This is a genomic window from Pseudomonas sp. B21-021 (assembly GCF_024749205.1).
Lineage (GTDB): Bacteria > Pseudomonadota > Gammaproteobacteria > Pseudomonadales > Pseudomonadaceae > Aquipseudomonas > Aquipseudomonas paraglycinae.
Window position 1 is genome coordinate 2,305,242 of the sequence record NZ_CP087192.1, and the last position, 57,225, is coordinate 2,362,466.

At 62.6% G+C, this 57,225-nt stretch carries 51 protein-coding genes (2 of these 51 running past the window's edge); 38 read left to right on the forward strand and 13 right to left on the reverse strand.

Features of this window, described 5'->3' with window-relative positions:
* The 7 genes from LOY31_RS10275 to LOY31_RS10305 all read left to right on the forward strand — a co-directional run.
* Positions 1–216, forward strand: partial view of a TIM barrel protein gene (locus LOY31_RS10275; RefSeq protein WP_221534588.1) — the 3' end only. 606 nt of this gene lie to the left of the window's left edge; 216 of the gene's 822 nt are visible here — the last part of the coding sequence; its start codon lies off the left edge, out of view; its stop codon occupies positions 214–216.
* 45 nt (positions 217–261) lie between these two features.
* Positions 262–2,193: a 3D-(3,5/4)-trihydroxycyclohexane-1,2-dione acylhydrolase (decyclizing) gene (iolD, locus tag LOY31_RS10280; RefSeq protein ID WP_221534586.1), complete on the forward strand. Its 1,932-nt coding sequence runs from the start codon at positions 262–264 to the stop codon at positions 2,191–2,193.
* A gap of 35 nt (positions 2,194–2,228) precedes the next feature.
* On the forward strand, positions 2,229–3,254 hold the full coding sequence (locus LOY31_RS10285; protein WP_085607781.1) for a Gfo/Idh/MocA family protein: 1,026 nt from the start codon (positions 2,229–2,231) through the stop codon (positions 3,252–3,254).
* A gap of 66 nt (positions 3,255–3,320) precedes the next feature.
* Complete coding sequence (locus tag LOY31_RS10290) at positions 3,321–4,370, forward strand: Gfo/Idh/MocA family protein (protein WP_221534585.1); 1,050 nt, start codon at positions 3,321–3,323, stop codon at positions 4,368–4,370.
* A gap of 160 nt (positions 4,371–4,530) precedes the next feature.
* Positions 4,531–5,457 carry a sugar ABC transporter substrate-binding protein gene (locus LOY31_RS10295; protein WP_258713191.1) on the forward strand — a complete coding sequence of 309 codons (927 nt, stop codon included), beginning with the start codon at positions 4,531–4,533 and terminating at the stop codon, positions 5,455–5,457.
* A 70-nt stretch (positions 5,458–5,527) separates the two neighbouring features.
* The gene (locus LOY31_RS10300) at positions 5,528–7,093 is read left to right on the forward strand and encodes a sugar ABC transporter ATP-binding protein (RefSeq protein ID WP_258713192.1); all 1,566 of its coding nucleotides are present in this window, start codon (positions 5,528–5,530) and stop codon (positions 7,091–7,093) included.
* 57 nt (positions 7,094–7,150) lie between these two features.
* Positions 7,151–8,173 (forward strand): ABC transporter permease, encoded by a 1,023-nt coding sequence (locus LOY31_RS10305; RefSeq protein ID WP_258713193.1) that lies wholly within the window; start codon positions 7,151–7,153, stop codon positions 8,171–8,173.
* 105 nt (positions 8,174–8,278) lie between these two features.
* Here LOY31_RS10305 and LOY31_RS10310 read toward each other — a convergent pair whose 3' ends face one another.
* Entirely contained in the window at positions 8,279–8,536 is a 258-nt protein-coding gene (locus tag LOY31_RS10310) for a hypothetical protein (RefSeq protein WP_085607776.1), read from the reverse strand.
* Positions 8,537–8,761: 225 nt separating this feature from the next.
* On the opposite strand from LOY31_RS10310, the gene LOY31_RS10315 reads away from it, so the two are divergent.
* Positions 8,762–9,091, forward strand: coding sequence for a hypothetical protein (locus LOY31_RS10315; RefSeq protein WP_258713194.1), 330 nt, complete (start codon positions 8,762–8,764; stop codon positions 9,089–9,091).
* Positions 9,092–9,148: 57 nt separating this feature from the next.
* Here the strand turns inward: LOY31_RS10315 and LOY31_RS10320 are convergent, their stop codons facing one another.
* The 4 genes from LOY31_RS10320 to LOY31_RS10335 form a co-directional block, all read right to left on the reverse strand.
* Positions 9,149–9,562: a VOC family protein gene (locus tag LOY31_RS10320; protein ID WP_258713195.1), complete on the reverse strand. Its 414-nt coding sequence runs from the start codon at positions 9,560–9,562 to the stop codon at positions 9,149–9,151.
* 159 nt (positions 9,563–9,721) lie between these two features.
* Complete coding sequence (locus LOY31_RS10325; RefSeq protein WP_258713196.1) at positions 9,722–10,666, reverse strand: alpha/beta hydrolase; 945 nt, start codon at positions 10,664–10,666, stop codon at positions 9,722–9,724.
* 112 nt (positions 10,667–10,778) lie between these two features.
* Positions 10,779–11,777, reverse strand: coding sequence for an NAD(P)H-quinone oxidoreductase (locus LOY31_RS10330; RefSeq protein ID WP_258713197.1), 999 nt, complete (start codon positions 11,775–11,777; stop codon positions 10,779–10,781).
* A 64-nt stretch (positions 11,778–11,841) separates the two neighbouring features.
* The gene (locus tag LOY31_RS10335; protein WP_258713198.1) at positions 11,842–13,062 is read right to left on the reverse strand and encodes an MFS transporter; all 1,221 of its coding nucleotides are present in this window, start codon (positions 13,060–13,062) and stop codon (positions 11,842–11,844) included.
* Positions 13,063–13,174: 112 nt separating this feature from the next.
* Here LOY31_RS10335 and LOY31_RS10340 point away from each other — a divergent pair, with 112 nt between their 5' ends.
* Both LOY31_RS10340 and LOY31_RS10345 read left to right on the forward strand, forming a co-directional pair.
* Complete coding sequence (locus LOY31_RS10340; RefSeq protein ID WP_085607764.1) at positions 13,175–14,050, forward strand: LysR family transcriptional regulator; 876 nt, start codon at positions 13,175–13,177, stop codon at positions 14,048–14,050.
* A gap of 327 nt (positions 14,051–14,377) precedes the next feature.
* Positions 14,378–15,139 carry a hypothetical protein gene (locus tag LOY31_RS10345; RefSeq protein WP_258713199.1) on the forward strand — a complete coding sequence of 254 codons (762 nt, stop codon included), beginning with the start codon at positions 14,378–14,380 and terminating at the stop codon, positions 15,137–15,139.
* Between the two features lie 50 nt (positions 15,140–15,189).
* Here the strand turns inward: LOY31_RS10345 and LOY31_RS10350 are convergent, their stop codons facing one another.
* The gene (locus tag LOY31_RS10350) at positions 15,190–15,912 is read right to left on the reverse strand and encodes a pirin family protein (protein ID WP_085607760.1); all 723 of its coding nucleotides are present in this window, start codon (positions 15,910–15,912) and stop codon (positions 15,190–15,192) included.
* 210 nt (positions 15,913–16,122) lie between these two features.
* On the opposite strand from LOY31_RS10350, the gene LOY31_RS10355 reads away from it, so the two are divergent.
* Both LOY31_RS10355 and LOY31_RS10360 read left to right on the forward strand, forming a co-directional pair.
* On the forward strand, positions 16,123–17,073 hold the full coding sequence (locus LOY31_RS10355; RefSeq protein ID WP_258713200.1) for a GlxA family transcriptional regulator: 951 nt from the start codon (positions 16,123–16,125) through the stop codon (positions 17,071–17,073).
* A 90-nt stretch (positions 17,074–17,163) separates the two neighbouring features.
* Positions 17,164–18,636, forward strand: coding sequence for a helix-turn-helix transcriptional regulator (locus LOY31_RS10360; protein WP_258713201.1), 1,473 nt, complete (start codon positions 17,164–17,166; stop codon positions 18,634–18,636).
* Here the strand turns inward: LOY31_RS10360 and LOY31_RS10365 are convergent.
* Positions 18,598–21,384 (reverse strand): winged helix-turn-helix domain-containing protein, encoded by a 2,787-nt coding sequence (locus LOY31_RS10365; RefSeq protein ID WP_258713202.1) that lies wholly within the window; start codon positions 21,382–21,384, stop codon positions 18,598–18,600. The genes LOY31_RS10360 and LOY31_RS10365 overlap by 39 nt on opposite strands.
* Before the next feature lie 333 nt (positions 21,385–21,717).
* Here LOY31_RS10365 and LOY31_RS10370 point away from each other — a divergent pair, with 333 nt between their 5' ends.
* On the forward strand, positions 21,718–22,287 hold the full coding sequence (locus LOY31_RS10370; protein WP_258713203.1) for a flavodoxin family protein: 570 nt from the start codon (positions 21,718–21,720) through the stop codon (positions 22,285–22,287).
* A 6-nt stretch (positions 22,288–22,293) separates the two neighbouring features.
* Here LOY31_RS10370 and LOY31_RS10375 read toward each other — a convergent pair whose 3' ends face one another.
* The gene (locus tag LOY31_RS10375) at positions 22,294–22,695 is read right to left on the reverse strand and encodes a helix-turn-helix domain-containing protein (RefSeq protein WP_007956080.1); all 402 of its coding nucleotides are present in this window, start codon (positions 22,693–22,695) and stop codon (positions 22,294–22,296) included.
* A 247-nt stretch (positions 22,696–22,942) separates the two neighbouring features.
* Between LOY31_RS10375 and LOY31_RS10380 the strand changes: the two genes are divergently transcribed.
* The 7 genes from LOY31_RS10380 (at position 22,943) to ycaC (ending at position 30,441) form a co-directional block, all read left to right on the forward strand.
* Entirely contained in the window at positions 22,943–23,926 is a 984-nt protein-coding gene (locus LOY31_RS10380; protein WP_085607750.1) for an MBL fold metallo-hydrolase, read from the forward strand.
* A 45-nt stretch (positions 23,927–23,971) separates the two neighbouring features.
* Complete coding sequence (locus LOY31_RS10385; protein WP_258713204.1) at positions 23,972–24,895, forward strand: LysR family transcriptional regulator; 924 nt, start codon at positions 23,972–23,974, stop codon at positions 24,893–24,895.
* A gap of 113 nt (positions 24,896–25,008) precedes the next feature.
* Complete coding sequence (locus LOY31_RS10390; protein ID WP_258713205.1) at positions 25,009–26,739, forward strand: hypothetical protein; 1,731 nt, start codon at positions 25,009–25,011, stop codon at positions 26,737–26,739.
* An 86-nt stretch (positions 26,740–26,825) separates the two neighbouring features.
* Positions 26,826–27,242, forward strand: a complete 417-nt coding sequence (locus LOY31_RS10395; protein WP_007956088.1) for a DoxX family protein — start codon at positions 26,826–26,828, stop codon at positions 27,240–27,242.
* Entirely contained in the window at positions 27,235–27,861 is a 627-nt protein-coding gene (locus LOY31_RS10400; RefSeq protein ID WP_221534565.1) for an antibiotic biosynthesis monooxygenase, read from the forward strand. Before LOY31_RS10395 ends, LOY31_RS10400 begins: the two co-directional genes overlap by 8 nt.
* Before the next feature lie 45 nt (positions 27,862–27,906).
* Positions 27,907–29,745 carry an amidohydrolase gene (locus LOY31_RS10405; protein WP_221534563.1) on the forward strand — a complete coding sequence of 613 codons (1,839 nt, stop codon included), beginning with the start codon at positions 27,907–27,909 and terminating at the stop codon, positions 29,743–29,745.
* A gap of 69 nt (positions 29,746–29,814) precedes the next feature.
* Positions 29,815–30,441 (forward strand): isochorismate family cysteine hydrolase YcaC, encoded by a 627-nt coding sequence (ycaC, locus tag LOY31_RS10410; protein ID WP_039771508.1) that lies wholly within the window; start codon positions 29,815–29,817, stop codon positions 30,439–30,441.
* A 57-nt stretch (positions 30,442–30,498) separates the two neighbouring features.
* Here ycaC and LOY31_RS10415 read toward each other — a convergent pair whose 3' ends face one another.
* Complete coding sequence (locus tag LOY31_RS10415) at positions 30,499–31,926, reverse strand: mechanosensitive ion channel family protein (RefSeq protein WP_258713206.1); 1,428 nt, start codon at positions 31,924–31,926, stop codon at positions 30,499–30,501.
* Between the two features lie 63 nt (positions 31,927–31,989).
* The gene (locus tag LOY31_RS10420) at positions 31,990–33,006 is read right to left on the reverse strand and encodes an alpha/beta hydrolase (RefSeq protein WP_258713207.1); all 1,017 of its coding nucleotides are present in this window, start codon (positions 33,004–33,006) and stop codon (positions 31,990–31,992) included.
* Positions 33,007–33,168: 162 nt separating this feature from the next.
* Between LOY31_RS10420 and LOY31_RS10425 the strand changes: the two genes are divergently transcribed.
* Positions 33,169–34,068 (forward strand): LysR family transcriptional regulator, encoded by a 900-nt coding sequence (locus LOY31_RS10425; protein WP_179695662.1) that lies wholly within the window; start codon positions 33,169–33,171, stop codon positions 34,066–34,068.
* Between the two features lie 127 nt (positions 34,069–34,195).
* Here LOY31_RS10425 and LOY31_RS29390 read toward each other — a convergent pair whose 3' ends face one another.
* The 3 genes from LOY31_RS29390 to gspG form a co-directional block, all read right to left on the reverse strand.
* A complete protein-coding gene (locus LOY31_RS29390; protein ID WP_309475637.1) occupies positions 34,196–34,825 on the reverse strand; it encodes a hypothetical protein in 630 nt (209 codons plus the stop codon).
* 79 nt (positions 34,826–34,904) lie between these two features.
* Positions 34,905–36,092: a type II secretion system F family protein gene (locus LOY31_RS10440; RefSeq protein WP_007956102.1), complete on the reverse strand. Its 1,188-nt coding sequence runs from the start codon at positions 36,090–36,092 to the stop codon at positions 34,905–34,907.
* A gap of 14 nt (positions 36,093–36,106) precedes the next feature.
* Positions 36,107–36,535, reverse strand: coding sequence for a type II secretion system major pseudopilin GspG (gene gspG / locus LOY31_RS10445; RefSeq protein ID WP_007956107.1), 429 nt, complete (start codon positions 36,533–36,535; stop codon positions 36,107–36,109).
* A gap of 203 nt (positions 36,536–36,738) precedes the next feature.
* Here gspG and LOY31_RS10450 point away from each other — a divergent pair, with 203 nt between their 5' ends.
* The 17 genes from LOY31_RS10450 to LOY31_RS10530 all read left to right on the forward strand — a co-directional run.
* Entirely contained in the window at positions 36,739–37,350 is a 612-nt protein-coding gene (locus LOY31_RS10450) for a lytic transglycosylase domain-containing protein (RefSeq protein ID WP_258713208.1), read from the forward strand.
* A 200-nt stretch (positions 37,351–37,550) separates the two neighbouring features.
* Entirely contained in the window at positions 37,551–43,397 is a 5,847-nt protein-coding gene (gene mnxG / locus LOY31_RS10455; protein ID WP_258713209.1) for a manganese-oxidizing multicopper oxidase MnxG, read from the forward strand.
* Between the two features lie 74 nt (positions 43,398–43,471).
* Positions 43,472–45,394: a YncE family protein gene (locus tag LOY31_RS10460; RefSeq protein WP_258713210.1), complete on the forward strand. Its 1,923-nt coding sequence runs from the start codon at positions 43,472–43,474 to the stop codon at positions 45,392–45,394.
* Positions 45,395–45,407: 13 nt separating this feature from the next.
* A complete protein-coding gene (locus tag LOY31_RS10465; protein WP_258713211.1) occupies positions 45,408–46,058 on the forward strand; it encodes an SCO family protein in 651 nt (216 codons plus the stop codon).
* Positions 46,055–46,681: an SCO family protein gene (locus LOY31_RS10470; protein ID WP_221535739.1), complete on the forward strand. Its 627-nt coding sequence runs from the start codon at positions 46,055–46,057 to the stop codon at positions 46,679–46,681. The genes LOY31_RS10465 and LOY31_RS10470 overlap by 4 nt, the downstream gene beginning before the upstream one ends.
* A gap of 9 nt (positions 46,682–46,690) precedes the next feature.
* Positions 46,691–48,241, forward strand: coding sequence for an ABC transporter substrate-binding protein (locus LOY31_RS10475; RefSeq protein ID WP_258713212.1), 1,551 nt, complete (start codon positions 46,691–46,693; stop codon positions 48,239–48,241).
* A 15-nt stretch (positions 48,242–48,256) separates the two neighbouring features.
* Positions 48,257–49,210, forward strand: a complete 954-nt coding sequence (locus LOY31_RS10480) for a peptidylprolyl isomerase (protein WP_258713213.1) — start codon at positions 48,257–48,259, stop codon at positions 49,208–49,210.
* 236 nt (positions 49,211–49,446) lie between these two features.
* The gene (locus LOY31_RS10485; protein ID WP_007956122.1) at positions 49,447–49,980 is read left to right on the forward strand and encodes a response regulator; all 534 of its coding nucleotides are present in this window, start codon (positions 49,447–49,449) and stop codon (positions 49,978–49,980) included.
* 83 nt (positions 49,981–50,063) lie between these two features.
* On the forward strand, positions 50,064–51,785 hold the full coding sequence (locus tag LOY31_RS10490; protein ID WP_258713214.1) for a GspE/PulE family protein: 1,722 nt from the start codon (positions 50,064–50,066) through the stop codon (positions 51,783–51,785).
* Positions 51,766–52,569 (forward strand): hypothetical protein, encoded by an 804-nt coding sequence (locus LOY31_RS10495; protein ID WP_108560844.1) that lies wholly within the window; start codon positions 51,766–51,768, stop codon positions 52,567–52,569. The genes LOY31_RS10490 and LOY31_RS10495 overlap by 20 nt, the downstream gene beginning before the upstream one ends.
* Position 52,570: 1 nt before the next feature.
* Positions 52,571–53,116, forward strand: coding sequence for a PilN domain-containing protein (locus LOY31_RS10500; protein ID WP_007956129.1), 546 nt, complete (start codon positions 52,571–52,573; stop codon positions 53,114–53,116).
* Positions 53,103–53,651 carry a GspMb/PilO family protein gene (locus LOY31_RS10505; RefSeq protein ID WP_011333432.1) on the forward strand — a complete coding sequence of 183 codons (549 nt, stop codon included), beginning with the start codon at positions 53,103–53,105 and terminating at the stop codon, positions 53,649–53,651. Before LOY31_RS10500 ends, LOY31_RS10505 begins: the two co-directional genes overlap by 14 nt.
* Positions 53,651–54,169 (forward strand): hypothetical protein, encoded by a 519-nt coding sequence (locus LOY31_RS10510; protein WP_007956134.1) that lies wholly within the window; start codon positions 53,651–53,653, stop codon positions 54,167–54,169. The genes LOY31_RS10505 and LOY31_RS10510 overlap by 1 nt, the downstream gene beginning before the upstream one ends.
* Positions 54,166–56,013, forward strand: coding sequence for a secretin N-terminal domain-containing protein (locus tag LOY31_RS10515; protein WP_258713215.1), 1,848 nt, complete (start codon positions 54,166–54,168; stop codon positions 56,011–56,013). The genes LOY31_RS10510 and LOY31_RS10515 overlap by 4 nt, the downstream gene beginning before the upstream one ends.
* A 2-nt stretch (positions 56,014–56,015) precedes the next feature.
* Complete coding sequence (locus tag LOY31_RS10520) at positions 56,016–56,489, forward strand: type II secretion system protein (RefSeq protein WP_007956136.1); 474 nt, start codon at positions 56,016–56,018, stop codon at positions 56,487–56,489.
* Positions 56,490–56,494: 5 nt separating this feature from the next.
* Complete coding sequence (locus LOY31_RS10525; protein WP_011333435.1) at positions 56,495–56,869, forward strand: type II secretion system protein; 375 nt, start codon at positions 56,495–56,497, stop codon at positions 56,867–56,869.
* Positions 56,844–57,225, forward strand: the 5' portion of a protein-coding gene (locus tag LOY31_RS10530; protein ID WP_007956138.1) for a type II secretion system protein. Its footprint extends 158 nt past the window's final position; 382 of the gene's 540 nt are visible here — the first part of the coding sequence; it begins with the start codon at positions 56,844–56,846; its stop codon lies off the right edge, out of view. The genes LOY31_RS10525 and LOY31_RS10530 overlap by 26 nt, the downstream gene beginning before the upstream one ends.

Consider the following 57,225-nt stretch of genomic DNA (forward strand, 5'->3'; position numbering starts at 1 on the left):
ACCGAGGCGCCGCTGGCAGCCCTTGGCGATGGCCACCGGGTGCTGGTGGGCGCGGACGACATTCTCGGCAACGCGGCGCAAATCAACAGCCTGCTCGCTGGCGGCTACAGCGGCTATCTGTCGTTTGAACCGTTTGCCGATAGCGTCCATGGCCTGGCGGATATTCAGACGGCGATCGGCGCGAGTATGGACCACCTGAGCAAATCCCTGAGTTGACAGTGCCCCTCGCAGGGATCGGATCTGAATTTGAAAGGTGCGGTTATGACCACAACAAGACTGACCATGGCCCAGGCCCTGGTGAAATTCCTCGATAACCAGTACATCGAGGTCGATGGCGTTCAGAGCAAGTTCGTCGCCGGAATCTTTACCATTTTCGGCCACGGCAACGTGCTGGGCCTGGGGCAGGCACTGGAGCAGGACAGCGGTGACCTGATCGTCCATCAGGGCCGCAACGAACAAGGCATGGCCCATGCGGCAATCGGTTTCGCCAAGCAGCATCTGCGGCGCAAGATCTACGCCTGCACCTCGTCCGTGGGGCCGGGCGCGGCGAACATGCTGACCGCTGCCGCCACCGCGACCGCCAACCGGATTCCCTTGCTGCTGTTGCCGGGTGATGTCTATGCCTGCCGTCAACCGGACCCGGTGTTGCAACAGATCGAGCAGTTCCACGACCTGAGCATCAGCACCAACGATGCGTTCAAGGCCGTGAGCAAATACTGGGATCGCATCAACCGTCCCGAACAATTGATGACCGCAGCGATCCACGCCATGCGCGTGCTCACCGACCCCGCCGAAACCGGCGCCGTGACCCTGGCCTTGCCGCAGGACGTGCAGGCCGAGGCCTACGATTATCCCGATTACTTCCTGCAAAAACGCGTGCATCGCATCGAGCGTCGTCCGGCCACTGAAGCGATGCTCGGCGATGCCGTGGCACTGTTCAAAGGCAAGCGCAAACCGCTGATCATCTGTGGTGGCGGCGTCAAATACTCGGGCGCCAATGCGGCGTTGCAGGCGTTTGCCGAGCGCTTCGATATTCCCTTCGCCGAAACCCAGGCCGGCAAAAGCGCGCTGGTGTCCAGCCATCCGCTGAACGTCGGCGGCATTGGCGAAACCGGTTGCCTGGCGGCGAACCTGCTGGCCAAGGACGCAGATCTGATCATCGGTGTCGGCACTCGTTACAGCGATTTCACCACCGCGTCGAAATCCTTGTTCCAGCACCCTGACGTGCAATTTCTCAACCTCAACATCAGCCCGTGCGATGCCCTGAAACTCGACGGCGTGCAACTGCTGGCGGATGCCCGGACAGGTTTGTCGGCGCTGGCCGAAGCGCTGGGCGACTACCGTTCCGGCTGGGGCGATCAACCTCGTCAGGCCAAGGCGCAACTGGATGAGGAAGTGGATCGCCTGTATCAGGTCGACTACCAGGCACGGGATTTCATCCCGGAAATCAACGACCACCTCGATCCGGCGGTGTTGCGCGAATTCATCGAGCTGACCGGTTCCTGCCTGACCCAAAGTCGCGTGCTCGGCGTGCTCAATGAAACCCTCGCCGATGATGCGGTGATCGTCGCCGCTGCCGGCAGCCTGCCCGGCGATTTGCAGCGCAGCTGGCGCAGCAAGGGGGTGAACACCTATCACGTCGAGTACGGCTATTCGTGCATGGGCTATGAGGTGAACGCCGCGCTGGGCGTGAAGCTCGCCGAGCCCGAGCGCGAGGTCTATGCGCTGGTGGGCGACGGCTCCTACATGATGCTGCACTCGGAACTCGCCACTTCGATCCAGGAGCGGCGCAAGATCAACGTGGTGCTGTTCGACAACATGACCTTCGGTTGCATCAACAACCTGCAGATGGGCAACGGCATGGACAGCTTTGCCACCGAGTTTCGTTTCCGCAACCCGCAAACCGGCAAGCTCGACGGTGCTTTCGTGCCGGTGGATTTCGCCATGAGCGCGGCGGCCTACGGCTGCAAGACCTACAAGGTGAACACCGTTGAAGGGCTGCAGGCGGCGCTGGCGGATGCGCGCTTGCAGACGGTCTCGACCCTGATCGACATCAAGGTTCTGCCCAAGACCATGATTCACGGTTACCTGTCGTGGTGGCGGGTCGGCGTGGCGCAAGTCTCCACCAGCGCCCGCACCGACGCGGTGGCCAAAACCCTGAACGAACGACTGGCCAAGGCCCGTCATTACTGATTGCCCTGAATCGAACAACCACAAGGAATCCTTTCATGTCATTGCTTTCCCAAGCGTTGCGGCTAGGCGTCATCGGCACCGGGGCCATCGGCCAGGACCACATCCGTCGTTGCAGCCAGACCTTGCTCAACAGTCAGGTCGTGGCGGTCACCGACATCAATCTGCAGCAGGCGGCCAAGGTCGTCGCTGACCTGAAACTGACCGCCGAGGTCTATCCCGACGGCCACGCGCTGATCCAGGCGCCGGACGTCGACGCGATCCTCGTCACTTCCTGGGGCCCGAGCCACGAAGAGTTCGTGCTGGCCGCGATTGCGGCGGGCAAACCGGTGTTCTGCGAGAAGCCGCTGGCCGTCACCGCCGAAGGCTGCCGCAAAATTGTCGAGGCCGAAGTGGCCCACGGCAAACGGCTGGTGCAGGTCGGTTTCATGCGTCCGTACGATGAAGGTTATCGCGCGTTGAAGTCGGTGATCGACAGCGGCCAGATCGGCGAACCATTGATGCTGCATTGCGCGCACCGCAACCCGAGCGTGGGTGAAAACTACAAGACCGACATGGCGATCACCGACACGCTGATCCATGAGCTGGACGTGCTGCGCTGGTTGCTCGACGACGATTACGTCTCGGTGCAGGTGGTGTTCCCGCGCAAGAGCAGCAAAGCCCTCGCGCACCTGAAGGATCCGCAGATCGTGCTGTTGGAAACCGCCAAGGGCACGCGCATCGACGTGGAGGTTTTCGTCAATTGCCAGTACGGCTACGACATCCAGTGCGAAGTGGTGGGGGAGACCGGCATCGCCAAACTGCCGGAGCCGTCCCAGGTTCAATTGCGCAGTGGGGCCAAGCTGTCCAACGCGATTTTGATGGACTGGAAGGATCGCTTTATCGCGGCCTATGACGTCGAGTTGCAGGCGTTCATCGATGGCGTGCGGGCAGGGCAGGTCGGTGGGCCTTCGGCGTGGGATGGCTTCGCCGCTGCTGTTGCGGCCGATGCGTGCATCGAAGCGCAGAACAGCGGAGCGATCGTCAACGTTGCACTGCCTGATCGCCCGAGGTTCTACGGTTAACGCTGCTCCCACAACCACCGCGTTTTCCCGAGACGCGGTGACATAACAATAAGAAGGAGTTCAGACATGCGCATCGGACTTGTCGGTTACGGCCATGGCGGCCGGTTTTTTCATGCTCCGCTGATCAGCAGCCTGCCGGCGGCGACGTTCGTCGGCGTGGTCACCCGTTCAGCGGAGCGCCGACAGTTGCTGGCGGCGGAGCATCCGGGTGTGCCGGCCTTCGACAGCATCGGCCAGTTGGTGGAAGCCGGGATCGATGTGCTGGTGGTATCGACGCCCCTCAAAGGACGGCCGGCACTGGTGCTCGACGGCATCGAACACGGCGTGGCGGTGGTCAGCGACAAGCCGTTCGCCGCCGACTGGCAGCAGGCGCAAACCCTGATCACCATGGCCGAGCGCCAGAATGTACCGCTCAGCGTCTATCAAAACCGGCGCTGGGATTCGGACTTTCTAACCGTGCGCAAACTCATCGAATCCGGCGCGCTGGGCCAGGTCAGCCGGTTCGAGTCGCGGATCGAGCGTTACTCGCCGTCGTCGGTTCACAACGGCAGCGGCGGTGGTTTCCTGCGCGATCTTGGCAGTCATCTGGTCGATCAGGCGCTGTTGCTGTTCGGCCCGGTGACACGGGTCTACGCCGAACTGGACTACCTGGAAAAAGACCAGACCTTCGATCACGGCTTCTTCATGTCCCTGACCCACGCCAGCGGCGTGACCTCGCACCTGGGCGGCAGTTGCCTGCAGAACAGCCCCGGCCCGCGCTTTCGGGTGAGCGGTACGCTGGGTTGTTACAGCGTCGAGGGGCTGGACGGGCAAGAGGCCCAGGCACTGGCCGGGCTTTCGCCGAAAACCGAAGGCGAGCGCTGGGGCGTCGAGGAGCACCGCCGTTGGGGCTGGTTCGAGCACGGAGAGGAACGCGAACGGGTTCCGTCTGAGCGCGGCTGCTGGAGTCAGTTCTATTTGCAGCTACAAATCGCGTTGCAAAACGGTGGCCCACTGCCCGTTGACGCCCGTGATGCACTGGCGACAACCCGCGTGCTAGACGCTGCGCGCCTGAGTTTCAAGCGTCATCAGGTGGTGGAACTGAGCGAGTTTGCAAGCCATGGAATAAAATCATAATAAAATTCTAAAACAGGTTGATATGGAAAATATTTTCCAATAAAGTCGATTCCAGATTCACTGTCTCGGGATACGTTTCAACGCTTCGACTGCTTGTCCGCTTACTGAAATCGTCATGCCTCATCCATAAAACCAACAAGAATGTGGAGAAAGACTTTTCATGAAGACCAAGACCCGCTTTGCCTCACTGGCCTTGTCCCTGATGTTCGCCAGCGGCGCTGTGCTGGCTGATATGAAGATCGGCGTCAGCATGTCCCAGTTCGATGACACCTGGCTGACCTACCTGCGTGAATCCATGGACAAGAAAGCCAAGTCCTATCCCGACGGCGTCAAGCTGCAGTTCGAAGACGCCCGCAGCGACGTGGTCAAGCAACTGAGCCAGGTCGAAAGCTTCATCAGCCAGAAGGTCGACGCCATCGTGGTCAATCCGGTGGATACCGCCGCCACCAAAAAGATCACCGAAGCCGCAGTGAAGGCCGGCATTCCGCTGGTCTACGTCAACCGCCGCCCCGATAACCTGAACCTGCCCAAAGGCGTGGTAACCGTTGCTTCCAACGACCTGGAAGCCGGCGAGATGCAGATGCAGTACCTCGCCGACAAAATGGGCGGCAAGGGCGATATCGTGATTCTGCTGGGCGATCTGGCGAACAACTCCACCACCAACCGCACCAAGGGCGTCAAAGAGGTGCTGGCCAAATACCCGGACATCAAGGTCGAGCAGGAGCAGAGCGGCGTCTGGCTGCGGGACAAGGGCATGACGCTGGTCAATGACTGGCTGACCCAGGGCCGCAAGTTCGACGCGGTCGTCTCCAACAACGACGAAATGGCCATCGGTGCCGCGATGGCCCTGCAACAGGCCGGCGTCGCCAAAGGCAGCGTGTTGATCGCGGGTGTCGATGGTACGCCGGACGGCTTGAACGCTGTGAAGAAGGGCTCGCTGGCCGCTTCCGTGTTCCAGGACGCCAAGGGTCAGGCCGACGGTTCCATCGATACGGCGGTGAGAATGGCGAAGAACGAGCCGGTCGAGCCGGCGGTCTGGGTGCCGTTCCGCCTGATCACGCCGCAAAACGTCGACCAGTTCAAATAGTCCGTCCGTTCAATAACAACAATAAGCCCGCAAGGTGGCGACCGCGACCTTGCTGATGGAGTACCTGATCATGTTCGCTTCAGCGACTGCTTCGAGCACCCCTTTGACGGGGAGCCCGCCCACTGCACTACCTGTCGAAGAGCCGTACCTGCTGGAGATCCTCAACGTCAGCAAGGGTTTCCCCGGTGTGGTGGCGTTGTCCGATGTGCAACTGCGGGTACGCCCCGGTTCCGTGCTGGCGCTCATGGGCGAGAATGGCGCGGGCAAATCTACCCTGATGAAAATCATCGCTGGCATTTACCAGCCAGACGCCGGCGAGCTGCGCCTGCGGGGCAAGCCGGTGGTGTTCGAAACGCCACTGGCAGCGCTTCAGGCCGGGATCGCGATGATCCACCAGGAACTCAACCTGATGCCGCACATGAGCATCGCCGAAAACATCTGGATCGGCCGCGAGCAGCTCAACGGCTTTCACATGATCGACCACCGGGAAATGCACCGCTGCACGGCGAAACTGCTGGAGCGCCTGCGGATCAACCTTGACCCCGAAGAACTGGTCGGCAACCTGAGTATCGCCGAGCGGCAGATGGTCGAGATCGCCAAAGCCGTGTCTTACGACTCCGACATCCTGATCATGGACGAACCGACGTCGGCCATCACCGACAAGGAAGTCGCCCATCTGTTCTCGATCATTGCCGACCTGAAAAACCAGGGCAAAGGCATCATCTACATCACCCACAAAATGAACGAAGTGTTCGCGATCGCCGATGAAGTGGCGGTGTTTCGCGACGGGGCCTACATCGGCCTGCAGCGGGCCGATTCCATGGACAGCGACAGCCTGATTTCGATGATGGTCGGTCGCGAGTTGAGCCAGTTGTTTCCGGTGCGGGAAAAGCCGATCGGCGATCTGTTGCTGTCGGTGCGCGACCTCAAGCTCGATGGCATTTTCAAGGGTGTGTCCTTCGACCTGCACGCCGGGGAAATCCTGGGCATCGCCGGGTTGATGGGCTCGGGCCGGACCAATGTGGCTGAGGCGATCTTCGGCATCACGCCCAGCGACGGTGGCGAGATCCGCCTCGATGGCGAGGTGGTGCGCATCAGTGATCCGCACATGGCGATCGAGAAGGGCTTCGCGCTGTTGACCGAGGATCGCAAGCTCAGTGGTCTGTTCCCGTGTCTCTCGGTGCTGGAGAACATGGAAATGGCCGTCCTGCCGTATTACGCCGGCCACGGGTTCATCCAGCAAAAGGCCTTGCGCGCCTTGTGCGAGGACATGTGCAAGAAGCTGCGGGTTAAAACCCCGTCGCTGGAGCAGTGCATCGACACCCTGTCGGGTGGCAATCAGCAGAAGGCCTTGCTGGCCCGCTGGCTGATGACCAACCCGCGCATCCTGATTCTCGACGAGCCGACCCGCGGCATTGATGTCGGCGCCAAGGCCGAGATTTACCGGCTCATCGCCTACCTCGCCAGCGAGGGCATGGCGGTGATCATGATTTCTTCGGAGCTGCCGGAAGTGCTCGGCATGAGCGACCGTGTGATGGTCATGCACGAGGGCGACCTGATGGGCACCCTCGACCGCAGCGAGGCGACTCAGGAGCGGGTGATGCAACTGGCTTCGGGCCTGTCCTCGGTTCATTAATGGATACCGCTGGTGGCCGAGGCCGCCGTCGATGATGCGATAGAAAGGTGAGTGGTTATGAACGCGATACTGGAAAACAAACCGGCCACGGCACCGGTCAAGAGTCGCCGGCGCTTTCCGACGGAGCTGAGTATTTTCCTGGTGCTGATCGGCATTGGCCTGGTATTCGAACTGTTCGGCTGGGTCGTGCGCGATCAGAGCTTTCTGATGAACTCCCAGCGGCTGGTGTTGATGATCCTGCAAGTGTCGATCATCGGCCTGCTGGCGATTGGCGTGACCCAGGTGATCATCACCACCGGTATCGACCTGTCGTCGGGCTCGGTACTCGCGTTGTCGGCGATGATCGCGGCCAGTCTGGCGCAGACCTCGGATTTCGCCCGGGCGGTGTTCCCGTCACTGACCGATTTGCCGGTCTGGATTCCGGTGATTGCCGGGCTCGGCGTCGGGCTGCTGGCGGGGGCGATCAACGGCAGTATCATCGCCATCACCGGGATTCCGCCGTTCATTGCCACGCTGGGCATGATGGTTTCGGCCCGTGGCCTGGCGCGTTACTACACCGAAGGCCAGCCGGTGAGCATGCTCTCGGATTCCTACACGGCGATCGGCCACGGCGCGATGCCGGTGATCATCTTTCTGGTGGTGGCGGTGATCTTCCACATTGCGCTGCGCTACACCAAGTACGGCAAATACACCTACGCCATCGGCGGCAACATGCAGGCGGCGCGCACCTCAGGCATCAACGTCAAACGCCATCTGGTCATCGTCTACAGCATCGCCGGGTTGCTGGCGGGGCTGGCCGGCGTGGTGGCTTCGGCTCGCGCCGCCACCGGACAGGCCGGGATGGGCATGTCCTATGAGCTGGATGCGATTGCCGCCGCAGTTATCGGTGGTACCAGTCTGGCGGGCGGGGTGGGGCGCATCACCGGCACGGTAATCGGCGCACTGATCCTGGGGGTGATGGCCAGCGGGTTCACGTTTGTCGGGGTCGATGCTTACATCCAGGACATCATCAAGGGACTGATCATCGTGGTCGCGGTGGTGATCGACCAATACCGCAACAAGCGCAAGCTCAAACGCTGAAGTCCATCATCCCGGCCTTGGAAAAGGGATGCGCGTAAAACAGTCAAGCCGATCGGAAGATCGGCTTTTTTGTGTCTGCGAAAACTGCAGAGGCGGCAAAGTCGTTCAGGGTTTCTTTTCTTCCATCCCATTCTTTGATTCGCTGGATGTTTGCGCATCCTTCTCTGTCTCATGGGTCTCTGCACCGGAGTTCGACCCCGAGGCTTCCTCACCCTTTTTGTCGGCCTTGTCTTCCTTGGATTCGGTGCCTCCCTGATTGACTCCAGGAATGCCGGTTGGCGGGACGCTGCTTCCCGCCATTGCAAGCGGTGCGGTGGCAGACAAAAGACTTCCAAGCATGAGGGCTGCAATGGTTCTGTTCATCGTCGGGGCTTCCGCGTCGGGTGGATTTACCTTGGAAAATCAGAGGCGAAACAAAGTGCCGAGCGGCTGACGGGCGGGAGAGGTGGGAGACGGGTGGCTGTGTAGCCGCGCATCTGTGTGGAGAGCCTCCGGTCGAGCATGGCTGCAACAGGCGGCAAATTGCTGGCCCCCGAATGTTTCAAGTCCCGGCAAACTCGCCTTTTTTCAAAAGGTTAGGTGGGCTATATGCGGACGATTGTCATCACCGTAGCAACGCTTTCCCTCGCTCTGTTCGCGTTGGAGGCCCAGGCCAGGGAACTGAGCAAGAGCCATCGTTTTGCGTGTACCTGGGGTTCGGATATTGCCGCCGGTGCGCAACAATCGAAGCTTTCGGGCATTTCTCTTTATGGTGCGCGAAAGCGCTTGCAGGCGCGCAAGTTCCAGCAACCGTGGATGCGCATGACCGCCATGGGCATCACTGAGCAGACCTACGACAGCGCGTCGCGGCTGAAGCCGGCGGCCGTCAAGCAGACCTACTACGAACAGTGCGTTCGGCACGAGCTGGCCCAGCATTGAATGAAAAAGCCTGACCTGAAGAGGTCGGGCTTTTTCATGTCCGGTGCAATGAGAGCGTCACTTGTCACTTTCGCAATTGACCATCCACGACACGCCAAAACGATCCACCAGCATGCCGAAGCGCGCGGCCCAGAAGGTGGCTTCCAGCGGCATGTCGACACGACCGTCCTTGGCCAGGGCGTTAAACACCCGTTCGGCCTCGGCGATGCTGTCGACATTCAGGGAAATCGAGCAACCGCTCATGCCTTGGGTCGGGCGGTCGGGCGTGGTGTCCGACGCCATGAGCATCTGATCGCCGACTTTCAGGCAGGTGTGGATGATCAGGTTGTGATGCTCTTTGGGGACATGTTCGGCGGCTGGGGTTTCGCCGAAGGTCATCATCGCTTCGAGTTTGCCGTGCAGGCATTGCTCGTAAAACGTGAAGGCCGCGCGGCAGTCGCCGTTGAAGATCAGGTACGGGTTGATTTTCATGAGGGTGCTCCCGAATAGGCAGTTAGACGCGGCGCGGCCGGGTGTGCCGAAGCAGCGTCATGGATTGACTCCATCCAGCAAAGCGTTAGAACGCCGGATTGCCAGCCGATGCTGCAAGAATTTCCTTTCGGGGTGACCGATGGTCTGCGGGGAGGGGCGTCAGGAGTCGCGCGGGTTTTTCTGTACCGCAGCGCCTGCCACCCGGGCGGCAGGTCGGGTTTGCATCAGCGCATCGATCGCCTTGCGATAGTTCTGTCCGCCCAGTGCCATGCTGTTGTTGTGCGTTGCGCCCGGCACCAGCAACAGGCGTTTCGGTTGTCGGGCAGCGGCGAACAGTTGCTCGCTGAAGCGTGACGGCACGAATGCGTCGGCCAGACCGTGCACCACCAGCAATGGCATGTGGATCTCGGCGATCTTGTCGATGGAATCGAATTTCTGCGACAGCAACCAACGGACGGGAAGGGAAGTGTTGGCCACGGCAGCCGCGACATCCGCCAATGAGGTGAAAGTGGATTCGATGACCAGCCCACGCACCGGCAGTGGGGTGTGATGGCTGGCAGCATCGCGGCCGAGTTCGGCAGCCAGATCGATGGCGACCGCGCCCCCCAGTGAATGCCCGTAGATCAGGCGTTTGTTCGGGTCCGGTTGCAACAGCTGGAAGCGTTCCCAGGCTACCCGCGCATCTTCGTACACCGTGCTTTCCGACGGCAGGTCGCCATGACTCTGGCCGAAGCCGCGATAGTCGATGGCCAGTACCGAATAACCTGCTGCGCGCAGTTGCTCGATACGGAACAGTTGCCCGGTGAGGTTCCAGCGCACGCCATGCAAATAAAGAATGGCCGGAGCATCAGCGGGCTCCGCCGGCCACCACCAGGCGTGAATGTTTTGCCCGGCCTTGAAGCTTTTTGGTTGCAGGTCGAGTTCCTGCACGCTGCCGGGCAAGCCGTGATACCAGCCGGCGGTGCCCGGTTCGATGCGAAACAGCAGCTTGCGTTCGGTGTGTTCCAGCACGGCACAACTCGCCGGCACGCCGATGATCAGGGCGACCATGCAGGCGAACGCCAGACGGCGGCGTCGAAGTCGGGTCATGAAGGCAAGGAACATTAAACGATTCACCACGGCGCGGACAAAGAACGCTTTTTACCAGATGCCTTGACCCGTGCGTGACATTTTCGACCACCGCACGCCTGCAACGATTACAAAATACTGCAGCGACTCAGTCGATCTTCAGCACAATCTTGCCGATGTGGTCGCCCGCTTCCATGTGCGCATGGGCCTTGGCTGCGTCGGCGAGCGGGTAGACCTTTTCGATGATCGGCAGGCAGCGTCCGGCGGCGAGCACCGGCCAGACGTGTTCGCGCAATTGATCGGCGATGGCGGCCTTTTCCGCCGCGGTACGGGCGCGAAGCAGGGAACCGGTAACCACCGCACGCTTGCCGAGGATCGCCAGCAGATCGATGTCATTGGCCCGCGCGCCACCGAGGAACCCGAGCATTACCAACCGCCCATCCATCCCCAAGGCGCTGATGTTCCCGTTGAGGTACGAGCCGCCCATGATGTCGAGGATCACATTGACGCCTTGGCCGGCGGTTTTTTCAGCGATGACAGCCACGAAATCCTGTTCCCGGTAGTTGATCGCTTCGCCGCCCAGTTTGCGGATCGCTGCGCATTTGTCGGCGCTACCGGCGGTGGCGAAGGCTTCGATGCCAAACTCGCGGCATAGCATCAACGCGGTGGTGCCGATGCCGCTGGTGCCGCCGTGAATCAAGGCGCGCTGACCTCGGCTGGCGCCGCCGAGACCGAACAGGTTGGCCCACACCGTGAAAAAAGTTTCGGGAATGGCCGCTGCCTGAATCCAGTCCAGCCCATCGGGGATCGGCAGGGCCTGGCCGGCCGGGACCGTGCAGTATTCGGCGTAACCTCCGCCATTGGTCAGTGCGCAGACCCGGTCACCGACCGCGAATGTGCTGACACCGCTGCCAATTGCCACGACCTCGCCGGCCACTTCAAGGCCCGGAATCGGGTTCATGCCGGGCTTCATCGGGTATTTGCCGGCGCGTTGCAGAGCGTCGGGGCGATTGATGCCGGCGGCGCGCACGCGGATCAGTATTTCGCCCTCTGCGGCGGCCGGCAGCGGAACGCGTCGGGATTGCAGAACCTCGGGCCCGCCCGATTCGGTGATTTCGATTCGGGTCATTTCGGTAGGCAACGTCATTTTCGATTCCTCTTGAAACAAGTGATCAGTAGATGGGAGCACAGGCAGGGCGCAATGATTCCCCTCACTGGGCGCAGCAGCGTTGTTCGACGGAGGAGGGCAGCAGTTTCATGGCGTGCTCAAGTATCAGCGCGATCACGATGGCACCTCCGGCAATCACGAAGAGCAGGACATGCTGTCCGCCCGTGGCGTTGAACAGCGCCGAATAGGCGAAGCCGGCCAGCGCCTGAAACGAGGCGAACGACACCGTGGCCCGGCTCCACGCCACCTGTTGGCGATGATGATCCGGCACCAGCTCATGCACCCTTGCCAACGCCAGCGGGACAATGCCCGGCGGAAACGAACCGAGGATCACTGCCAGCAGTGCCAGCGCCAGGACCGAATGCGAAATGGCCAGCAGGCCAAGAGTGATCGCCTGCACCACCAGCACCAGACGAATGCCGGTCCGCGCACCGAGATGATCGGCGAGAAAGCCATAACTCACCGGACCGACGATGGCGCCCAGACCGTACATGATCCAGACCAGCGCGCCGACGTGCGCCCCGGCGCCCAGGCCACGGGCGACGTAATCCACCAGGAAAACCATGGCCGGCACCAGCCCGGCGGCCATGAACGCGTACTGGGCAAACAGCAGATAAACAGCAGGCGGTGTCGGCTCGACCGGATCCAGCTGAGCCGTTGCGGTGGTTGCATGGGGCAGCTCCGAAGGCCAGCCGAACCAGCTCAATGCCGTCAGCGCCAGCGACAAAACGCCCAATCCCAGCCATGTCGCTTGCAGGCCCAGACTCAGCAGCAGCGGGACGATCGTGCCGGAGCCAGCGATGCCAAGACCGATGCCGAGGAAAATCGCCCCGCTGGCCAGGCCTTTGCGCGCGGCCGGTACATGCGGCAGCACCGTCGCGGCCACCAGCACCATGATCGCGCCGCCCGCGATGCCGGACAGCAGGCGCCAACCGAAATACCAGCTCACCGACACCGGGTACGCACAGGCGAAAAACGCCACGGTCACCGCCAGCATCATCAGCCGCAAGGCGTTTCTCTGGGTAAGCCGGCGTGCCAGCGGTCGGCCGAGGAGGGCGCCGATCAGGTAACCGACCAGGTTGGCCGCGCCGAGATAGATCACATCATGGGCGGAAAACCACTGCGCCTGAATCAGCGAAGGGATCAGCGGCGTGTAGGCGAAACGCGCCAGACCGATGCTGACCAGGCTGGCGCAGAGTCCGGCGAAGATCGCCAGCCAGACACTCGTGTCCGGACGTTCGGGCGAAGCAGTTGAAGTGCGCATGACGGCAATCCTGTGGAAAGGTTTATGGCGTCCAGCATATCGGCTATTGTTGATGCGTTAATGCAGCAAGTTTGCGTTGTAGTGATGCGTTTATGCATCAATGGAGAACGGTATGAATTGGGATGACGCACGGGTGTTTCTTGCGGTTTGTCGCGAGTCGACGTTACGCGGCGCCGCGCGCGTGCTGGGCGTGGATCAGGCGACAGTCGGGCGACGCATCACCGCACTGGAAAAGTCGCTGGGCGCGACCTTGTTCCTGCGCACCTCCGAGGGCTATGCACTGACGGCCGTCGGCGAAGCGGCGCTCAAGTCGGTGGAAAAAATGGAGCATTCGGCGCTGGAGCTGGAGCGGCGAATCCAGGGCCTGGACGACCGTCTGACCGGCAGTGTGCGGGTCAGCACCACCGATTCGCTGGCCATCGATTTCCTGATCCCGGCCATCGCGCAGTTGCACGAACGGCATCCGGACGTGCGCGTGCAACTGGACGCCTCCACGCAGATCCTCAGCCTGGCCAAACGCGAAGCTGACATCGCCGTACGCAATACCCGCCCGGACAACCCGGACCTGATCGCCCGGCGCATCGCGCGTTGGCCCGTGGGGCTGTTTGCCTCGCAGGACTATGTCGACAGGCATGGTGTGCCGGCGCCGGGCAGTGCGTTTGAGGGCCATGATCTGGTGGTGTACCAGCCATATCTGCAAGGCAACAAGGACCTGACCCTGGTGACCGAGCCCGTGACTCGCGGGCGGATCGTCGCCGGTCTGAGCTCCAGTCTGCTGGTCCGACGCTCGATTGCCGCCGGTCTGGGTGTAGGAGAAATTCCGGTCTACATGGGCGAGCGCGATGGTCTGCTCAGACTGTGGCCGGAGCGTACGCGGCCGTTGCCTTATGAAGTGTGGCTTGTGACCCACGCGGATCTGCGCCATACCGCGCGGGTCAGGGCGGTGATCGAGCAGATTGTCGAAGCGTTTGCGCTGGAGAATGAGTAGTCCTTGATGCCGTGTAGGACGGCTACATCAGCTGACGATCTTGCCTACAACAGCGCCAGAATCCGCTGGCTTGTGAGTTTTTTGGCCGGGCCCTATCGTTTCTCACACCCGGAGTGAACAGGTGAAATGCTCCGAGGTGATCAATCCAGGGAAGTATTGATAAACGTCAGAGGTGCGGAATTGATTGCAAGGGAAGTCAGCCAATTTCAAGCAAGCGACATGGCCGGGCAAACGGATAGAACTGAGTCTATGACCTACATAACGCGAGACGAATTCAGCGCCAGGATCGAGGTCATCGAGACAAGAATCGATGCACGGATCGAATCCATGTCCGCCAAGATCGATGGCTTTCTGACCCAGCAGGCCGAGCGGGACAAGGTGCGGTTGGAGCAGGAGCAATCGCAGGAAGCTGCTCGATTGGAGCTGGAAGCAACTCGGCTGGAGCGAGAGCGCTCTCAGGAAGAGGCTCGGCTGGAGCGAGAGCGCTCTCAGGAAGAGGTTCGACTGGAGCGAGAGCGCTCTCAGGAAGAGGCTCGACTGGAGCGAGAGCGGTCTCAGGAAGCCGCTCGGCTGGAGCGAGAGCGCTCTCAGGAAAAGGTTCGACTGGAACAGGAGAAGGCTCGGAAAGAGGCTCGGCTGGAGCGAGAGAGGGCTCAGGAAGAAGTCCGCCTGACTCGGGAGCGGTATCTGGAGAACCTTCGCCAGGAGCAAGAAAGGATTCGGTTGGGAAGGGAAAAGGCCAATGAAAAAGCCTGGCTGGAGCGAGAGAAGATTGAGCGAAGAATTCGTCTGGCACAGGAAAAGGTTCATCAGGAGCGCGACAAGCGTTATGCGTTGATGACGGCTCGTATGGATCGATCCCTGGAGCGTATAGACGAAGCAATGAGAATGGTCTCGACGAACAAGGCGAACTACTGGGCCGCGACCACCGTACATTTTCTGGGGATGGTTGCCATTCTCGTCGGCTCCTACTACGCGAACCAGTCAAACGTGCTTGTCACGATGCAGACCACCCTGGCCATGATTCAATCGGTGAAAGAGGCTGGAAACCCTGCGCCGGCAGTGCTGATGACCTTGCCTGCTGAATGAAAAACGGCCTTCAACGAAGGCCGTTTTTTCGAGCGATGAAAACCACGGGCTTATGGCATTTCCGGCAATTCCTGCGGGCGCAGGTCAAACACCAGGACCTCGGCATCATGGCCATTGCTCAGGGTCAGTGCCTGTTCTTCACGAACCCGCACGCCGTCGCCTTCCTTCAACTGCACGCCGTTCAGTTCAACGCTGCCGCGAGCAACGTGCACGTAGGCATAGCGGTTGGCAGGCAGCTTGAGGGTGGCGCTTTCCTCTCCATCGAACAGCCCGGCATACACCCGTGCATCCTGGCGCACTTTCAGCGAGCCGTGGCTGCCTTCGGGCGAAATGATCAGTTGCAGGCGACCGCGTTTTTTCTGTTCGCTGAAGTGCTCTTGCTGGTAACGCGGTTTCGCGCCGCTGACGTCCGGCACGATCCAGATTTGCAGGAAGTGCACAGGCTTGGTCGCCGAATGGTTGAACTCGCTGTGGGCCACGCCGCTGCCGGCGCTCATCAGTTGCACATCGCCGGGGCGGATCACCGAACCGGTGCCGAGGGTGTCCTTGTGTTCCAGGGCGCCTTCGAGCACATAGGAGAAAATCTCCATGTCACGGTGCGGGTGCTGGCCGAAGCCCTTGCCGGCGGCAACGCGGTCATCGTTGATCACCAGCAGGTCGGAAAAACCCTGTTCACGCGGGTCACGGTAGCTGGCGAAGGAAAAGGTGTGGAACGACTTCAACCAGCCATGATTGGCCAGACCACGGTCGGAAGCTTTACGAAGGGTCAGCATGATGAAATCTCCTTTCAGGACGTTGATTCGTCCGAGTGAGGAGAAGGTTACTGGTTACCCTGCGATGCAATAAGTAGATGAAAATTGAAATACTGTCCGTTTTTAGTTGACAGTTGTGAGCACTGGATCACGCATTCTTTTCCAACGGTTCCACCGTATCTGGCCATAATGCGCACACTTATGATTCCACATAGATTTTGGTGATACCCCATGAAGACCGTGGCAATGGTGCTGTTTCCGGAATTTCTGCTGCTCGACATGGCCGGGCCGCTGGAGGTCTTTTCGGTTGCCAACCGCTACCTGAAACCGCAAGCCCACTATCACCTGACCACCCTGGGCACCGAGCGTGGGCCGTTGCGTGCGTCCAATGGCGTCCTCGTGCACACCGATCGGCATATCGACGAAGCCGATGAGCGCTACGACTTGCTGCTGGTGCCGGGTGGCCCTGGCGCCTACAACGAAAAACACCCGCCGTTGCTCGACTGGCTGCAAGGCGCGGTGACGCGCGCCGGGCAATACGGCTCGATCTGTACCGGCGCCTTCGTGCTCGGTCACGCCGGCTTGCTCGACGGCTACCGTGTGACCACCCACTGGAATTACACCGAACGCCTGATCAAGGGCTTTCCGAAGGCAAACGTCGCGACCGACCAAATTTTTGTCGAGGATCGCAACCTGATCACCTCCGGAGGCGTCACGGCCGGCATCGATATGGCGTTGGCGGTAGTGGCTCGTGATCATGGCAAAAAGATTGCCCAGGACGTGGCCAAGGTGCTGCTGGTGGTGATGAAACGCCAGGGCGGGCAAGCGCAGTTCAGCCCGTTGATGGCGGCAGTGGCGCCCCAGGAAACCCCGATCACCCGGGTGCAGAACCATGTGCTGGAACATCTCGAGGAAGCCTTCACTGTGGAGCGCATGGCGGGGCTTGCGAACATGAGTGCACGGCACTTCGCCCGTGTGTTTGCTCGCGAGGTCAACATGACGCCCATGGAATTCCTGCAAAGTGCGCGCATCGATTGCGCGCGAAATCTGCTGGAAACCAGCGATCTGCCGCTGAAAACCGTCGCCTACAAAAGCGGTTTCGGCAGCGTGCGGCACATGCGTTTTCTGTTCGGCGAAAAGCTCGGGCTGACCCCGACGCAATATCGCGAACAGTTCAGCTAGAGCGGTTCTGTCCGTTACGGGCATCCGGATGTCCGTGCTGGACCCCGCGTGGTGGTTGTATCGTCATCGAGGCCTGCGAAGATAACGGACATGAACAGCCTCAACGAATTGAACTCGGCGTCGGTCCTGCGTTTCGGACCGTACGCGTTCCATTTGCGTCAACGGCTGATCCTCGAAGGGGATCGGCAATTGCGCATGGGCGGTCGTGCGCTGGACATTCTGCAAGTGCTGGTCGAGCGCGCCGGGCGGGTGGTCAGCAAAGAGCAACTGATTTCGCTGGTGTGGCCGACGTCGGTGGTCGAGGAGATCAACCTGCGGGTGCACATCGCCGCGCTGCGCCGGGCCCTTGGCGACGGCGAAAAAGGCCAGCGCTACATCGTCAATGTGCCGCAGCGCGGGTACAGCTTCGTGGCCCCGGTGCAGGGCGACAGCGCTGCTCACGTGGTGTTCGAAAACCTGCAAGCGCCCCAACACAATTTGCCCGCGCGGCTGACGCCGGTCACCGGGCGCGACTCACTGGTCGGTGGTCTGGTGCGGCAACTGCCGCTGTCCCGGCTCCTGACGGTGACCGGGCCTGCCGGTGTCGGCAAAAGCACCGTGGCACTGCGCGCAGCAGAACTGCTGCTGCAACATTTCCGTGACGGCGTGTGGCAGGTGGATCTGTCGCTTATCGACGGAGACACTCCGCTCCTCAATCACCTGCTGAAAACCCTCGATATCGATTTCCCCACCTTGGCAGCGCGCCACGCCTTGCTGGTGCTGGACAACTGCGAGCATCTGCACGAAGCCTGCCGGAACCTGCTGCAAACACTCCTCGACGCCGCGCCCCGTCTTTCGATCCTGGCCACCAGCCGCGAACCGTTGCGTCTCGGTCTGGAAGTCCTCCAGCCGCTGCCGCCCCTGACCCTTCCCAAAGCCTCGGCCCTCAACAGTGTCGCCGAGGTCATGGGCTATTCGGCGGTGCAGCTGTTTGTCAGTCGCGCCCGTGCGCGTCAACACGGCTTCAGTCTGCGTGAGCAGGATCTGGAAACGGTGCGCGATATCTGTCGGCGGCTCGACGGTCTGCCATTGGCGATCGAACTGGCGGCGGCGCAGATCGATGCGCTGGCGCTGGTCGGCCTTCAGACCCAGCTGGACCAAGGCCTGCAAGTCCTGAGTCACGGTCGCCGCACTGCCGTGACACGCCACCAGTCGATGAAGGCTGCGCTGGACTGGAGCTATCAGCGCTTGAGCGAGCAGGAACAACGCGTGCTGCAACGCTTGTCGGTGTTCAAGATGGCATTCACCCTCGACGCCGCCATCGGTGTGATCAGTTGCGCGCAACTACCACCCTCGACACTGGTGGCAGTGGTCGAACAGCTCGCGGCCAAGTCGTTGCTGACCACAGATCGATCCAGCGGGACGCTGCGCTACCGAATGCTCAACACCACGCGCCGCTATGCCCGCGAACAGCTGGAGCAGGGCGGTGAACTGAGTGATGTCGAGCGTCGGCACGCGCGTTACCTGGGTCGCACCCGGCCAGCCTCAAGCGGCCGATTGACCGCGCAGTTCGTCGAGCAGTAACCGCACCTTGCGCAAGTCCGGGGTGGCATAGCCTTCGGTGAAGCGCTGGTAGATCGGTGTCAGCAATTCGAGTGCCTCACGGTAGCGCGACTGACGCTGCCACAACTGCGCCAGCGACGTCGCGCTGCGCAGTTCCCAGGCCAGGGCGCCTTGTGTCCGCGCAATTTCAAGCGATTGCTGCAAAGCGCTTTCGACCGTGTGATGACAGGGCGATTCAGCCGCCAGCAATCGCTCGGCCCGAGCCCGCAAGATCTCCGCCGTGCTCCAGCCGGCCGCACCACTTTCCGCTCGTTCGAGCAAAGCATCATCGACGAAACCCGGATCCAGCGTGACCATGATTTCCCTGACCAGACCGCTGTCGGCGGGCGGGATGGCGGGGGCCTTGTCGGCGTCGATCACCTGCGCGTAGTGCCGCGCCCACGTGTAGAACAGCAGCACCGAATGCTTCTGCGCCTGTTCGAGCAGCAGTTGCAGCAGCGCGCGGGCGTTCTGTACGTCGCCGTTGTAATGGGCGATCAGGCACGAGGCGAGTGCCAACGTGTAGCAGATCGAGGTGCCGTGGTTGATCTGCACCGCGATGTCCAGTGCCTGCCGCGCCGTGCGCCAGGCCTGCTCGGGAAAACCTTGCAGCCACAGCACTCGGGCGAGAACGGTCAGAGAGGCGACGCTCTGATCGTATTGCACGCCGAAACCGTGAGTGAAGCGGTTGAGGTGGCCGCTGTGGGCCATGCGCTGAATGACCTGCTCGGCGTGGATTCGCGCCTGATGCTGATCGCCGGCGTAATGCAGCGCGAGCACCCGCAAGCGATGGGTACTCAGGGACAGCTGCGCATCGCCGTGCACGCCGAGGCTTTCGAATTGCTCGCTCTGCTCCAGCGCCATCTGGTAATGCCCGCAACTGAGATTGACCGCCATGTGCCCCGACACGGCGCGCAATTGCCCGGCCTTGTCGTCGTGCCTTTGCGCCAAGAGACGGGCACTGGCAAAGGCTTCGATGGTTTCCGGGGTGCCGCCCCAGGTGTGATAGCAGGCGCTGCCGAGCGCCAGTTTCAAGGCGATTTCCAGTCGCGGGCAGGGCTCGTCGGATGACGCCAGCAACGCGAGTGCCCGGCGCACATGCACGCCGTACTCTTTCAGCAAGGACAGCTCCTGCCACAACGGCGCCGACGTCGCCGTCAGGCGCACGCCGAGCGCGCGCGAGCCTTCGTCGTTCAGCGTCCAGTCCAGCGCCGCGCGCAGGTCTTCAAGACCACGGGCGTAACGCTCGATCCAGACTTCGGTCGCCGTGTTCTCCCAATCGGCCTGAGCCTGATGCATCAGCGCCAGGCTGCGTTCGGCATGGCGTTCGCGGGTTTCGCCGAGTTCGTCAGCCTGATCGAGTTTTTCCAATGCATAGCGACGAGTCGTGTCGAGCAGGCGATAGAACACCTCTTCATCACCGACCTCGACATTGAGCAGCGACTTGGCGACCAGTTGCGTGATCGAGGCGAACACTTCGTTCGACTCGATGTGCTGACCGACGATAACCGCCGCCGCCGATTCCAGCGTGAATGCGCCACGAAACACGCCCAGTCGGCGCAGGCCGGTCTGTTCGCAGGCGTTGAGCAGGTTGAAACTCCAGTCGAGCGTAGCGCGCAGAGTTTCATGCCGGCCGAGGCGAGTCTGATTGCCCGCCGGCAAACGCCCCTGAAGTTGGCTCAGCAAACCGTCCAGACCAAGGCCCGCCACCTGCGCGGCGGCCAGCTCCAGTGCCAGCGGGATGCCGTCCAGCCGTCGACAGATGTCGATGATCAAGGGCAGATCAGCGTTGCCCGGCTCAAAGTGTTCGTGGGCCGCCATCGCCCGTTCGACGAACAGTTGCAGCGCGGAGAATCCCATCGCCTGATCGCGGTCGAGCACTGCAATCGGTGGTGGACAATCAAGAGACTCCAGCCGCTGCACATACTCGCCCTCGGCGCGCAGGCTTTCGCGGCTGGTGGCCAGAATGTGCACCTGCGGCGCGCCACGCAGAATGCTTTCGCTGAGCAGCGCGACGGCGTCGATCAAGTGCTCGCAGTTATCGATCACCAGCAGCATCTGCCGCTCGCGCAGGCTGTTGATCAGGCAGGCCATCGGTTCACTATCGTGCAGCGAAAGGTCCAGCAGGGCGGCGAGGTGCGAGCAGATCGAGCCCGGATCGTTGAGCGGTGCCAGATCCAGCAGACGAATCCCGTCGCGATAACGACCGATCAGTTGCTCGGCGACGCGCAGGGCCACGGTGGTCTTGCCGATGCCGCCGGGGCCGACCAGGGTGATGCTGCGCTGGCGCGGCAGTTGTGTCATCAGGCTGTCGACCACCGACTGGCGACCGATCATCCGCGTGCGACGCAATGGAAGGTTATGCCGGCCGATAGTGGCGGCGGTGGGGCGTTGCTCAATCGATTGCAGCACGACCGGCGCGACGAAACTGTAGCCGCGCTGCGCCACCGTGACGATGTAGCGCTGCCCGGCCTGACCGTCGCCGAGGGCCTTGCGCAGCGCGGCCATGTGTACCCGCAGATTGATGTCTTCCACCACGCTGTCCGGCCAGACTCCGGCGATCAGTTGCTGCTTGCTCACCACCTCGCCGGCGTGGGCCAGCAGGATCAGCAGAATGTCCATGGCGCGGCGGCCCAGGCGCAAAGGCTGGTCGCCTTCAAGCACCAGCCGCTGGCCGGGGTGGATCCGATAGGGGCCGAAACCGATGGCCTGATTCGGGGAAAGACTCAACCGCTCACTCCTTCGACGTTTTTTATGATCCTGGTCCGCCTCGGTGAAGAATCCGTGACGGGCAGGGCGGGGAGCGACTCGAGGGTCACGCAAGCCGTCTAATCCGCAGTATCCGGGCATATTCCTCAGGATTTGTCGCCAGTGCAACGTGCGCGCAATGCACGCGCCCCGGCATCGCTCGGCATCCAGTGCCGTCACCACTGTATTTAAAGGCCGGAACCTGTGCCGGTTCACCCGACAGCCGGGAAAAATTAACAACGATTAACTCGTCCGCGCCCGCGTCAGAGCCAAAACTCCGGGGCAATGGAATGCATACGTCCGGAGGACGCTGCGATGAGCAAGGTAGTGGTGGTCTATCACAGTGGCTACGGGCACACCCGCGTCATTGCGCAGGCAGTGGCCCAAGGTGTGGAACGCCATTTGGGCAGCACTTGCCTGTTGCTGGCGGTGGAAGACGTGGAAGCCCACTGGGATGACTTGCACCGCGCCGACGCCATCATCTTCGGCGCGCCGACCTACATGGGCAGCGCCTCGGCGGCGTTCAAGCAATTCATGGAGGCCACGGCCTCGTTCTATCTCGCCCGGCCGTGGCGCGACAAACTCGCGGCGGGCTTCACCAATTCCGGCAGCCTGTGCGGCGACAAGCTCAATACCCTGGTGCAGATGGCGGTGTTCGCGGCCCAGCATTCGATGATCTGGGTCGGGCTTGATCTGTTGCCGGCGCGTGCGTGCGAAGGTGTGTTCGACGGCCAGTTGAATCGCCTCGGCAGCTCCCTCGGTGCGATGTCCCAATCCAGTGTCGAACAACCGCCCGAGCAGGCACCGCCTTTGGAGGACCAACAAACCGCCGCGCACCTGGGCGAGCGGGTGGCACGATTGGCTCAGCGGATGGCTCGCGGATGAACCGCCTCAGCGGTTTTTCATGACCTGACAACGCCACGCAAACGGATTGATCCCTTCGCTGCGGGTGAAGATGTGGCAGAAGTGCGCCTGATCGCAGAAGCCGCATTCGAGGCTGATCTGCGTGAGGCTGTGGTTGGTGTGCTGGATCAACAGCTTGGCCCGGGCAATGCGCTGAGTGCGGATCCAGTCTTGCGGCGAGTACCCGGTGCTGCACTTGAACGCCCGGGAAAAATGGCTGCGTGAGAGTGAGCAGGCGCTGGCCAGTTCGGTGACTTCAAGGCTGTCGCCGAGGCGTTCGAGGATCAGCTGTTTCACCAGCCGCTCACGTTGCGGGCTGAGGCCGCCGGTGCTGGTCTTGCGGGGTTCGCTGGCAGGGGCGCGGGCGACGGTTTGCTGTAAGTGAGCCATGGCCAAGGTCCGTGTCGGTGGGGAACGCACGGTCAGCGCTTTCCCTCAGGTCAATAAAACAACGCTGCGCAGAGGGATTCATTGTTTGGCGAGGGGCGAAGGCTGACGAGTTAAACGTTGTTAATTCCACTGTCAGCTCCAACTCAGCACACCGCTGCAAGTCCCCATGACGGGAACCGGGCAGGATGGCGACGATGGGGAGCGGGCCATAAGGGCCGCAGAATCGGGCTCGTTCGAGGGGATGAATATGAAAGGTTTGTTCAACGGCGCAATCGGCGTGGCGTTGGTCGGTGTGATGTCCACCGCCATGGCGCAGGCGCCGCAGGTCGGCACGCAGGCGCCAGGCTATTTTCGACTGGCGATGGGCGATTACGAAGTGACGGCGCTGTTCGACGGCTACAACGATTTGTCGCCGAAGCTGCTGCAGGGCATGAGCCAGAGCCAGATTCGCGCCTTGCTGGCCCGCCGCTCGATTGAAACGCCGGGTGTGCAGACCGCGTTCAATGCGTTCCTGGTCAACACCGGCAAACAATTGATTCTGGTGGATACCGGCGCGGGCCAGTGCATCGGCGCCACTGCCGGCCAGCTCTCGGCGAACATGCGGGCGGCGGGCTACAAGCCGGAACAGGTCGATGCGATTCTGCTGACTCACCTGCACCTGGATCACGTCTGTGGACTGGTCGACGGCCAGCAACAACCGATCTTCGCCAATGCGACGGTTTACGCCGCCAAGGCAGAAGCCGATTACTGGCTCGACCCGAAGGCCCTCGCCAAGGCACCAGCCGGCGCGCGGGAGTTCTTCAAGATCGCTCAGGACTCTACCGCGCCATACGTCTCCGCCGGGCGCTTCAAGACATTCGCGGCGGGCCAGTCGCCGTTGCCGGGCTTGGTCGAAGCCACGCTGGAAGCCGGGCACACGCCGGGCAGTACCACTTACCGTTTTACTTCACAGAATCAGAGCATCGTGTTTATGGGGGATCTGGTGCACAACCTCGCGGTGCAGTTCGATCATCCTGAGGTAGCGATCAGCTTCGACGTCAACAGCCAGCAAGCGATCAAGAGTCGTAATGCGGTGTTCAGTGCAGCGGCGGCCAGCAAGACCTGGGTAACGGCTGCGCACTTGCCGTTCCCGGGCATCGGCCATATCACCGCGGTCGACAAACACTTCCAGTGGGTGCCGGTCGAATACGGTCCCTACAAACGCGCGGCCAAAGTACCGCTCATCGAGTAAAGTGCCCACCTTTCACGTCAGGCTCAAACAAGGAAAACGTGCCCCATGAACCGAAACGATCTGCGCCGCGTCGACATGAACCTGCTGGTGATTTTCGAAGCGCTGATGTTCGAAAAGAACCTGACCCGCGTCGCCGAAAAACTGTTCATGGGCCAACCGGCGGTGAGCGCGGCGCTGGGCCGCTTGCGCGATCTGTTCGACGACCCGCTGTTGCTGCGCAACGGTCGCGGCATGGAACCGACGGCGCGGGCGCTGGCGATTCTGCGGGAACTGCAACCGGCGATGGACGTGATTTCCGGTGCGGTCAGCCGGGCCAAGGAATTCGATCCGGCGACCAGTTGCGACGTGTTCCGCATCGGCCTGTCGGATGACGCCGAGTTCGGCCTGTTCCCGCCGCTATTGCGCCAGTTGCAGGAAGAGGCGCCGGGGATCGTGGTCGTGGTGCGCCGCGCCAACTACCTGCTGATGCCGACGTTGCTGGCCTCCGGGGAAATCTCCGTCGGCGTGAGTTACACCACCGATCTGCCGGCCAACGCCAAACGCAAGAAACTGCGCGACATTCCCTGCAAGGTCCTGCGCGGTGACAGCCGCCCGGGTCCGCTGACCCTCGACGAGTACTGTGAGCGGCCTCATGCGATGGTGTCGTTCTCGGGGGATCTGAGCGGCAACATCGACGTGGACCTGGCCAAGGTCGGTCGCAGCCGCCGGGTGGTGCTTGGCGTGCCGCAATTCAGTGGTTTGCGCGCGCTGCTGGCGGGCACCGAGATGATCGCGACTGTGCCGGATTACGCGGCGTGTGCGTTGGTCGATGGCTGTGCGTTGCGAGCTGAGGATCCGCCGTTTCCGATTGATGCGGCGCAACTGTCGATGGCCTGGAGCGGGGTGCATGACAACGATCCGGCGGAGAAATGGCTGCGTTCGCGGATCAGTCAGTTCATGTCGGTGTCGCTGGATATTCCGGCGGTGTAAGCGCCGTTCGTCCGAATCAACCCGCTACCTGTTAGTTCTGACAGTGGTGCGTGCTCGCCTTCCCGTGTTTGATGGGCCAATGCCGAAACGGCCAGCTATCTTGGGAAGTGAATATGGACACGCCGATTCCTGCGCTCACCCGTGACGCTCTGCCGCCACTGGCAGTTAAAGAAAGTTCGAAGGGTTTCCTGGTGCCAGCGGCCGCCCGGTACAACCTGACGGTAACAATCGACTTCTCTTGGTTGCCAGAAGACTTTATTACGATCACGGTGGCTGGAACTTCAGGTAACGGTTCCTATACGTCACCGCGCATACCTATCGGCGGATTTAAACGCCCTTTCACGACCCACATTGACAATATTCTGGTGGCATTCAATCTCGGGCTGACTGTCATCGCCTTTTACACGCTTTACCGTGGCACTGAACCGTCTGTGGAATCACAACCTTTGCCGCTTTACATACCGCTCATCAACCAACTTGATCTGCCCCTGCCGGTGATTAAAGAGGCAAGCGACGAAGGTGAGGGCCGTGACCTGGATGTGAGCGAACTGACTGAGGTTACATTGCGTATCCGGTCATGGCTGCTGAGCAGGCGCGAGCAGTTCTTCTGGCTCCTGCTCACAGGTGTGAAGCCCGACGGCGATGTCTGGGAGGCCTGGTATTGGCAAGCGCCGGAGAACGTCGTCGGTAATGGATTCAGTCTCGGATATTACGAACAAAAGGTCCCTGCTGCACCGCTGCAAGGTCTGAAAAATGGCAGCGTGCTGACGTTGAGTTTTTGGGCCGGGCTGCAAAACAGTCCGGATCAATCCGATGCCCAGGCATTTGCCCATCGAAACTACATCGTACGGACTGCACCTGTGAGGGCGCCGAGGATAATGTCGGTGACGGGGCCGCAGGGGCTGATTGCCGACGGCGGGGAAACTCCGTCCAGCCGTGTCACCGTCGATGGTGTTGGCACTGACGGTGCCGAGGTTGTGCTGTTTGATGGGCAAACACGCCTGGACTCGGTTTTGGTTAACGCCGGCACCTGGCAGTTTTCAGTCACGGCATTGACTGACGGCGAACACGTCTTCAGGGCCGAATATGTTGACGGCGGAGCGTCCAACACCTGGACGATAAAGGTTGTTTTCAGCCAAGAACTGAGGATCAAGGAGGCCCCGGACAACGTCACCTTGAACCCGGCGGATGCTGAGGTGAGCCTGACCGCCGTTTTGAATGTTCCCGACGACGCCGACTTCGTCAGTGCCACTTGGGCTGCCGAACCCGATACGCCGTCTGCCGGTTCTCGCACTACGGCTTTGGTCCCCGTAAGTGCGATGCTCATGGAAATGCCGTTGCCGGTCGCACTGGTGGCTTACAGCATGAATAAAACTGCAGCTATCTCGTTCACACATGTACGAGGTACGTCGGCACCGGTTACTTCGACACCCTGGCCGCTGAAGGTTTTGCCCATACCTGAGGCGTTGCGGATTCCGCCTGTGATCGCCGAAGCGAAAGGCACTGAACTCGACCTGAAAGATGTCGTTGCCGGCGCGACTGTGCAATTTCTCACCTGGCTGGGTATTGCCACCGGGCAACGGCTTGAATTGAAGCTGACCGGTTTTAATGCCAGCGGCACCGAGCACAACCTCTCCATCTGGACAGACTCGCGCAATGCGGTACATCGGGCATGGGTGACGGCAGGCCGCTACAGCACGCTCATCCGCTCCGACTACATGCTTGCGCTCGGACCCGGCAGCACCTTGTCTGTGTTGTTCGCCGTGTACATGGATCAAGTGCCGGGTTCGGTAGCGCGCATCGATTTCAACGCGCGGGAATACACAATCAAAGACACCCGTTGACCTGAGGACAAAAGAGCACACCTGTTCAATTTTGCCCTACCCGTTCGTTGCACTATTTGCGGCAATGATCGATCAAGGGTAGGGCCATGCAACTTTCTCAGCGCAATGACCAGGCGCAAAACCTCGGCCTGCTGTTCCTGCGAGTGACCGGCGGGTTGTTTCTGCTGTTTGTCCACGGCTTGCCCAAGCTGCTGGACTTCACCGCGCAGCTGCAACTGATCGAAGACCCGTTTCACCTCGGGGCCCACCTCACTTTGATTCTGGCGATCTTCGCCGAAGTCCTCTGCCCGCTACTGATCGTCGCCGGAGTGCTGGCGCGTCTGGCGTGCTTGCCTATTCTGTTTGTGCTGCTGGTGGCGCTGCTGCTTGTGCATCCGCAATGGAGTGTGGCCGAAGGGCAGTTCGGCTGGTTGCTGTTGATCCTCTTCACCACTGTTTTGATCGCCGGGCCGGGACGGCTGGCGCTCAATGTTCGTTTGCCCGGAGTACTCCGTTATGCCTGATGCCCAGACCCTGAAAAAACCGGGACCCGAAGAAACCGTGACGCTGATCGTCAAGCACCGGGTCAAGGCCGGTTTTGAAGCGCCGTACGAAGCCTGGCTGCGCAATATCGTCAGCGTGGCGGGGCGCGAAGAAGGGCATCTGGGTGTGGACGTGATGCGCAGCCAGCAGGGCGGGCTCGCGCTGTTCACCTGCGTGCTGCGTTATTGCTCGACCGACGCGATGCAGCGCTGGCTCGATTCGCCGCAGCGTCAGAAGCTGATCGATGAAGCGGCGCCGATGCTCGCCGACGGCGACCAGACCGAAGTCAACGCAGCCAACGAATTCTGGTTCACCCCGACGGCCGAGGCCGGTTCGCCGCCACCGCGCTGGAAGCAGGCGGTGGTGACGCTGCTGGTGATCCTGCCGCACACCTTGCTGGTGCCGCTGATCTGGGGGCCGTTGCTGCAACTCAACGCCTTTCTCTCCAACTACGTGGTCGCCACGTTCCTGATCACCCTGACCATCGTGGTGTCGGTGGTTTACGTGTTCATGCCGCCCGTGACCCGTCTGTTCGCGCCGTGGCTGGAAGCCGGTCAGTCACACAAACACCTCGAATCCAATGCCAATCCGCCGCGCTGAAGCGGCGGGTCCGGGCTCCGTTTCACTTATCTCGAAGGAACTGCGATGAACGCCGATCTGATTCTGTTCAATGGCCAATTTCATACGGTAGACCGCGAAAAACCCCTCGCCAGCGCCGTGGCAATCAAGGACGGGCGCTTCGTCGCCGTCGGTAACGATGCCGAGGCGATGGCGCTCAAGGGCGCCGGCACTCAATTGGTCGACCTCAAGGGCCGCTGCGTGATTCCCGGGCTCAACGACTCGCACTTGCACCTGATCCGTGGTGGCTTGAACTACAACCTCGAACTGCGCTGGGAAGGCGTGCCGTCGCTGGCCGATGCGCTGCGCATGCTCAAGGATCAGGCCGACCGCACGCCGACCCCGCAATGGGTACGCGTGGTCGGTGGCTGGAACGAATTCCAGTTCGCCGAAAAGCGCATGCCGACCCTCGAAGAAATCAACCAGGCGGCGCCGGACACCCCGGTGTTCATCCTGCACCTGTATGACCGCGCGTTGCTCAACCGCGCCGCGCTGCGCGTGGCCGGCTACACCCGCGACACGCCGAACCCGCCGGGTGGCGAGATCGTGCGTGATGCCAACGGCAACCCGACGGGCATGCTGGTGGCGCGACCGAACGCGATGATCCTGTACTCGACGCTGGCCAAGGGGCCGAAGCTGCCGCTGGAATATCAGGTCAACTCGACCCGTCAGTTCATGCGCGAACTCAACCGCCTCGGCCTGACCAGCGCCATCGATGCCGGCGGCGGTTTCCAGAACTACCCGGACGATTATCAGGTGATCGAACAACTGGCCAAAGACGACCAGTTGACCGTGCGCATCGCCTACAACCTGTTCACCCAGAAGCCGAAAGAAGAACTGACCGATTTCCAGAACTGGACCGGCAGCGTCAAGTTGCATCAGGGCGATGACTTCCTGCGTCACAACGGCGCCGGCGAAATGCTGGTGTTCTCGGCGGCGGACTTCGAAGACTTCCTCGAACCGCGCCCGGACCTGCCGCAGACCATGGAACAGGAGCTGGAGCCGGTGGTGCGCCACCTGGTCGAGCAGCGCTGGCCGTTCCGTCTGCACGCCACCTATAACGAATCGATCAGCCGCATGCTGGATGTGTTCGAGAAGGTCAACCGCGACATCCCGTTCAACGGCTTGCCGTGGTTCTTCGACCACGCCGAAACCATCACCCCGCAGAACATCGAGCGGGTGAAAGCGCTGGGCGGCGGCATCGCGATTCAGGATCGCATGGCGTTCCAGGGTGAATACTTCGTCGACCGCTACGGCAAGCAGGCCGCCGAAGCCACGCCACCGATCAAGCGCATGCTCGCCGAAGGCGTGCCGGTCGGCGCGGGCACCGATGCCACGCGGGTGTCGAGCTACAACCCGTGGACCTCGCTGTACTGGATGGTCAGCGGTCGCACCGTCGGCGGTCTGGCGCTGTACGAAGAAGGTTTGCCGCGTACCACCGCGCTGGAACTGTTCACCCACGGCAGCGCCTGGTTCTCGTCCGAGCAGGGCAAGAAGGGCCAGATCAAAGTCGGGCAATTGGCGGATCTGGCAGCGCTGAGCGCGGACTTCTTCCATGTCGAGGAAGAAGCGATCAAGTGGATCGAGTCGGTGCTGACCGTGGTCGGCGGCAAGATCGTTTACGCCGCCGGTGACTTCGAAAAACTCGGGCCGGCCAGCGTGCCGGTGCTGCCGGACTGGTCGCCAGTGGTGAAAGTCCCGGGCCACTGGCGCCCGAATTCGCCCTTGCAGGCCCAGGTTCACCAGTGCAGCGGCCCGTGCGCAGTGCATACCCACAGCCATGAAAAAGCGCGGATGTCGAATGCGCCGGTCAGCGATTTCGCCGGTTTCTGGGGCGCGTTCGGTTGCTCCTGCTTCGCGTTCTGATGCTTTTGAAAAAGCGCCGCTCTGTGTGAGCGGCGCTCCCCGCAACAACCATCCATCGAGGAGTTTCACATGAGCAACGTTCCTTACAGCCGCCTGAACAAAGACGATGCCGTTGTACTGTTGGTCGACCACCAGACCGGTCTGATCTCGCTGGTACAGGATTTCTCGCCGAACGAGTTCAAGAACAACGTGTTGGCTCTGGGCGACATCGCCAAGTTCTTCAACCTGCCAACTATCCTCACCACCAGCTTCGATTCCGGCCCGAACGGCCCGATCGTGCCTGAGCTGAAAGAGCAATTCCCGGACGCACCGTTCATTGCCCGCCCTGGCCAGATCAACGCCTGGGACAACGAAGACTTCGTCAAGGCCATCAAGGCCACCGGCCGCAAGCAACTGATCATCGCCGGTGTGGTAACGGACGTGTGCGTGGCGTTCCCGACCCTGTCGGCCATCGCTGAAGGCTTCGAAGTGTTCGTGGTGACTGACGCTTCCGGCACTTTCAACACCACCGTGCAACAAGCGGCGTGGGCGCGGATGTCGGCTGCCGGTGCACACCTGCTGAACTGGTTCGCTGTGGCTTGTGAGCTGCAAGTCGACTGGCGCAATGACATGGAAGGCCTGGCGAATCTGCTGTCGCAGCGTCTGCCTAACTACCGCAACCTGATCAACAGCTACACCAAGTTCACTGCCCAGTAATTGGCTGAAAAAAATGCCCGCTGAAGAGCGGGCATTTTTTCGTCTGTCGCAAAGGGCTCAGCGCTTTTGCAACCACCCCAAAAACCCACCCTTACGAACCGGCACAGGCTTGGCCATCAACGCCAACCGACTGTTCTGCTGCCGTACCGCCTGCAACTTGTTCAACGCCCGACCCACTTCACTGCGCTGTTCCATGCACTGGCGAGTCAGGTTCTTGTCGAGGCGATAAATGATCGAAGACGTCAGCGCGGTAAACGTCGCTTGCGAAGGCGTATCCGCCAGAATGCTCTGCTCGCCCATGACCTCGCTCGGCCCCATGCGTCCGGCCTCGGTGAAGCCGTTGCCGTCCGGCACGCTGGCGCTGACCACGCCGGTGGCGATCACGAACAGGCTGTCCGGGACTTCTTCCAGATTGAGCACCACCTGCCCGGCGCTGTACTGCTGCGCGACCATCGATTCGGCGAGGCGATCGCGTTCTTCATGGCTCAGCGAGCGGAAGATTTTCACTTCATCGAGCAACGCGCGGGCGCGGGTCGACGGTTCGATGACTCCGTCCGGGTGTCGCGAAATACCGGCGGCTTCGAGGTGGCGATGGGCGAGGTCGAACAGTTGATTGCGCACGTCGCTTTTCTTGCCCAGTTCGGCGATGAAACCGCTGGCCACGTATTCCGACATCTCTTCGCCGGCCTCTTTCAACACCGCTTTCGGCGCAGGCGACAGCAACAGGCTGCTGCTGCCTTGCAGCGTGCGGTCGAGGGCATCGAGTACCCGGCGTGGGCGAATGTGGTTCGGCACCTTGATGCTGATCGACACGCCGTGCAGGTTGTTCGGGCGGCTGAGGTTGACGATCTTGGCCTTGGCCGCCACCGAGTTCGGCACTACGGCCAGGGTGCCGGTGCTGGTCAGCAGGTGCGTGGCGCGCCAGTTGATGTCGAGCACCTTGCCTTCGACGCCGTCGATGACCACCAGATCATCCACCTGATACGGCTTGGTGGTGTTCAGCACGATGCCGGAAAACACGTCGGCCAAGGTGCTTTGCAGCGCGAGACCGATGACGATCGCCACCACGCCGGAGGTCGCCAGCAAGCCTTTGACCGGCAGATCCAGCACATAACCGGCCGCCGCGACGATGGCCGCGAGAAACACCAGCGCCCCGATCACGTCCTGCAACAGCCGGCCGCTGTGGCCGATGCGGCGCATCAGGATCAGGCCGATAACTTCGGTCAGCACCCGCGCGGCGTACAGCCACCAGAGAATCCCCAGCGCCGTCGCCCCGAGTTGCGCCACCGGGTCTTCGGCAAACAACGGCGCCTGCAACGGGCTGACACCGGCGTTGATGGCCAGTGCGTTGAAGGCCAGAAACAGCACCAGTCGCACAGCGACCCGTTGCGCGCGATGCTTGAACGGCGCGAGGTGCCAGAGCAGGGTATCGAGCACCAGCAGCAGGGCGCTCCAGGACAGCAGGTGGGCAGAAAAAAGGCTCATGAGGTGAACTCCGGCGGGCACAAAAGAAAACGCCACACCCGAAGGTGTGGCGAGGGGTTGCACTCAGTTCAGGTGGGTCTTGAGTTCTGCCGCGGCCTGGCGCACGGCGGCTTTCACTTCAGGAATTCCGTTCAGCGGGTTGAGCAGGCCGAAGTCGTGAATCATCCCGTTGTAGCGCACCGAGGTCACCGGTACACCGGCCGCGTCGAGGTGGCGGGCGTAGCCTTCGCCTTCGTCACGCAGCACGTCGAACTCGGCGGTCTGCACCAGCGCGGCGGGCAGGCCCTTGAGCTGTTCGGCGCTGGCGTTGAGCGGCGAGGCATGGATCTGCGCACGCTCGGCCGGGTTGGTGGTGTAGTTGTCCCAGAACCACTGCATCATGCCCTTGGTCAGGAAGTGGCCCTCGGCGAATTGCTGGTACGAGCCGTTATCGAACCCGGCGTTGGTCACCGGCCACATCAGCAACTGGAAGCGCAGGGCCGGGGTTTTCTGTTCCTTGGCCATCAACGCCACGACTGCCGCCATGTTGCCGCCGACGCTGTTGCCGGCCACCGCCAGACGCTTGCCGTCGACACCAATCTCCTTGCCGTGCTCGGCCACCCATTTGGTTGCCGCGTAAGCCTGATTGATCGCGGTCGGGTACTGTGCTTCCGGCGACGGCGTGTAATCGACGTACACCGCGACCGCGCCAGAACCCACCACCAGATCACGGATCAAGCGTTGGTGCGTCGGGAAGTCCCCCAGCACCCAGCCGCCACCGTGGAAGAACATGAACACCGGCAGCTCGCCCTTGACCTTGGCCGGACGCACCACTTTCAGGTTGATCGTCTGGCCGTCGACCTTGATCGCCTTGTCGCTGACTTCAACGCCGGACAGGTCAACCTTCACCGAAGCCTGGGCGCCAGTCAGCACCGCACGGGCGTCTTTCGGGCTCAGTTGCTCAAGCGGTTTGCCACCGCCGGCGGCGAGGGCGTCGAGGAAGGCCTGAGTGTTGTGTTCGACCCCAGTGCCCTCGGCGGCGAATGCGTTGCCGATGGACAGGGCGAGGAGGGAAGCGGCGAGGGTTTTCTTGATGTTCATGTGCAATTCCTTTTTAAGTCGTTTGAGTTTTTGTATGCCTTGGGATCGGGCTGCTGTGGCGCTGGGCTTCAGGCCTCAGCAACACCGTGAGCACAGATTAATGAGGTGCCGGAAAGTGAAAAAGCGGCTATAAAGCGTTTAACTGTCAACCAGAGAGTGACAATGAACCCGTTCGAAGACATGCGTATTTTTTGCCAGGTGATGGACTCCGGCAGCTTCACGGCGGCGGCCGATCAGTTGGGCCTGTCCAAGCAGTTCGTCAGCCGTCGGTTGATGCAACTGGAGGAGCGCCTCGGCGTGCGATTGCTCAACCGCTCGACCCGGCGCCTGGACGTGACGCCGCTGGGCCAGAGTTATTACGAATCGGCGCTGCGCTTGCTCGGTGAAGTGGAATCGGTAGAGCAGGGCATCGCCGGGCAGACCGCCGAGCCGCGCGGGGCGATTCGCGTGAGTGCGCCGCTGTCGTTTGCGCTGGCCCATCTGGGCTGCTTGCTGCCGCCGTTTCTGCAGCGTTATCGCGAGGTCACGGTGGAGGTGGACCTGAGCGACCGGCCGGTGGATCTGCTGGGCGAGGGTTACGACCTGGCGCTGCGCATCGGCGTGCTGGAGGACTCGACCCTGATCGCCCGACGCATTGCGTCAATCGAGCGGGTGTATTGCGCCAGTCCGGCGTATCTGGCCGAGCGCGGTACGCCGGTCAAACCGGAAGACCTGCTCGGCCACGACTGCCTGCCTTACGGCCATGGGCGTTCGGTGCAGTGGCGGTTCAACGCGGGGCAGGGCAAGCCGCTGCTGGTGAATGTCACCGGGCGGATGCGCGTCAACAACGGTGAGTTGCTGCGGGATGCGGCGGTAGCGGGGATGGGGATTACCTATCTGCCGACGTTCATTGTCGGCGCGGCGCTGAAGGATGGGCGGCTGGTGCCGGTGCTGGACGAATTTCGGCCGGAACCGCTGACGTTGTCGGCGGTGTATCCGCAGCATCGCCAGGCATCAAGGCCGGTGCAGGCGTTGATCGAGTTTTTGCGGGAGCGGCTGGATAAGGCACATGCGATTTTGTAGCCGATGAAAAAATTGTGGGAGCTAGCCTGCTAGCGATTGCGGTGGGGCAGTCAATGAAGAAGGTGACTGGCATATCGCAATCGCTAGCAGGCTAGCTCCCACAGGGGGGAACGTATTTCAGGCTGAATCAGTTGGCGCGCTTGTCATCGCCAGGCTCGCCGCCGACATGTACGCCGCGATCATCACCGGGTTCGCCTGCAGCATGCAGGCCTCGGTCATCACCGATTTCGCCGGCACGATGTACGCCATGGTCATCACCGATTTCGCCGGCACGATGCACACCGTGGTCATCACCGATCTCTCCGGACCGATGCACACCATGGTCGTCGCCAGGCTCCGAATGCGTGCCGCTGCGGCCCGATGACGCCGTGTTGCCGGAATGGCCCGAGCCGTGGTCACTGCCGCTGTGGCCACTGTTGCCACCGCCGCCACTGCCACTGTTGCCGCCACTGCCGCTGCCGCCGTGACCACCACCATTGCCACCGCTGCCGCCGCCACCTCCATTACCGCCGCCACCACCTCCGCTGCCGCCGCCTCCATTGCCGCCACCGCCGCCTCCATTGCCGCCGCCACCGCCTCCGCTGCCACCCCCGCCGTTACCGCCTCCGCCACTACCTCCACCACCGCCGCCACCACCACTTCCCCCATCCTTGGCCTGAACACTCGACACCCCGGACAGGCTGTCCGGAATCAGTACGGTAGACGCCGACAGGACTGCGCCGATGGCCATTGCGAGCACGAGCTTTTTAATGTGCATATCGTTCTCCGTCTTTGTTGTCTTGATTGGGAACGTGGATGTGCCTTGTTTTTGCGTGTGATCCGACCCGTTCCCGAGGTCAGTGGATACTCGAAGCCAGTTCGAAGATCGGGATGTACATCAGGATCACGATCACCCCGATCAACAGGCCGATGAAGGTCATGAGCAGCGGTTCGAACAGACGCACGAACCACTCGATCCAGCGGCTGATTTCCTCGTCGTAGAAATCGGCGCTGCGTTCCATCATTTGCCCGAGGTTGCCGGACTGTTCGCCGGCGCGCAGCAGGCGCAGGGACACGGGCGTCACCAGACGGTTGAGCTCCAGCGCGGTGGACAGCGACTGCCCCTCGCGCACCCGCTCGCAGGCCTGGTCCAGACGTGCTCGCGAGGCCACGGTGAGCAGGCCGCGCACCATGCCCATGGCCGTCACCAGCGGAATCCCGCCTTGCAGCAGGATCCCCAGTGACCGGTAAAACCGCGCCAGCTCATACATGAAAATCCGCTGGTGCACGGCGGGCAGTTTCTCCACCAGCCGATCCAGCCCACGGCGAAACGCCGGTTGTTTCTGCAACACGGCGAGGGCGATGACGATTGTCGCCAACAGGCCGAAAAACTCACCCTGATGGGCGTGCAGAAACATGCCGCTGCTCATCAGGATCTGCGACAGCCACGGCAGGTTCGAGCCCAGCCCTTCGAACACCAGGCTGAAACGCGGCACCACGTAGCCCATCAAAAACAGCACCACGCCACCGCCGACCACCAGCAACAGCAGCGGGTAGATCGAAGCGCTGACGATCTTCTGCCGCACCTCGTCCATGCGCTGGCGATAGCTCACGTAACGGCCCAGCGCATCGCCGACCGCGCCGGTCTTCTCGCTGGACTGTACCAGCGCAACGTACAAGGGCGGGAACACCGCCGACAACTGGCCCAGTGCCTGGGAGAAGGATTTGCCCTCGTACAGCAGCCGCACCAGCTCGCTCAAGGTTTTGCGGGCGGCGGGGGCGGTTTCTTTTTCGGCGAGGCTTTCCAGCGCATCGATCAGCGGCAGACCGGCATTGAGCAGGGTGGTCAGTTCCTGGCTGAACAACACCAGGTTGAAGGTTTCACGCTTGCTCAGGCGCAACGAACGCCAGTGGCGCTCGGCGTGCAGGCTGACCACGCGCAAGCCCTGATCCTCGGCGATGCGCCGAGCTTCGCTCTGACCCGGCGCCTCGACACTCAGCGACACCACCCCGGCCTTGCCCACTGCTTTGAGTTGAAATCGCATGCCGTGTGCTCCGCTTATTGCCAGTTGGTGACTTCGGCGTTTTCGCCTTCGCCGCCAGGCTGGCCGTCCTTGCCCATCGAGAGCAGGTCGTACTCGCTGTTTTCGCCGGGATAGCGGTAGGTGTAGTTACGCCCCCACGGATCCTGCGGCAGTTTTTTCTGCAAGTACGGGCCGGTCCATTTGGCTTCGTCGCTCGGTGCGGTCACCAGCGCCTGCAAGCCCTGTTCGGTGGACGGGTAATGGCCGACTTCCAGCCGGTACAGATCCAGTGCCTTGCTCAGGCCTTCGATCTGCGCCTTGGCGACCTTCACCTCGGAACGCCCCAGCTGGGCGAAATATTTGGGCGCGACGATCCCGGCCAACAGGCCGAGCACCACCAGCACCACGAGCAATTCGAGCAGAGTGAAACCGCGTTGGGCACGCGGACGAAAATGCAGCTTCATGATGACCTCCCGTGAGTGGCAGCCGTGTCGCCGAAAGGGCTTATGCAATTGCCATGCTCAGCCCCCGATAATTTCGGCTGTCAGGCTGAAGCCCTTGTATTACGGGCTTTTCAAGAGTCGGCACAGTGCTTGCGTACGGCTGATTGACGACGGGTCAGTGGGGCATTTCCCCCAATTTTTCGGGGCCTGTCAGGGGAGGCCCAATGATCCATTCATTCACTGCAGGACTGCTCGGCTGCGTGCTGTTAAGCGGTGTCGCGCAAGCCGATGTCTTCGTTTCCGTGGACGCCAAGGGCAGCTACGTGCTGTCCAACGTCCACCGTCCCGGACGCACTTACGAGCGGGTGATCCGCGACGCCGATGCGCCGCTGGTCAGCCTTGACCGGCAACCGCAATTGATCGCCAACCAGCCCTACGCCGAGCTGGTGTCAGCCGCCGCCACCGCCAATCACCTGCCCGAAGCCTTGCTGCATGCGGTGATCAAGTCCGAATCCAACTACAACCCCGGCGCCACCTCGCCCAAGGGTGCCGGCGGGCTGATGCAGCTGATGCCCGGCACCGCGCGGGACATGGGCGTGACCGACGTCTACGACCCCAAGGCCAACATCCAGGGCGGGGCCAAATACCTCAAGCGCCTGATGACGATGTTCGACAACGACATCGCCCTGGCCGTGGCCGCTTACAACGCCGGGCCTGACGCGGTGCTCAGCCGGGGCCGGGTGATCCCGCCGTTCGCCGAAACCCAGCGTTATGTCCCGAGCGTGCTGCGTCAGTACCGGCGCCTGCAGGGGCTGGCGGTGGACGCGCCGTTGTAAAGGATCTCCCCGGTTTTCCCCAACATCGGGGCAAACGGCGGGACCGGAAAAGTGGGGAAACGGGTGGGGAATATCCCCCGGATTCTCAAGTGGTTTGTGTAACTGGTTGAACCGAAAGACAAATTTTTGTGGCACGCGGATTGCTCCGAGGTTTTTGTCGAGAATCATTCCCGTGAGCACCCACTACGAGGTTTCTGATCATGGTCGGCCTTCATCACGCTCCGTCCCTTTTCAACCTGCTGGTGTTTGTCGCCTCGATGCTCAGCATCGAGGTCGCCAGCTCGGCCGTGCGCTGCGAGCGCAATCTGGTGGCCAATGTGGTCGCCTTCGATCAACCGTTGATGTTCAACCGCCTCGGTGCGCAGAACGTCAACGGGATGATGTTCGCGTTGCGCCGCGATGTGGTCGATGACCATGACGTCTCGCTGGCTTACGGCGGCAGCGCGGTGCCGGGCAAGGTGTCGCTGCGTGCTGACAAGCGTCCACGGCCGCTGGTGCTGCGGGTCGCCGCCGGTGATTGCCTGACGATCAATCTGCAGAACCTGCTCGATTATCAGGCCAACCCCAACAAGCACTTCGAAGGCCCTGAAGGCGAAGAAGAAGGCGAGGAGGGCATCGAGAACGCCGGCGGCGCGGAAGACTTCAAGGTCGACGAGCAGGTTGCCGACCGCCATGTCGGTTTCCAGGTCAACGGCCTGCAAGCGGTGAACAGCATCGACGACATTTCTTCCTACACCGGGCGCAACGCCAACACCCTGGTGCCGCCGGGTGCAAGCCGTTCGTATGTTCTGTATGCGGAGCGCGAAGGGGCGTTTGCCGTCAGCAGCCGTGGCGCGACATTCGGCGGGGAGGGCGCGGCCGGGAACGTCGCCAACGGCCTGTTCGGCCAGGTCGTGGTGGTGCCGAAATCGGGACGCACCTATCGCAACACCCTCACTGAAGAAGAAATGCGTCTGGCAACCACCGGCCGCACACCGGCCGGTCACCCCATCGTCGATTACCAGGCTCGCTACCCGCAGCGCGAACCGTGGTTGCGTGAAGGCAAGGCCGGCACGCCGATCATCAGCATGGTCGACGGCAACGAAATCATCTCCAGCGAAAGCGACGCGATCGTCATGGGCAGCAACGCCGATGGCAGTTTTGCGCCCAGCACCTATCCGCTGGAATCGGTGGGCAAACGCAACCCGGCGATCCCCAACCGCCTCGAGCCGTTTCGTGATTTCGCCTCGCAGTTCCAGGACGAAACCGCCGCTACCCAGGCGTTCCCCGCCTACTGGGCCGACCCGGTCATGGCCCATGTGCTGGAGCCGACCCGCGACTCGTTCATGATCAACTACGGTTCCGGCGGCATGGGCGCTGAAGTGGTCGCCAACCGCCTCGGCGTAGGTCCGATGCACGACTGCCTGTCGTGCGCCTACGAAGAATTCTTCCTCAGCTCGCACACCGTCGGCGACGTGGCGATGCTGGTGGACGTGCCGGCCAACACCGGGCTTGAGAACATCGCCCCCGGCCAGACCCCGAGCGCCGATCAGGTCGGCGTCAAGGCCACCATGGCCCTGTATCCGTCGGAGCCGTCGAACGTCAACCACAGCTACATCGGTGACTTCGTCAAATTCCGCAACACTCACAACGGCCACGAGCAGCACATCTTTCACCTGCACGGCCATCAGTGGCTGTTCAACCCCAACGACGACAACTCCGATTACGTCGACGCCCAAGGCATTGGCCCAGGGGCCGGCTATACCTACGAAATCGCCAACGGCGGCTCCGGCAACCGCAACCGGGTAGCCGGCGATGCGATCTATCACTGCCACTTCTACCCGCATTTTGCCCAAGGCATGTGGTCGATGTGGCGGGTGCACGATGTGTTCGAAGAGGGCACCCGGCTGGAAGTCTCGCAACAGGGCGCCGATGGTTATCACAGCGAACCTTACGCACTGCGCAGCGGTAAACCGGCCGCCGGTGCCCGCGCCTTGCCGGATGGCGAGATCATTGCCGGCACGCCGATTCCTGCCGTCGTGCCGCTGCCCGGCAAAGCCATGGCCCCGATGCCGGGCAAAGTGGTGGTGGTGCCGAAAATCGGCGAAACCCTGGTCGCCGGCAACGATGACGACGATGAGGAAGAAGAGGGCGATGACGACGGCGAACACCACGGTGGCAACGGTGGTTCGCAAGCCATTGGCTCGCTGGCGCTGGTTGATCGCAGCGAAGCCAACCGTAACGCCGACGGCAGCCTGAAAAACCCTGGTTATCCATTCTGGATCGGCGGCATGGAAAGTTCGGTCGGTCAGCGTCCGCCAACCCCACCGCTGGACATGCTCGACGCGGCCACCGCGCAATCGTTGAAAGCCAGCGGCAAAGCGCTGTGGGCCAACCTCGACCCGAATCAGTCCGGCGGATGGGACGGCGGCTTGCAACGTCACACCCTCGACGGGGTATCGGCCGGAGGCGCGGCACACACCGTGACCACCGCGCTGGACTTCTCCAAGGAAGTCACCCGCGCCAAACCGATTTACCTGCCCGAAGAAGGCACTGAAGTGGAACAGGCCGCGATGGCGTTCCACGCGAAAAAGGATCACCCAAGCTTTGCCTTGCTGCCCGGCAATCAGATCGTGGCGAAGGCCTTCCGCACCAACGGCGCCTTGCCGATTGCCGGCGCGCCGTACTACGAACCGTGCATGGACGACCGGCAAAAACGCCTGACCAGCAGCGCCGGCACCGGTGAATTCGCCAGCGGCGACCGGCTGGACGGCATGTCCTTCGTCGGCGCCTCGACCTTCACCGCCGACCGGCCGCGGATCTACAAGGCCGCCAACATTCAGTTCGACGCGGTCTACAACAAGGTCGGCTATCACTTCCCGCAAGCCCGGATTCTGGCGCTGTGGGAAGACGCCTGGCCGGTGATCACCAAGCAGCGTCCGCCAGAGCCACTGGTGATGCGCATGAACACCTTTGACTGCGTGCAATACCAGCAAACCAACCTGGTGCCTGCCACCTACGAGATGGACGACTATCAGGTGCGCACGCCGACCGACGTGATCGGCCAGCACATTCACCTGCCGAAGTGGGACCTGACAGCTGCCGACGGTTCTTCCAACGGCTGGAACTACGAGGACGGCGTGCTCTCCCCGGGTGCCGTTCAGGAACGTATTCACGCGATCCGCGAATTCAACCAGTGCGAGGGCACCGATCCGCGCGACGGCACCCAGGCGTGCCCGAAAGCCAAGGCGCATCCGTTCTTCGGCCAATTCGGGCGCAGTGACTGGATGGGCGCGCGCACGGCCATGCAACGCTGGTTCGTCGACCCGGTGGTCAACGCCAAGGGCGTGGATCGGGGCCTGGGGACCATCTTCACCCACGACCACCTCGGCCCATCGACTCACCAGCAGATCGGCCTGTATGCCACGGTGCTGGCGGAGCCGGCCGGTTCCACCTGGTTCCACGCCGAAACCGGCGAGCCTCTGTACAGCGGCGCGCGCCAGGACGGCGGGCCGACCTCATGGCAGGCGGTGATCAACACCGGCGACCTCGACGGCGACGGCAAGAACGACAGCTTCCGTGAGTTCTTCCTCGAATACAGCGACTTCCAGCACGCCTATGAAGCCGGTGTGTACGTGGGCGCCGGCCCCAACGGCGTGCCTAATCCGCAAGCGTTCCCGGCCACGGCTGACAGCTTCCGCTACGCGATCAACCCGCCGGTGCGCAACAACGCCAGCACCCTGCTCGAAGGCGTGCTGGAAGTGCAGGGCGGTCAGGTGCCGGGCTGCCCGAGCCGGCCTTGCCCGCAAGCGATCTCCGTGGATGATCCGGGCATGTTCGTCGTCAACTATCGCAACGAGCCGCTGGCCTTGCGGGTCTACGACCCGAACAAGGTCGGCCCGGACGGCAAGCGCGGCATGCAGGCCGACGGCCTCGGCGGCGATCTGGCGTACGCCATGCAAAGCCGTACCGACCGCGCGATCCCGGCGATGAACCTGGCACCGAACCTGGTCACGGCCGCCACCGGCCCGACCGGCGGCACCACGCTGTTCCCGCCGCACATCAACAAGGGCGGCAGCGAGCCGGGCGACCCGTTCACCCCGATGCTGCGCACCTACACCGGCGACAACGTACGCCTGCGGGTGCATGCCGGCGGCCACGAGGAAGAGCACAACGTCACCCTGCACGGCGTGAAATGGCTGCAGAGCGGTTCCGGTTTCGGCAACAGCTCCAACTCAGGCTGGCGCGCTTCGCAGATGATCGGCATCTCCGAACAGATGGGCTTCATCGCACCTGTGTCGATGCTGTCCAGCTCTGCGGCGACCACCGGTGACTATCTGTACTCGATGGACGCTTCGATCGAAGGCTACTGGAGCGGGATCTGGGGCGTGATGCGCAACTACACGGCCAAACGCAATGACCTGTTCGCCATCCCCAACAACCCGAGTCCGGCCGGCATGCGCAATACCGTGGCGTTCGAAGGCAGTTGCCCACGGATCAGCGCCAACCCCAACGGCATCGGCACCCGTCCGACGGTGCAGCGCAACTATGAAGTGGTCGCCGCGCTGGCCAACGACATCCTCGGCAATCCGCTGGGCCTGAGCATCGGCGATTCGGCCGGGCTCGGTCAGCATGTCGGCGGGCCGCTGAATCCGGCGGGCGGCACCCTGGTGCTGAACTCGCGCACGGTCAGTATTCCGCAGGTCACGGTCACTGATCCTGAGGACGGCGAGACCATCACCATTGGTGGCCAAAGCGGGCCGCTGCATGATCCGACGGCGATCCTGTACGTGCGCAAATCCGACCTCGATCCGGTCAGCGGCAAGCTCAAACCCGGCATTCCGGTCGAACCGCTGGTGCTGCGCGCAGCGGCCGGGGACTGCATCAACATCACCCTGGAAAACCGTCTGCCGAGCGTGATGCCGGACCTGACCCAGACCGCGGTGATGCAAGGCATGGTCAAGCGCGACCGCAACAGCGGCCTCGGCTCGACCACCTTCAGCAACAACCTGATGCGGCCGTCCAGCCACGTGGGGCTGCACGCCCAACTGCTGGCCTACGACATCACCAAATCCGACGGCACCAACGTCGGCGCCAACCCGACCCAGACCGTGCCACCACGGGTGGGCAGCAGCGGCGCCTACCCGACCCGTACCTATCAGTACTACGCCGGGCACCTGGAGCGTGAAGGCAAACCGGTCACGCAACTGGGCCGCAGTGTCGACAACATCAACGCCACGGCCGTGGAGTTCGGTGGCCTGAACTTCACCCCGGCGGATGTGATCAAGCAACCGCAAAAAGGCCTGGGTGGTGCGATGAGCATCCTGCCGATCGGCGCGACCTGGGTCGACGATGCGCGCAAGGTCAACGCCACGGTCACCGCACCGGGGCAGACGACTTACCGCGACTTCGCGATGGTCTGGCACAAGGCGCTGAACACCCGCTGGGCCAATGGCCGGCCGGTCGAAGGCATCGCTGCCGAGGGCTTCGGCGTGCCGACCGATCCGCAGGACAACTCGAGCATGGCCATCAACTACAAGACCGAACCGCTGTGGTATCGCTTCGGCCTCGCCCCGGATGCGCCGTTCGGCCGCGCCGATGGCGCGGGTTACGGCGACATGACCAACGCGCACATGGCCTACAGCAATGCGCTGGTGGGGGGCGATCCGCAAACGCCGGTGCTGTATGCCAAACCGGGTCAGCCTTTCCGTACGCACATCCTGATGCCGAGCGGCGGCAGTCGCGGCACGACGTTCCAGCTCGACGGACACGTCTGGTCGCTCAACCCGTTCCAGGCCGAGAAGAGCGACACCGGCGGCTACCCGATGGGCACGCCCGGCGTGGGTTCGGTGCGCTTCGGCTACAACCCGATGTCGATGTACATCGGCGCTCACGAAAGCATCCTGCCGGCGGCGCACTTCAGCTTCATGATCCCGAGCGCCGGGGGCAGCAACGCAATACCGGGGGACTACCTGTTCCGCGATTACGCCGCCTATGGCAACACCTCGGGGCTGTGGGGATTGCTGCGGGTGACCAATGAGCCGGAGCCGGCGCCGCCTGCTCAGTAGGTGCCAATGCGCGACCTGTGGGAACCGGTGAAACCGCTCCCACAGGTGGGGAAAGGTTTGTAGGGGAGAGAGGTATGAACAGGATCATCAACATCATTGGCGTCTGCCTGCTGGCGATGGCCGGCGCGCTGCTCACGCTGAGCGAGATTGCCCTGGCGCAAACCGGCGCCGGGCAGGTGCTGACCCGCGACGGCGTGTCGATCGCCTTCGATCTGAAGCCGCTGGCCAGCGACGGCCAGCTGCGTGAGGGCGAGTTCGCCGACGTGCAGTTTCGCGTCACCGACGGTGCGTCCGGCCAGCCGTTGTCCGGTGTAGCGCCGGGGGCGTGGATCGATCCGCAAGCCGTTGCCGCCGACCAGGCCCAGGGCCGTGACCAGAGCTGCAAGTCGCGGGTCGGCACGTTCCTCAAATCCAATATCGGCGCGCGGCCGTTGCTCGACCTCAACAGCTATTTCCTGCTGGTGATGAACCGCGATGCCAGCGTTTCGGTGGTCGATCCGTCAGTCTCGGTCGGCGGCATCACCAGCACCCTGGCGCGGATCGAACTCAAGCAATCGCCGATGGACTGGGTCACGCCCAAGGACAACAAAAAGGTCTTTGTGTCGATGCCGACGGCGGGGGAAGTGGCGGTGATCGACAGCGAGCAATTCAAGGTCATCGACTCGGTGGCCGCTGGCAGCCAACCGGTGCGGGTCGCGCTGCAACCGGACGAGCGCCTGCTGTGGGTCGGCAACAACGCGAGCAAGGCTGAAGAATCCGGCGTAACGGTGATCGACACCCAAAGCCTCAAACCGCTCAAACACCTGGCAACCGGGCGCGGCCACCACGAAATCACCTTCAGCAAGGACAGCCGTTTCGCCTTCGTCAGCAACCGCGACGACGGCACCCTGAGCGTTATCGACATCGCCAGCCTGAGCCTGCTGCAACAGGTCAAGACCGGTGCCAGCCCGTTGTCGGTGGCGTACTCGCCGCTGTCCGGCGCGGTGTACGTGGCCGATGGCAAGGACGGCACCGTCACGGTGATCGACAGCAACAGCCGCGCCGTACGCCGGGTGATCAAGCTGCAACAGGGCCTCGGCCCGATGGGCTTCAGCGCCGACGGCCGTTTTGGCGTGGTGCTGAACACGGTGGAAAACCGCGCCACGGTGATCGACGCGGCCAACGATTCGGCGATCCATGACCTGGAGGTTTCAGCCGAACCCTATCAAGTGGTGTTCACCCAGGCCTATGCCTACGTGCGCGGACTGGCCTCGCCGAAAGTCACCATGATCAACCTGTCTTCGCTCGGCGAAGGGCGTCAGCCGATTACCCAGGGTTTCGAGGCCGGGCCGCAGCCGCCACGGCTGGCCGGGGACCTGCCGCTGGCGTCAAGCCTCGCGGTATCGCGCGACGACAACGCGGTGTTCGTGGTCAACCCGGTGGACAACACCACCTATTTCTACGCCGAAGGCATGAACGCGCCGATGTCCGGTTACCCCAACCGCGGGCAGATCGCCCGCGCTGCGCTGGTGATCGACCGCAGCCTGCGCGAAGTGTCGCCGGGGCTCTACAGCGCCCGGGTCAAGCTGCCGGCGGCGGGGCGCTTCGACGTGGCATTCCTGCTCAACCAGCCGAATATCATTCATTGCTTCAGCGCCCAGGTGGCGTCCGACGGTGCGCCGGAAAAACACCTGGGCGCAGCGAAAGTCGAGTTCCTGCTGGACAAGACCGCCGTGGCCCTCAACGACCCGTACGTGGTGCGCTTTCGCATCGTCCAGGGCAAACAGAAGATCCAGCGCAGCGGTGTGACCGACGTGCAGTTGCGCTACTTCCTCGCGCCGACTTCCCGCCCCCGCGAAGTGGCCGCACGGGAAGTCGCCGACGGCGTGTACGAAGCGCCGGTGACTCTCGACCGCAGCGGCGCCTGGTACCTGCATGTGCGCGCGGCATCGCTGGGCGCCGGTTTCGACGACAAGACATTTGCCAGTGTCCGGGTGCTGCCCGGCCAGACTCAGTGACGAGGAAAAGACCATGAACCGATTTGCATCCCTTGGCCTGCTGACCCTGTGCCTGTTGGCCGTTGGTATCCAGCAGGCCAGCGCCCACTCGGCGGATGAGCATGCCGGGCACACGGCACCGGCCGCCAACAGCCAGGAGCATGCCCAGGTCAAATTCGCCGACGTGCCGCTGCTCGACCAGAACGGCAAGACCGTGCACCTGGAGCAGGATCTGGTGCACAACAAGATCGTCGTCATGAGTTTCATCTACACCAGTTGCACCACGGTTTGCCCGGTGGTCTCGTCGATCATGGGCAAGGTGCAGAAACAGCTCGGTGCCCGGGTCGGCGCGGAAGTGCAGCTGGTGTCGATCAGCATCGACCCGCAGCGCGACGACCCGAAACGCTTGCAGGATTACGCCCGCACCTTCCAGAAAGGCCCGGGCTGGAGCTGGCTCACCGGTTCGCCGCAATCGATCACCGCCACCCTCAAGGGCCTCGGCAGTTTCAGCGGCGACTTCAAGAATCACCAGCCGCTGATCCTCGTCGGTGACGGCAACAGTCGCCACTGGACGCGCTATTACGGCTTCACCGACCCGGCATTGCTGGCCAGGGAAGTCGAGAAACTCAGCGGCCTGCGCACCCACGCCAAACACACCGCGATTGCCATGGAGCAACAACCATGAGAACCCTGGACTGGATCACCCTGACGGTCTGTTTCTGGATTTTCAGCGCCATGGCCCTGGCTCACGAAGGCCACGAGCAACCCGCACCCGCCACAGCTAGCGCTGCGCCCGCACCGGCCAAAGGCACCCACGATGCGAAAACCTGGTTCACCGACACCCCGTTGCTCGACCAGCACGGCGACGTCCAGCGTTTCTACAGCGATGCGCTGCACAACCGCGTGGTGCTGCTTAACGTGATCTTCACCAGTTGCAACGACGCCTGCCCGCTGATCACCCGCAAGCTCAAGGAAGTCCGCGAGCTGCTGGGCGACAAGGCCGACGGCATCACCTTCATTTCCCTTACCAGTGATCCGCTGCGCGACACGCCGGCGGTGCTCAAGGCTTACACCTTGAAGCAGGGTGCCGATGACCCTCACTGGCTTTTCCTTACCGGCGACAAGGCGCAGATGGACCTGGTGCTGGGCCGCATCGGCCAGATCGTGCCGACGCCCGAGCAGCACTCGACCCAGTTGATCGTCGGCGATGTGGCCAACAAACGCTGGAGCAAAATCCGTCCCGACGCCCCGGCCGCCGCCATTGCCCAGCGCTTGCAGCTGCTGACAATGCCCGTGGCTGGCCGTTGAGTCCGCGCCATGAACCTCGGCCGCGTCCTCGCCCTGATCCTGCTCGCTGGCGTCAGCCTCGGCGCGGCCGCGTTGCCGCTGACCGATGAAGAAAGCGCCGGCAAGCGCTTGTACCGCGAAGGCCTGTCTGCCAGCGGCGAGCCGATCATGGCGCGGGTCGGCGCGGCGGACGTGTTGCTGCCAGCCACCAGCCTGCCGTGCGCCAACTGCCACGGCGCCGATGGCCTCGGCCGGCCCGAAGGCGGGGTGCGTCCGCCGGAGCTCAACTGGTCGCGGTTGACCAGCATCCACGGTCAGCAACAGATCAACGGCCGCAACTACCCGGCCTACACCGACAGCAGTCTGGCGCGGGTGATCCAGCAGGGCCGCGACCCCGGCAACAATCGCCTCGACCCGAGCATGCCGCGCTTCCTGCTGTCGATGAAGGATCAGCGCAACCTCACGGCGTACCTCAAACGCCTGGCCGATGACCGCGATCCGGGGCTCGATGACCAGACCTTGCACCTGGGCACCTTGCTGCCCAGCCAGGGGCCGCTGGCCGAGGAGGGCGCCACCATCGCGGCGGTGCTCAACGGCAGCGTTGCGCGGATCAATCAGGCCGGTGGCATTCATGGCCGGCAGTTGCGCCTGACCGTGGCCGATCCCGGCCCGGATCGCGCCAGCGCCGAACAGGCCCTGCAACGGCTGATCGAGGAAGAGCAAGTCTTCGCCCTGATCGCACCGCTGGCCCCGGCCCTGGACAGTGAACTGGCGCCGCGTCTGGAACAGTCCGGTGTGCCGCTGATCGGGGCCATGTCGTTGCTCGGCCCGGTGCAGGCCAGCCCGCAGATTTTCGAACCGCTGCCGGGCCTGCGTGAGCAACTGATCGCACTGGCCGACTACGCCACCGCCAGTCTGCGAGTGCTGCAAGGGCCGACGCTGATTGCCTATCCCGACGACCCGGCGCAGGTGCTGGCGGCACAGACCCTTGGCCGCTACCTGCAGGAACACGGCTGGCAAAACGTCCATCTGCAGGCCTACGACCCGGCGGCGGACAGCTTGCCGCTGGGCTCACGCTCGGTGTTCTACCTCGGTAGCGGTGGTGGTTTCAGTCGGCTGGCGGCCGGATTGCAGAATGCCGGGCAGGTGCCGTATCTGTTTGCCGCTTCGAGCCAGGTGGCGGGGGATCTGCTGCAAGTGCCGGAGGGTTTTTCCCGGCGGGTGTTTCTGGCGTATCCGTTCGTGCCCAGCGACTGGACCCAGGCCGGGCGCATGGCGCTGACGCTGTTGCGCGAGCATCAAGGCCTCGGCGCTCAGCACGCGGTGCTGCAAGTCGGCGCCTACGCCTCGATGCTGTTGTTCAGCGAAGGCATGAAGCAGGCCGGCCGCGACGCCAGCCGCGAAAAACTGGTGGCGGCGCTCGAAGGCCTGCACGACTTCGACACCGGCCTGACCCCGCGCCTGAGCTTCGGCCCCGGCCGACGATTGGGCCTGAGCGGGGCGCACGTGGTCACCGTTGACTTGCCCGACCAGCGTTTTTATCTGGTCGCTCCCTACAAACCGATTATTGCCACGCCCTGACCGGAGGCCCTGATCATGAAGCTCAAAACCCTGTGTTTGCTGCTGACATGCTGGTTGCCGGTGGCGCTGGCGAACAATGAACCGGTGGCCGCCCGGGTCAACGGCGAGGCGATTTCCGAGTTTCGCCTGGAACGCTTTTTCGCCGAATACCTGGAAGATCAGGGCCGCGCCGTGGCGAGCATCCGCAACCCCAAAGCCTATAAACAACTGCGTCAGGCCGCGCTGGACACGCTGATCGACAAGGAACTGCTCTGGCAGGAATCGCGCAAACGCGGGGTGAAGATCGATGCGCAAGCCGTGCGCGAACAGGTCGAGCAGACCCGCACCGCCATCGGCGGCACTGATAAATTTCTCCAGCGTTTGCAGGACGCCGGTTTCGATGAGGCCTCGTTCACCGAGTACACCCACCGCGAACTGGCGGCGCAGCGGATGTTCGCCGAGCTGACTAAAATCCAGGCCCCGGACGAGCAAACGGTGCGGGCGTTTTTTGCAGAACACCGCGCTGAAATGGGCGCGCCGGAGCAGGTGCAGGCCCGGCACATTCTGATCAAGGTTGCCGGCGATGCCGATGCCGCCACGGTTGAAGCGGCGCGGCTACGCTTAGAAGAGTTGCGTGCCGCTATCGCAGGGGGGCAAACCTTTGCTAGCGTCGCCCAATCGGGATCGGAAGATGTCACCGCCAGCCAGGGCGGGGACCTGGGGTATTTCGCCCGTGGGCAAATGGTGCCGGCCTTCGAAACGGCGGCCTTTGCTCTCAAGCCTGGCGAAGTCAGCACGGCGGTGCGCACACCGTTCGGCTGGCATTTGATTTTTGTCGAGAACCACAAGGAGGCGGCCGATGTCCCAGAGGAGCAAGGGCTGGAAACAGTCAGGGCGTACCTCGCCCGACAGCAACAGACCCAGGCTCGTCGTCAGGTGCTCGCGCAATTACGGGCAGAGAACAGGATCGAACGAATTGACGACGACTGAAGGTTCCCCCCCAATAGTGGGGAATGGCTTCGATGCCCATTCAGGTGCTTCCCCGTTTCTGGGGAACGGGGTACCGGGACGAGCGGGCATTTCCATTCAATTCAAGGACATGAAGACAAAAAATTACCGGCACTCAGCCTGGCATGAAGTGTGCGTTACCTCTTGTGAGGCGCACTCCAGCAGGTTCGGGTCATTGAATTTCAATTGCCGGCACTTGAGGTTTCAGGGAGTCCACCTTGGTTAACAAAGTACTGGTTGTCGAAGACGAACAGCTGCTTGCACAGAACCTTCAGGATTATCTGTCGGCGCAAGGGCTGGAAGTCCGGATTGCACATGACGGCGCAGAGGGAATCGGCCTGGCCGAGACTTTCGCCCCCGACGTGCTGGTGTTCGATTACCGCTTGCCCGATATGGAAGGGTTCGAGGTGCTCGACGCGGTTCGCCAGAACAGGACGTGTCATTTCGTGCTGATAACGGGTCACCCGACCGCTGAAGTCTGTGAGCGGGCGCGGCAACTGGGGGTCAGTCACATCCTGTTCAAACCGTTTCCTTTGGCGGAACTTGCCCGAGCTGTCTGCGACCTTCTGGGGATCCAGCGCGAAGCGAAACCCGGTGCGAGCCCATCCGAAGGCTTTGTCGAACGACGCCAGAGCAGGACCGAGAGCTTCCCGTTGCAGTTGTACGATGGCAGTTGGGTGCTGGCGGACCGCCGACGAAACAGGTCGGAGGCCATGGCACCGGACGACGATCAAATGCTCACCGGGGAGTAATGGCGCGATAGACGTTCCGGCACTCGCCGAATTCGCCTCCCGCGCCGTCAGGGCCTCAAGCCCCGGGTGTTGGAGAGCAAGCCATGGATCGTCTGTCCGTTGTCGTCGAACCGCTGTCGGTCAATCCTCTACAGGAGGCACAGACCCCGCCACGCTTTTCCAGTGAGCAACTGGCCCAGGCTCGGGCACGGGCTACCACTTCCGGGGAACGGGTGCTCGATGCACTGGCCGTGCTCTGCGAACTGGCGCCAATGCCGTTCATTGCCAGCCTCGGCGCGACCCTGCATTACCCGGTGCTCGACACCGACACGCTGTTTCTGGCGACCCCGGTGTTCGACCGGGTCACCCTCGCGCAATGCCTCAAACGTGAATTCATCCTGCTGCGCCACAACGACGAAGTCATCGGCGTGTTCGCAGACCCCTTCGACACGTCGCGTCTGGCCTGGATCGACGAATGCCTGCACGGCGCGCCGCTGTATCTGGTACACGCCGATGACCTCAAGGCCTATCTGGCCCGCCACGAAGAAAGCTTCCACGCCGTCGAATCGCTCAACGCCCAGGCCGACGCCGGCAGCGAGACCGATACCCTGCAAAGCCTGTCGCTGACCAGCATCAGCGAAGACTCGAGCGTGGTGGTGAAGCTGGTCAACTCGACCCTGTACGACGCGCTGAAAATGCACGCCAGCGACATCCACCTCGGCACCACCGGCCAGGGCCTGGTGATCAAGTACCGGATCGACGGCGTGCTGAACAACATCGGCAAGATCCAGGGCAGCGAGTTCGCCGAGCAGGTGATCTCGCGAGTCAAGGTCATGGCCGAGCTGGACATCGGCGAAAAACGCGTGCCTCAGGACGGTCGTTTCAAGATCGGTATTAGCGGCCGGCAGATCGACTTCCGGGTGTCGATCATGCCGAGCATCTTCGGCGAAGACGCGGTGCTGCGGGTGCTGGACAAACAGGACCTGGCCGACAAGGTCTGCGGCGTGCAACTGCAAGCGCTGGGCTTTGAAGACGAAACCCTGCGTCAACTGCGTCGCCTCGCCGCCGAACCCTATGGCATGGTGCTGGTGACCGGCCCCACCGGCAGCGGCAAGACCACCACGCTGTACGCGATGATCACCGAGATCAACCACGGCGTGGACAAGATCATCACCATCGAAGACCCGGTGGAATATCAGCTGCCTGGCGTGCTGCAAATCCCGGTCAACGAGAAAAAAGGCCTGACCTTCGCCCGTGGCCTGCGCTCGATCCTGCGTCACGACCCGGACAAGATCATGGTCGGCGAGATCCGCGACCCGGACACCGCGCAGATCGCCGTGCAATCGGCGCTCACCGGTCACCTCGTATTCACCACCATTCACGCCAACAACGTGTTCGACGTGATTGGCCGCTTCACTCAAATGGAAATCGACCCCTACAGCCTGGTTTCGGCGCTCAATGCGATCCTCGCCCAGCGCCTGATCCGGCTGGTGTGCAGCAGTTGCAGCACGCCGGTCAACCCGAGCGATGAAGAGCTGCGCGCTTCGGGCCTCGATCCACAGAAAGTCGATCACTACCACTTCGTCCACGGCAAGGGCTGCGGCCACTGCCGGGGCAGCGGCTATCGCGGCCGCACGGCGATTGCCGAGCTGCTGCACCTGGACGACGAACTGCGCCAGATGATTGTCGAGCGCCAACCCATCACCCAGATCAAAGCCCTGGCCTGCGCCCGTGGTTTGCGCCTGTTGCGCGAATCGGCGCTGGAGCTGGTGGAGCACGGTCGGACCACGCTGGAGGAGATCAATCGTGTCACTTTTATCGCGTGATCAATTTATCGCCGTGCTCGGCGCCAGCGGTGTCGGCCTCGGCCAGCGCCGGGGCAGCGACACCCTGTGGCTGGGCAGCGTCGGCTACATCGACGAAGGCTTCCAGAGCTACGCGGTGGCGCTGGACACCCTCGACCGTCTGCTCGGCGAACACACCCGTACCGGTGCCGAGCTGAGCGTGGTGATCTCCGGTCACTTCAGCCGCTTCTGCCTGGTGCCATGGAGCGAGCAGATCAGCAGCCCTGACGAACTGCGCGGCTTCGCCCAACTGTGCTTCGAAGACCTGTTCGGCGCCCCGACCCAACCGTGGAGCCTGGTGCTGTCGGCCGAGCCGGCCGGGCATGACCGGATCGCCAGTGCCTTGCCGCAGGATTTGCTGGAACGCCTGCGCACGCTGGTCACGGGTCGCGGCCTGCGCCTGCGCTCGGTGCAGCCGTACCTGATGACCGCGTTCAACCGCTTCGACAAAAGCCTCGACGCTGGCGACTTCCTGTTCATCGTCGCCGAACCGCAACGCAGTGTGTTGCTGCTGGCAAGGGAAGGGCGCTGGTCGTCGGTGCGTTCGGTGGGCGGCAGCGACAGCGACGCGGCACTCAGCGCGCTGATCGGTCGTGAACGGCAACTGCAAGCCTCCACCAGCGAACGCGCCTTCAACGTTTATCTGCACGCCCCGGCGCGCCTCGATGCGCAACCGGATGTGGCGGGGGTGCACCTGCGCACTCTCGAAGACAACTCGATGACCGTGCGTGACGCCTTGTACGTCATGTCCCGGGCGGTGGCCTGACATGCGCGCCTTGAACCTCGACTTCCAGCCACGCCCGCGTTCCGGCCCGTTGGGCTGGAGCCTGCTCGGCGGAGGTGTATTGCTTGCGCTGGTGTGCTTCGGCGTGCAGCAGCACCTCGGCGATCAGGCCGAACAGCAGCAAGGTCATCTCCAACACACCCAGCGCCAGCTCACCGGCGACAGCGGCAGCAAGACAACGCTGAGCCCGGCGGAAACCCGCGAGCAGGCGCAGAACCTTGCTGAAATGCGCAAGGTCTCGCAGCAACTGCGCCGGCCCTGGGAGCGCCTGTTCGCCATGCTCGAAGCCATGCCGCGCGACGACATCGCCTTGCTGACCCTGACCCCGGATGCACGCAAGGGCCAGGTACGGATCAGCGCCGAGGCGCGGGATCTGCAAGCGATGCTGGATTTCCACAAACGGCTGGAGGCCAGTGACGAGCTGTCCGACGTGTCGCTGCTGAGCCACGAAATCGTCGTCAAATCGCCGGAGCAACCGGTGCAATTCAACCTGTCGGCGACCTGGGAGATAGGCGATGCGAATCCCTAGACTGATCGTTCACGAATACCTGCAAGGCCTCGGCGTACCGGGCCTGGCCGGTCTGGCGCTGCTGCTGGTCACGCTGGCCTGGGCACTCGGCGGTTTGCTGCCGGGCTGGCAATCGCTGCAACAGCTCAGCCAGCAAACCCAGGAAGCCACCGAATACCTGGCCAAGGTCGAGGACGGTAGCATCGCGCCGCCGGTGGTGCCGCAGCGTCAGCTCGATGATTTCCGCAACAAGCTGCCGGCCCAGCCGCAAGCCACCGTCGCCATCGATCGCATCTATGCGTTGGCTGCGCAGGAGCACATCACCCTGGCGCGCGGCGAATACGCCCTCGGCGTCGATCCCAAGACCCATCTGGCGCGCTACCAGATCCTGTTGCCGGTGCGCGGCAGCTACCCGCAACTGCGCCGTTTCCTGCACGCCTTGCTCGGCCAGTTGCCGGCGGTGGTGGTGGAAGACGTCGAGTTTCAACGCAAGAAGATTGCCGACACCGACCTCAGCGGCCGGATCCGTATGACCCTCTACCTGTCGAGGTCGTGATGGACACCAAACGCATAACCGGCTGGGTGGCGTTCTTCGGCGTGGCGGCGGCGCTGGCCTGGTTGCCGGAATATTTCTCGCCGAGCGACGAGGCGGACTCGACCGAGGTCGCCGTGGCCAGCCCGGCCAAAGCCAGCGCCCGTGGCGCCTTGCCCGCCAGCAGCGCCAAGGCGAATGCGGCGCCGATCAAGGACCTGAGCCCGGCCGGCGACCTGTTTGCGAGCAAATCCTGGAAGGCCGCGCCGACCCTGGCGACGGTCACCGAACAAGCGATCAACCCGACCCCGGTGGTGCAAGCCCCGAGCCTGCCACCGGTGCCGTTTCAGTTCGTCGGCAGGCTGCATGACCGCAGCGACCTGCAGGTGTTCTTGCAGGACGGCGAGAAAATCTACGTCGTGCGCAGCGGGGATGTGATCGACGACACCTGGAAGATTGCGGCGATTTCCGATGTGGAACTGAGCCTGGTCTACCTGCCTTTGCATTTGTCGCAGACCTTGTCTGTGGGGAGTACGCAATGAACAGATCCCGTTTGCTGATGAGCCTCGGCCTTTGTGCCGGGCTGGCCGCGTGCAGTTCCGCGCAGGTCGCCAACAAGGAGGCTTCCGACCTGATCGAGCAGGGGCAGTACGAGGCGGGCCTGGCCCGGATCGAGGAAGGCTTGCGGGAAAATCCGCGCGACACCGAGCTGCACCTGCTGCTCAACAGCGGTCGCGCCAAGGCGATCACCGCGCTGCTGACCTCCGGCGACACCGACCGCGCCCGCCGCGATTTCGCTTCGGCCCGCACCGCCTACAGCCGGGTGCTGACCATCGAGCCGAACAACCGCCGCGCCCAGGATGCCCTGCGCCAGCTCGACTACCTGCGCAGCATGGACGAGAAGCTGGAACTGGCCCGTGGCGATCTGCGCCGGGGTGACATCTACGGCGCCGACCGTCAGGTCAAACAGATCCTCGAACTCGACCCGAAAAACGACGGCGCGCTGGAACTGCAAGGCAACATCCGTCTGGTGCAGAGCCGCAACGTGATCCAGTACCCGCAACTGCGTACCCGGCTCGATCGCCCGGTGACCCTGGAATTTCGCGACGCCAACCTCAAGACCATTTTCGAAGTGCTGTCGCAGGTTGCCGGCCTGAATTTCATCTTCGACAAGGACCTGCGCCCGGACATGAAAGCCACGATCTTCGTGCGTGACGTGCGCATCGAAGACGCGGTGCAACTGCTGCTGCAACAGAACCAGCTGCACCAGAAAGTAGTGAACGAAAACACCTTGCTGATCTTTCCGGACTCGCCGCAGAAGCTGAAGGATTATCAAGAGCTGGTGATGCGCACCTTCTACCTGACCAGCATCGACGCCAACACCGCGCTGAACATGATCAAGACCATGCTCAAAACTCGCGACGTGTTCGTCGACGAACGCCTGAACACCCTGACCATGCGCGACACCGAAGACGCCGTGCGCATGGCCGAGAAACTCCTGCAATCGCAAGACCAGTCCAACCCCGAAGTGGTGCTGGAAGTGGAAGTGATGGAAGTCGCCACCCAGCGCATTCTCGATCTGGGCCTGCAATGGCCGAACACCTTCGGTGTGGTCAACAGCGACGGTTCGGCGGTGACCATTCTCGATCAACTGAAAGGCATCAACTCCAGCCGGATTTCGATCTCGCCGTCGCCGCAGGCCAAGATCAACGCGCAGGACAACGACATCAACACCCTGGCCAGCCCGGTGATCCGCGTCAGCAACCGCGAACAGGCGCGCATCCACATCGGTCAGCGGGTGCCGATCATCAGCGCCACCTCGGTGCCTTCGACTCAAGGCCCGGTGATCACTGAAAGCGTGACCTACCTCGACGTCGGTCTGAAGCTCGAAGTGCAACCGACCGTACACCTGAACAACGAAGTGGCGATCAAGATCGCCCTGGAAGTGAGTAACGCCACGCCGCTGGAGCCGACCCGCCAAGGGACGATTCCGGTGCAGGTCGACACCCGCAACGCCCAGACCTCGCTGCGCCTGCATGACGGCGAAACCCAGATCCTCGCCGGCCTGATGCGCAACGACCACGGCGCCACCGGCAACAAGATTCCGGGCCTCGGCGACATTCCGGGTCTGGGCCGGTTGTTCGGGAGCAACAAGGACACCATCGGCAAATCGGAACTGGTGCTCTCGATCACCCCACGGATCGTGCGCAACCTGCCGTACCAGAGCCCGTCGGACATGGAATTCCCGACCGGCACCGAAACCAGCATGCACATCCAGGCGCCGGACCGTTCGCAGAACTACACGATGCCAGCGCCTGCCGCGCAGCCTCGTGCAGTCGGTGAAGCGGCCGTGGCAACCACTCACGTTACCGTCGAGAAGCCTTGATCATGAACGCCTCCCAGCGCGGTTTTACCTTGATCGAAGTCGTAGTGACGCTGGCCCTGATCGGCCTGCTGGCCGGCATGGCCGCGCCGCTGACCGAGACCCTGGTACGGCGTGGCAAGGAGCAGGAACTGCGCACCGCGCTGTATCAGATTCGCGATGGCATCGACGCCTACAAGCGTGCCTTCGATGCCGGCTACATCGAGAAATCCCTGAACAGCAGCGGCTATCCGCCGAACCTGAAAGTGCTGGTCGAAGGCGTGCGCGACGTGCGCAGTGCCAAGGGTGCGAAGTTCTACTTTCTGCGCCGGATACCGCGGGATCCGCTGGTGCCGGCCAAGCGTGACGACAACGGCGGTTGGGGCCTGCGGGCCTACAACAGTTCGGCCCAGAACCCGCGCGATGGCGAGGACGTGTTCGACGTCTACTCCCACGCCCGGGGTAAAGGCCTCAACGGTATCGCGTACCGCGAGTGGTGATTCTCATGCGCCGGGAAAAGGGGTTTACCTTGCTCGAGCTGATGGTGGTGATGGCGATCATCGCGACCCTGATGACCATCGCCTTGCCACGCTACTTCAACAGCCTCGAGGCCTCGAAAGAGACCACGTTGCACCAGAGCCTGTCGGCCATGCGCGAGGCGCTGGATCACTACTACGGCGACACCGGGCGCTATCCCGATTCCATCGAGCAACTGGTGGAGATGCGTTACCTGCGCAATGCGCCGCTGGACCCGATCACCGAACGCAATGACCAATGGGTGCTGATCGCTCCGCCGGACGGCGTGGCGGGCGGCGTTGCCGACATCAAGAGCGGAGCTACCGGGAGGGCGCGTGATGGCAGCCAGTATTCCGAGTGGTAAGCACGTGGAGCAGGGTGGGTTCACCTACCTGGGCGTGCTGTTCCTGATCGTGATCATGGGCATGGGCCTGGCCAGTGCCGGCGAGTTGTGGTCGACCGTGTCGCGCCGCGATCGCGAGAAACAACTGCTGTGGGTCGGCACCCAGTACGCCCAGGCGCTGCGCAGCTACTACCGCAGCTCGCCGGGCCTGGCGCAGTACCCGAAAGAGCTGGTCGATCTGCTGCAGGACGAACGTTTTCCGGAAGCCCGCCACCACCTGCGTCAGCTCTATCCGGATCCGATTGGCGGCGGCGAATGGGCACTGCAACGGGGTTTCGACGGACGCATCACCGGCATCAACAGTGCCTCCACCGAGG

Excerpts from the sequence above, each read along its gene's own strand:
- LOY31_RS10515 (WP_258713215.1), top strand. The coding sequence starts at position 54,166 with ATGAACAGATCCCGTTTGCTGATGAGCCTCGGCCTTTGTGCCGGGCTG.
- LOY31_RS10335 (WP_258713198.1), bottom strand. The coding sequence starts at position 13,062 with ATGCGCACTTCAACTGCTTCGCCCGAACGTCCGGACACGAGTGTCTGG.
- LOY31_RS10330 (WP_258713197.1), bottom strand. The coding sequence starts at position 11,777 with ATGACGTTGCCTACCGAAATGACCCGAATCGAAATCACCGAATCGGGC.
- LOY31_RS10345 (WP_258713199.1), top strand. The coding sequence starts at position 14,378 with ATGTCCGCCAAGATCGATGGCTTTCTGACCCAGCAGGCCGAGCGGGAC.
- LOY31_RS10355 (WP_258713200.1), top strand. The coding sequence starts at position 16,123 with ATGAAGACCGTGGCAATGGTGCTGTTTCCGGAATTTCTGCTGCTCGAC.
- LOY31_RS10310 (WP_085607776.1), bottom strand. The coding sequence starts at position 8,536 with ATGAACAGAACCATTGCAGCCCTCATGCTTGGAAGTCTTTTGTCTGCC.
- LOY31_RS10525 (WP_011333435.1), top strand. The coding sequence starts at position 56,495 with ATGCGCCGGGAAAAGGGGTTTACCTTGCTCGAGCTGATGGTGGTGATG.
- LOY31_RS10375 (WP_007956080.1), bottom strand. The coding sequence starts at position 22,695 with ATGGCTCACTTACAGCAAACCGTCGCCCGCGCCCCTGCCAGCGAACCC.
- LOY31_RS10380 (WP_085607750.1), top strand. The coding sequence starts at position 22,943 with ATGAAAGGTTTGTTCAACGGCGCAATCGGCGTGGCGTTGGTCGGTGTG.
- LOY31_RS10425 (WP_179695662.1), top strand. The coding sequence starts at position 33,169 with ATGAACCCGTTCGAAGACATGCGTATTTTTTGCCAGGTGATGGACTCC.
- LOY31_RS10475 (WP_258713212.1), top strand. The coding sequence starts at position 46,691 with ATGAACCTCGGCCGCGTCCTCGCCCTGATCCTGCTCGCTGGCGTCAGC.
- LOY31_RS10385 (WP_258713204.1), top strand. The coding sequence starts at position 23,972 with ATGAACCGAAACGATCTGCGCCGCGTCGACATGAACCTGCTGGTGATT.
- LOY31_RS29390 (WP_309475637.1), bottom strand. The coding sequence starts at position 34,825 with ATGCACATTAAAAAGCTCGTGCTCGCAATGGCCATCGGCGCAGTCCTG.
- LOY31_RS10325 (WP_258713196.1), bottom strand. The coding sequence starts at position 10,666 with ATGTTCCTTGCCTTCATGACCCGACTTCGACGCCGCCGTCTGGCGTTC.
- LOY31_RS10470 (WP_221535739.1), top strand. The coding sequence starts at position 46,055 with ATGAGAACCCTGGACTGGATCACCCTGACGGTCTGTTTCTGGATTTTC.
- LOY31_RS10450 (WP_258713208.1), top strand. The coding sequence starts at position 36,739 with ATGATCCATTCATTCACTGCAGGACTGCTCGGCTGCGTGCTGTTAAGC.
- LOY31_RS10370 (WP_258713203.1), top strand. The coding sequence starts at position 21,718 with ATGAGCAAGGTAGTGGTGGTCTATCACAGTGGCTACGGGCACACCCGC.
- LOY31_RS10415 (WP_258713206.1), bottom strand. The coding sequence starts at position 31,926 with ATGAGCCTTTTTTCTGCCCACCTGCTGTCCTGGAGCGCCCTGCTGCTG.
- LOY31_RS10420 (WP_258713207.1), bottom strand. The coding sequence starts at position 33,006 with ATGAACATCAAGAAAACCCTCGCCGCTTCCCTCCTCGCCCTGTCCATC.
- LOY31_RS10440 (WP_007956102.1), bottom strand. The coding sequence starts at position 36,092 with ATGCGATTTCAACTCAAAGCAGTGGGCAAGGCCGGGGTGGTGTCGCTG.
- LOY31_RS10505 (WP_011333432.1), top strand. The coding sequence starts at position 53,103 with ATGCGAATCCCTAGACTGATCGTTCACGAATACCTGCAAGGCCTCGGC.
- LOY31_RS10300 (WP_258713192.1), top strand. The coding sequence starts at position 5,528 with ATGTTCGCTTCAGCGACTGCTTCGAGCACCCCTTTGACGGGGAGCCCG.
- LOY31_RS10320 (WP_258713195.1), bottom strand. The coding sequence starts at position 9,562 with ATGAAAATCAACCCGTACCTGATCTTCAACGGCGACTGCCGCGCGGCC.
- LOY31_RS10395 (WP_007956088.1), top strand. The coding sequence starts at position 26,826 with ATGCAACTTTCTCAGCGCAATGACCAGGCGCAAAACCTCGGCCTGCTG.
- LOY31_RS10510 (WP_007956134.1), top strand. The coding sequence starts at position 53,651 with ATGGACACCAAACGCATAACCGGCTGGGTGGCGTTCTTCGGCGTGGCG.
- LOY31_RS10290 (WP_221534585.1), top strand. The coding sequence starts at position 3,321 with ATGCGCATCGGACTTGTCGGTTACGGCCATGGCGGCCGGTTTTTTCAT.
- LOY31_RS10340 (WP_085607764.1), top strand. The coding sequence starts at position 13,175 with ATGAATTGGGATGACGCACGGGTGTTTCTTGCGGTTTGTCGCGAGTCG.
- LOY31_RS10520 (WP_007956136.1), top strand. The coding sequence starts at position 56,016 with ATGAACGCCTCCCAGCGCGGTTTTACCTTGATCGAAGTCGTAGTGACG.
- mnxG (WP_258713209.1), top strand. The coding sequence starts at position 37,551 with ATGGTCGGCCTTCATCACGCTCCGTCCCTTTTCAACCTGCTGGTGTTT.
- iolD (WP_221534586.1), top strand. The coding sequence starts at position 262 with ATGACCACAACAAGACTGACCATGGCCCAGGCCCTGGTGAAATTCCTC.
- LOY31_RS10490 (WP_258713214.1), top strand. The coding sequence starts at position 50,064 with ATGGATCGTCTGTCCGTTGTCGTCGAACCGCTGTCGGTCAATCCTCTA.
- LOY31_RS10350 (WP_085607760.1), bottom strand. The coding sequence starts at position 15,912 with ATGCTGACCCTTCGTAAAGCTTCCGACCGTGGTCTGGCCAATCATGGC.
- gspG (WP_007956107.1), bottom strand. The coding sequence starts at position 36,535 with ATGAAGCTGCATTTTCGTCCGCGTGCCCAACGCGGTTTCACTCTGCTC.
- LOY31_RS10305 (WP_258713193.1), top strand. The coding sequence starts at position 7,151 with ATGAACGCGATACTGGAAAACAAACCGGCCACGGCACCGGTCAAGAGT.
- LOY31_RS10405 (WP_221534563.1), top strand. The coding sequence starts at position 27,907 with ATGAACGCCGATCTGATTCTGTTCAATGGCCAATTTCATACGGTAGAC.
- LOY31_RS10295 (WP_258713191.1), top strand. The coding sequence starts at position 4,531 with ATGAAGACCAAGACCCGCTTTGCCTCACTGGCCTTGTCCCTGATGTTC.
- LOY31_RS10400 (WP_221534565.1), top strand. The coding sequence starts at position 27,235 with ATGCCTGATGCCCAGACCCTGAAAAAACCGGGACCCGAAGAAACCGTG.
- LOY31_RS10460 (WP_258713210.1), top strand. The coding sequence starts at position 43,472 with ATGAACAGGATCATCAACATCATTGGCGTCTGCCTGCTGGCGATGGCC.
- LOY31_RS10500 (WP_007956129.1), top strand. The coding sequence starts at position 52,571 with ATGCGCGCCTTGAACCTCGACTTCCAGCCACGCCCGCGTTCCGGCCCG.
- LOY31_RS10465 (WP_258713211.1), top strand. The coding sequence starts at position 45,408 with ATGAACCGATTTGCATCCCTTGGCCTGCTGACCCTGTGCCTGTTGGCC.
- LOY31_RS10360 (WP_258713201.1), top strand. The coding sequence starts at position 17,164 with ATGAACAGCCTCAACGAATTGAACTCGGCGTCGGTCCTGCGTTTCGGA.
- LOY31_RS10315 (WP_258713194.1), top strand. The coding sequence starts at position 8,762 with ATGCGGACGATTGTCATCACCGTAGCAACGCTTTCCCTCGCTCTGTTC.
- LOY31_RS10285 (WP_085607781.1), top strand. The coding sequence starts at position 2,229 with ATGTCATTGCTTTCCCAAGCGTTGCGGCTAGGCGTCATCGGCACCGGG.
- ycaC (WP_039771508.1), top strand. The coding sequence starts at position 29,815 with ATGAGCAACGTTCCTTACAGCCGCCTGAACAAAGACGATGCCGTTGTA.
- LOY31_RS10480 (WP_258713213.1), top strand. The coding sequence starts at position 48,257 with ATGAAGCTCAAAACCCTGTGTTTGCTGCTGACATGCTGGTTGCCGGTG.
- LOY31_RS10390 (WP_258713205.1), top strand. The coding sequence starts at position 25,009 with ATGGACACGCCGATTCCTGCGCTCACCCGTGACGCTCTGCCGCCACTG.